The sequence below is a fragment of the Nitrospira sp. NS4 genome (assembly GCF_049546785.1).
Lineage (GTDB): Bacteria > Nitrospirota > Nitrospiria > Nitrospirales > Nitrospiraceae > Nitrospira_D.
Window position 1 is genome coordinate 619794 of record NZ_JBMWAN010000003.1, and the last position, 55276, is coordinate 675069.

At 60.5% G+C, this 55276-nt stretch carries 50 protein-coding genes and 1 pseudogene (1 of these 51 running past the window's edge); 25 read left to right on the forward strand and 26 right to left on the reverse strand.

Annotation, left to right across the window (positions count from 1 at the left end):
* On the reverse strand, positions 1-119 hold the start of the coding sequence (locus ACO9S2_RS11690; RefSeq protein WP_423722393.1) for a TRL-like family protein. It extends 199 nt beyond the left edge of the window; 119 of the gene's 318 nt are visible here — the first part of the coding sequence; its start codon is at positions 117-119; its stop codon lies off the left edge, out of view.
* Between the two features lie 362 nt (positions 120-481).
* On the opposite strand from ACO9S2_RS11690, the gene ACO9S2_RS11695 reads away from it, so the two are divergent.
* Complete coding sequence (locus tag ACO9S2_RS11695) at positions 482-706, forward strand: Smr/MutS family protein (protein WP_423722395.1); 225 nt, start codon at positions 482-484, stop codon at positions 704-706.
* A 335-nt stretch (positions 707-1041) separates the two neighbouring features.
* On the opposite strand, the gene ACO9S2_RS11700 is transcribed toward ACO9S2_RS11695, so the two are convergent.
* Entirely contained in the window at positions 1042-2418 is a 1377-nt protein-coding gene (locus ACO9S2_RS11700) for a deoxyguanosinetriphosphate triphosphohydrolase (RefSeq protein ID WP_423722397.1), read from the reverse strand.
* Positions 2419-2735: 317 nt separating this feature from the next.
* Between ACO9S2_RS11700 and ACO9S2_RS11705 the strand changes: the two are divergent.
* Positions 2736-2906: pseudogene (locus tag ACO9S2_RS11705) on the forward strand (Smr/MutS family protein); the annotation flags it as partial.
* Positions 2907-2951: 45 nt separating this feature from the next.
* Here ACO9S2_RS11705 and ACO9S2_RS11710 read toward each other — a convergent pair.
* From ACO9S2_RS11710 to ACO9S2_RS11725, 4 genes are all read right to left on the reverse strand, one after another.
* On the reverse strand, positions 2952-3644 hold the full coding sequence (locus ACO9S2_RS11710; RefSeq protein ID WP_423722399.1) for a S16 family serine protease: 693 nt from the start codon (positions 3642-3644) through the stop codon (positions 2952-2954).
* Positions 3645-3877: 233 nt separating this feature from the next.
* Positions 3878-5221 carry a sigma 54-interacting transcriptional regulator gene (locus ACO9S2_RS11715; protein WP_423722401.1) on the reverse strand — a complete coding sequence of 448 codons (1344 nt, stop codon included), beginning with the start codon at positions 5219-5221 and terminating at the stop codon, positions 3878-3880.
* A gap of 126 nt (positions 5222-5347) precedes the next feature.
* A complete protein-coding gene (gene queG, locus ACO9S2_RS11720) occupies positions 5348-6289 on the reverse strand; it encodes a tRNA epoxyqueuosine(34) reductase QueG (RefSeq protein WP_423722403.1) in 942 nt (313 codons plus the stop codon).
* A gap of 5 nt (positions 6290-6294) precedes the next feature.
* Complete coding sequence (locus ACO9S2_RS11725) at positions 6295-6660, reverse strand: hypothetical protein (RefSeq protein WP_423722404.1); 366 nt, start codon at positions 6658-6660, stop codon at positions 6295-6297.
* A 95-nt stretch (positions 6661-6755) separates the two neighbouring features.
* Here ACO9S2_RS11725 and ACO9S2_RS11730 point away from each other — a divergent pair, with 95 nt between their 5' ends.
* Complete coding sequence (locus ACO9S2_RS11730; RefSeq protein ID WP_423722406.1) at positions 6756-7313, forward strand: SRPBCC family protein; 558 nt, start codon at positions 6756-6758, stop codon at positions 7311-7313.
* On the opposite strand, the gene thiI is transcribed toward ACO9S2_RS11730, so the two are convergent.
* From thiI to coaE, 3 genes are all read right to left on the reverse strand, one after another.
* Entirely contained in the window at positions 7297-8475 is a 1179-nt protein-coding gene (gene thiI / locus ACO9S2_RS11735; protein ID WP_423722408.1) for a tRNA uracil 4-sulfurtransferase ThiI, read from the reverse strand. The two genes, ACO9S2_RS11730 and thiI, sit on opposite strands and share 17 nt — an antisense overlap.
* Before the next feature lie 89 nt (positions 8476-8564).
* Positions 8565-9485, reverse strand: coding sequence for a thioredoxin-disulfide reductase (gene trxB / locus ACO9S2_RS11740; RefSeq protein WP_423722410.1), 921 nt, complete (start codon positions 9483-9485; stop codon positions 8565-8567).
* Between the two features lie 52 nt (positions 9486-9537).
* Complete coding sequence (gene coaE / locus ACO9S2_RS11745) at positions 9538-10140, reverse strand: dephospho-CoA kinase (protein ID WP_423722504.1); 603 nt, start codon at positions 10138-10140, stop codon at positions 9538-9540.
* A gap of 82 nt (positions 10141-10222) precedes the next feature.
* Between coaE and ACO9S2_RS11750 the strand changes: the two genes are divergently transcribed.
* The 6 genes from ACO9S2_RS11750 to ACO9S2_RS11775 all read left to right on the forward strand — a co-directional run bounded on the left by ACO9S2_RS11750 (position 10223) and on the right by ACO9S2_RS11775 (position 15927).
* Positions 10223-11254, forward strand: a complete 1032-nt coding sequence (locus ACO9S2_RS11750; RefSeq protein ID WP_423722411.1) for a pectinesterase family protein — start codon at positions 10223-10225, stop codon at positions 11252-11254.
* Positions 11255-11396: 142 nt separating this feature from the next.
* Positions 11397-11582: a hypothetical protein gene (locus ACO9S2_RS11755; protein ID WP_423722413.1), complete on the forward strand. Its 186-nt coding sequence runs from the start codon at positions 11397-11399 to the stop codon at positions 11580-11582.
* Positions 11583-11898: 316 nt separating this feature from the next.
* The gene (locus ACO9S2_RS11760; protein ID WP_423722415.1) at positions 11899-14571 is read left to right on the forward strand and encodes an MGH1-like glycoside hydrolase domain-containing protein; all 2673 of its coding nucleotides are present in this window, start codon (positions 11899-11901) and stop codon (positions 14569-14571) included.
* Positions 14572-14692: 121 nt separating this feature from the next.
* Positions 14693-15211 carry a GlcG/HbpS family heme-binding protein gene (locus ACO9S2_RS11765; RefSeq protein ID WP_423722417.1) on the forward strand — a complete coding sequence of 173 codons (519 nt, stop codon included), beginning with the start codon at positions 14693-14695 and terminating at the stop codon, positions 15209-15211.
* Entirely contained in the window at positions 15208-15663 is a 456-nt protein-coding gene (locus tag ACO9S2_RS11770; RefSeq protein WP_423722419.1) for a hypothetical protein, read from the forward strand. The genes ACO9S2_RS11765 and ACO9S2_RS11770 overlap by 4 nt, the downstream gene beginning before the upstream one ends.
* 60 nt (positions 15664-15723) lie before the next feature.
* Positions 15724-15927, forward strand: coding sequence for a DUF3565 domain-containing protein (locus tag ACO9S2_RS11775; RefSeq protein ID WP_423722421.1), 204 nt, complete (start codon positions 15724-15726; stop codon positions 15925-15927).
* On the opposite strand, the gene ACO9S2_RS11780 is transcribed toward ACO9S2_RS11775, so the two are convergent.
* Entirely contained in the window at positions 15917-17023 is a 1107-nt protein-coding gene (locus ACO9S2_RS11780; RefSeq protein WP_423722423.1) for a dipeptide epimerase, read from the reverse strand. The genes ACO9S2_RS11775 and ACO9S2_RS11780 overlap by 11 nt on opposite strands.
* A gap of 220 nt (positions 17024-17243) precedes the next feature.
* On the opposite strand from ACO9S2_RS11780, the gene ACO9S2_RS11785 reads away from it, so the two are divergent.
* On the forward strand, positions 17244-18155 hold the full coding sequence (locus ACO9S2_RS11785; RefSeq protein ID WP_423722425.1) for a DUF6635 family protein: 912 nt from the start codon (positions 17244-17246) through the stop codon (positions 18153-18155).
* Positions 18156-18266: 111 nt separating this feature from the next.
* Here ACO9S2_RS11785 and ACO9S2_RS11790 read toward each other — a convergent pair whose 3' ends face one another.
* From ACO9S2_RS11790 to ACO9S2_RS11800, 3 genes are all read right to left on the reverse strand, one after another.
* Positions 18267-19853: a tetratricopeptide repeat protein gene (locus ACO9S2_RS11790; RefSeq protein ID WP_423722427.1), complete on the reverse strand. Its 1587-nt coding sequence runs from the start codon at positions 19851-19853 to the stop codon at positions 18267-18269.
* A gap of 48 nt (positions 19854-19901) precedes the next feature.
* The gene (locus tag ACO9S2_RS11795) at positions 19902-23297 is read right to left on the reverse strand and encodes a glycosyl hydrolase family 8 (RefSeq protein ID WP_423722429.1); all 3396 of its coding nucleotides are present in this window, start codon (positions 23295-23297) and stop codon (positions 19902-19904) included.
* A gap of 89 nt (positions 23298-23386) precedes the next feature.
* Positions 23387-24031 carry a sulfite oxidase-like oxidoreductase gene (locus ACO9S2_RS11800; protein WP_423722431.1) on the reverse strand — a complete coding sequence of 215 codons (645 nt, stop codon included), beginning with the start codon at positions 24029-24031 and terminating at the stop codon, positions 23387-23389.
* Positions 24032-24246: 215 nt separating this feature from the next.
* On the opposite strand from ACO9S2_RS11800, the gene ACO9S2_RS11805 reads away from it, so the two are divergent.
* The 3 genes from ACO9S2_RS11805 to ACO9S2_RS11815 are packed head-to-tail and all read left to right on the forward strand — an operon-like array spanning position 24247 to position 27300.
* Positions 24247-24981, forward strand: a complete 735-nt coding sequence (locus ACO9S2_RS11805) for a TVP38/TMEM64 family protein (protein WP_423722433.1) — start codon at positions 24247-24249, stop codon at positions 24979-24981.
* Positions 24981-26534: a mercuric reductase gene (locus ACO9S2_RS11810; RefSeq protein WP_423722435.1), complete on the forward strand. Its 1554-nt coding sequence runs from the start codon at positions 24981-24983 to the stop codon at positions 26532-26534. Before ACO9S2_RS11805 ends, ACO9S2_RS11810 begins: the two co-directional genes overlap by 1 nt.
* A 13-nt stretch (positions 26535-26547) precedes the next feature.
* Positions 26548-27300 carry a DUF3047 domain-containing protein gene (locus ACO9S2_RS11815; protein WP_423722437.1) on the forward strand — a complete coding sequence of 251 codons (753 nt, stop codon included), beginning with the start codon at positions 26548-26550 and terminating at the stop codon, positions 27298-27300.
* A 104-nt stretch (positions 27301-27404) separates the two neighbouring features.
* Here ACO9S2_RS11815 and ACO9S2_RS11820 read toward each other — a convergent pair whose 3' ends face one another.
* Complete coding sequence (locus tag ACO9S2_RS11820; RefSeq protein WP_423722439.1) at positions 27405-27815, reverse strand: hypothetical protein; 411 nt, start codon at positions 27813-27815, stop codon at positions 27405-27407.
* A 524-nt stretch (positions 27816-28339) separates the two neighbouring features.
* Here ACO9S2_RS11820 and ACO9S2_RS11825 point away from each other — a divergent pair.
* Positions 28340-30988 carry a CBS domain-containing protein gene (locus ACO9S2_RS11825; RefSeq protein ID WP_423722441.1) on the forward strand — a complete coding sequence of 883 codons (2649 nt, stop codon included), beginning with the start codon at positions 28340-28342 and terminating at the stop codon, positions 30986-30988.
* Between the two features lie 68 nt (positions 30989-31056).
* On the opposite strand, the gene ACO9S2_RS11830 is transcribed toward ACO9S2_RS11825, so the two are convergent.
* The 3 genes from ACO9S2_RS11830 to ACO9S2_RS11840 all read right to left on the reverse strand — a co-directional run bounded on the left by ACO9S2_RS11830 (position 31057) and on the right by ACO9S2_RS11840 (position 33131).
* Positions 31057-31662 carry a hypothetical protein gene (locus ACO9S2_RS11830; protein ID WP_423722442.1) on the reverse strand — a complete coding sequence of 202 codons (606 nt, stop codon included), beginning with the start codon at positions 31660-31662 and terminating at the stop codon, positions 31057-31059.
* 160 nt (positions 31663-31822) lie between these two features.
* Entirely contained in the window at positions 31823-32506 is a 684-nt protein-coding gene (locus tag ACO9S2_RS11835; RefSeq protein WP_423722444.1) for a hypothetical protein, read from the reverse strand.
* A gap of 49 nt (positions 32507-32555) precedes the next feature.
* Complete coding sequence (locus tag ACO9S2_RS11840; protein WP_423722445.1) at positions 32556-33131, reverse strand: MFS transporter; 576 nt, start codon at positions 33129-33131, stop codon at positions 32556-32558.
* 147 nt (positions 33132-33278) lie between these two features.
* Here ACO9S2_RS11840 and ACO9S2_RS11845 point away from each other — a divergent pair, with 147 nt between their 5' ends.
* Positions 33279-33917, forward strand: coding sequence for a DnaJ domain-containing protein (locus tag ACO9S2_RS11845; protein ID WP_423722447.1), 639 nt, complete (start codon positions 33279-33281; stop codon positions 33915-33917).
* A gap of 50 nt (positions 33918-33967) precedes the next feature.
* Here the strand turns inward: ACO9S2_RS11845 and ACO9S2_RS11850 are convergent, their stop codons facing one another.
* The 3 genes from ACO9S2_RS11850 to ACO9S2_RS11860 are packed head-to-tail and all read right to left on the reverse strand — an operon-like array spanning position 33968 to position 36919.
* Positions 33968-35176 (reverse strand): amidohydrolase family protein, encoded by a 1209-nt coding sequence (locus ACO9S2_RS11850; protein WP_423722449.1) that lies wholly within the window; start codon positions 35174-35176, stop codon positions 33968-33970.
* A 4-nt stretch (positions 35177-35180) separates the two neighbouring features.
* On the reverse strand, positions 35181-35774 hold the full coding sequence (locus tag ACO9S2_RS11855; RefSeq protein WP_423722451.1) for a Tll0287-like domain-containing protein: 594 nt from the start codon (positions 35772-35774) through the stop codon (positions 35181-35183).
* A gap of 17 nt (positions 35775-35791) precedes the next feature.
* Positions 35792-36919, reverse strand: coding sequence for a pyridoxal-phosphate-dependent aminotransferase family protein (locus ACO9S2_RS11860; RefSeq protein WP_423722506.1), 1128 nt, complete (start codon positions 36917-36919; stop codon positions 35792-35794).
* A gap of 363 nt (positions 36920-37282) precedes the next feature.
* On the opposite strand from ACO9S2_RS11860, the gene ACO9S2_RS11865 reads away from it, so the two are divergent.
* Positions 37283-38719, forward strand: coding sequence for a lysostaphin resistance A-like protein (locus tag ACO9S2_RS11865; protein WP_423722452.1), 1437 nt, complete (start codon positions 37283-37285; stop codon positions 38717-38719).
* Between the two features lie 187 nt (positions 38720-38906).
* Here ACO9S2_RS11865 and ACO9S2_RS11870 read toward each other — a convergent pair whose 3' ends face one another.
* Entirely contained in the window at positions 38907-39695 is a 789-nt protein-coding gene (locus ACO9S2_RS11870; protein WP_423722454.1) for a hypothetical protein, read from the reverse strand.
* A 155-nt stretch (positions 39696-39850) separates the two neighbouring features.
* Here ACO9S2_RS11870 and ACO9S2_RS11875 point away from each other — a divergent pair, with 155 nt between their 5' ends.
* Positions 39851-41308 (forward strand): hypothetical protein, encoded by a 1458-nt coding sequence (locus tag ACO9S2_RS11875; protein WP_423722455.1) that lies wholly within the window; start codon positions 39851-39853, stop codon positions 41306-41308.
* A 94-nt stretch (positions 41309-41402) separates the two neighbouring features.
* The gene (locus tag ACO9S2_RS11880; RefSeq protein WP_423722457.1) at positions 41403-46004 is read left to right on the forward strand and encodes a DEAD/DEAH box helicase; all 4602 of its coding nucleotides are present in this window, start codon (positions 41403-41405) and stop codon (positions 46002-46004) included.
* On the opposite strand, the gene ACO9S2_RS11885 is transcribed toward ACO9S2_RS11880, so the two are convergent.
* The 4 genes from ACO9S2_RS11885 to ACO9S2_RS11900 form a co-directional block, all read right to left on the reverse strand.
* Entirely contained in the window at positions 45993-46847 is an 855-nt protein-coding gene (locus tag ACO9S2_RS11885; RefSeq protein WP_423722459.1) for a universal stress protein, read from the reverse strand. The two genes, ACO9S2_RS11880 and ACO9S2_RS11885, sit on opposite strands and share 12 nt — an antisense overlap.
* A complete protein-coding gene (locus ACO9S2_RS11890; protein ID WP_423722461.1) occupies positions 46844-47287 on the reverse strand; it encodes a DUF3015 family protein in 444 nt (147 codons plus the stop codon). The genes ACO9S2_RS11885 and ACO9S2_RS11890 overlap by 4 nt, the downstream gene beginning before the upstream one ends.
* Before the next feature lie 238 nt (positions 47288-47525).
* Entirely contained in the window at positions 47526-48863 is a 1338-nt protein-coding gene (locus tag ACO9S2_RS11895) for a DUF2330 domain-containing protein (protein ID WP_423722463.1), read from the reverse strand.
* Complete coding sequence (locus tag ACO9S2_RS11900) at positions 48860-49747, reverse strand: RnfABCDGE type electron transport complex subunit D (RefSeq protein ID WP_423722464.1); 888 nt, start codon at positions 49745-49747, stop codon at positions 48860-48862. The genes ACO9S2_RS11895 and ACO9S2_RS11900 overlap by 4 nt, the downstream gene beginning before the upstream one ends.
* 193 nt (positions 49748-49940) lie before the next feature.
* Here ACO9S2_RS11900 and ACO9S2_RS11905 point away from each other — a divergent pair, with 193 nt between their 5' ends.
* From ACO9S2_RS11905 to ACO9S2_RS11935, 7 genes are all read left to right on the forward strand, one after another.
* Positions 49941-50411: a DUF1348 family protein gene (locus tag ACO9S2_RS11905; RefSeq protein ID WP_423722466.1), complete on the forward strand. Its 471-nt coding sequence runs from the start codon at positions 49941-49943 to the stop codon at positions 50409-50411.
* Positions 50412-50695: 284 nt separating this feature from the next.
* The gene (locus tag ACO9S2_RS11910; protein ID WP_423722467.1) at positions 50696-51106 is read left to right on the forward strand and encodes a DUF1398 domain-containing protein; all 411 of its coding nucleotides are present in this window, start codon (positions 50696-50698) and stop codon (positions 51104-51106) included.
* A 382-nt stretch (positions 51107-51488) separates the two neighbouring features.
* A complete protein-coding gene (locus ACO9S2_RS11915; RefSeq protein WP_423722469.1) occupies positions 51489-52307 on the forward strand; it encodes a S1 family peptidase in 819 nt (272 codons plus the stop codon).
* Positions 52308-52386: 79 nt separating this feature from the next.
* A complete protein-coding gene (locus ACO9S2_RS11920) occupies positions 52387-52695 on the forward strand; it encodes a DUF1272 domain-containing protein (protein ID WP_423722470.1) in 309 nt (102 codons plus the stop codon).
* Positions 52696-52842: 147 nt separating this feature from the next.
* A complete protein-coding gene (locus ACO9S2_RS11925; protein WP_423722472.1) occupies positions 52843-53280 on the forward strand; it encodes a CPCC family cysteine-rich protein in 438 nt (145 codons plus the stop codon).
* Between the two features lie 59 nt (positions 53281-53339).
* Positions 53340-53678, forward strand: coding sequence for a YnfA family protein (locus ACO9S2_RS11930; RefSeq protein ID WP_423722473.1), 339 nt, complete (start codon positions 53340-53342; stop codon positions 53676-53678).
* 127 nt (positions 53679-53805) lie between these two features.
* Complete coding sequence (locus ACO9S2_RS11935; protein WP_423722475.1) at positions 53806-54624, forward strand: sterol desaturase family protein; 819 nt, start codon at positions 53806-53808, stop codon at positions 54622-54624.
* 182 nt (positions 54625-54806) lie between these two features.
* On the opposite strand, the gene ACO9S2_RS11940 is transcribed toward ACO9S2_RS11935, so the two are convergent.
* Positions 54807-55276 (reverse strand): carboxypeptidase-like regulatory domain-containing protein (locus ACO9S2_RS11940; RefSeq protein ID WP_423722477.1); only part of this gene is annotated, 470 nt, incomplete at its 5' end.

Consider the following 55276-nt stretch of genomic DNA (forward strand, 5'->3'; position numbering starts at 1 on the left):
TCATAGCCAAACTTTGTCTCGTTATAGATGAGGCCCATCAGTGGTGAAGCAACTGGCTGACAACCCGTTATCGCAATGACCCCAAGACCGAGCAAGCCGATGACCAAGGTTTGTTTCATGCTCTCCCCCTTTCAAGGCGTTTGAGATACGCGCTTTCTTCGGAGCAGAACTCACCCTATCCGAACATTCTGAAAGCGCACTTCTTACGGCAGAGGTATACAAGGAAGACGTGGGGGAGTCAATGACTTGGCGGTTTCACCTTCCAAGTGCGAGGGGCGAATAATGACGCAGGTGTGCAGCGACCTCCAGGGGCATGGCGAAGTTGAGACAACCTCTTGGGCGCGTGTCCAGACGGTGAAAGATGGCGTTCGACTCATGCTGCGCGTGCCTCGGCAAGTTTGTGTCCTTGGACATGTACTAGCGTAGCAACTTATTTCCGACCGGCGGCGGGCTGGGGCTCGACGAACAGACGGTCGTCGATGTGCGCGGGCAGGCAGCAGACGAGGCGGTCGATCAGGTCATCGCGGCGCTGGATCGGGCCACGCTCGATGGCGCGCCGTTTCTGCGGATCATTCATGGCCACGGGACAGGAAAGCTCAAGGCCACGCTACGAGAGTATTTGAAGGACTCTCCCTACGTCGCCGGCATACGCCCGGGCGACCGCGCCGAAGGCGGCGATGGCGTGACGGTGGTGACGTTGCGCTAGAAGAGGGGAACGTGAGCGGCCAGATTTCCTTCTTGCTCGCGGAACGCGCACGAGCAGAATGTGCTCGTGCGATGCCCACAGTGAACGACAATTAGTCCACTCCGTAATGACGGTGGAGGGGGAGATGAGGATTGGGGCGGATGTGTATACCAACGCGTAATCTTGGGAACTTCTTGTTTGACGGAGGAGTGCGAGGGTAATCAGGCTACTTTTTAAGAGGTAGTAGGCGAGTTTGGAAGGATTCGCTGGATCGGCCGGCGAGAGCGCGACTGTGGTTACAAACTCATTCAATAAGGGAATGTTCCAGCCTAATTCCAAGGCATTTCCTGCAGGTGTCAAGGTCGCTGTACGCCAGCAAATGCAGCACCTTGAAGTTGCTTTGCGACGTAGGTTGCGTAGTTGTCTGTCATGCCGCTGACGAAATCAATAACCCGCCTCAGGCACTGATACGTACTCCAAGTTGCTCCGGGTGGTACATTTTTTTCTGATGGAGCATGGTCGCCAAGTAGCTGCAAAACGTGCTGTGATTTCCATGCTAAGGTTGCTTCTCCCTTGGGGCTCTTGAAGTGTTGTGCTGCGTCGACTGCTGCCTGACAGAAGGCGTCGAGCAGACATTCAAATGTCGCGTAAGATCCAAGTTCTGTCTCAACCTTCTTCTGATCCATGAAGATATCGGTTCTGGCACGGTCCTTTGCCGCAGCAATAAACGCTTTCCTTGGGTCATCGTCCCCTAGCAATTCAAAAAGGGTATGATCAAGCTCTCCACGCATGATGGAGTCATACCCCTTGATGAATGCTTCAATAGTTCCGGAGATCATTAGTTCGAAAACCGGCCCACGAAGCCGAGCTAGGTTAACTCTATGTGCGGCCTTGGGCCCGTAGGTGGAACGGATGCTAGTTCTCTCACTCTCAGCGAATGGGCTTAGGAGAATTTCCTCCACCTGGTCGAATGAGAGTATCTTCAGCTCCACTGCGTCTTCCAGATCTATGATTGCGTAACATATGTCGTCTGCTGCCTCGACAAGATGTGCGAGGGGGTGCCTACTCCATGTGTGCTTGCTTTTGGAAACTAAGCCTAGCTCAGTAGCGATTCGTTCGAGGATTGGTTCTTCAGTCAAATATGCGCCGAACTTCCTCTCGGGGCCACGACTAGTTCGTGGATACTTAAGGAAAGTGCCGAGTGTCGCATAGGTGAGCCGCAGCCCTCCTTCGAACAGACGGTTCTCAGTCTGTGTGATCATGCGAAAACCTTGTGCGTTTCCTTCAAATATCATCAGATCTCGTTTGTGATCTTTCGAGAGGCTGCCAAAAAACCTGCTGCCATTGTTTTCGAACCAATGTGCGATTGCTTCTTCACCTGCATGTCCAAATGGTGGGTTGCCTATGTCATGGGCCAGGCACGCGGCCTCAACGATGCTGCCAAGGTCGTGTGGGCTAATACCTTTGGGTAGTTTATCCTCGATGCGAAATCCTAAGGCTTTACCTAAGTTTTTCCCAACGCGAGCTACCTCTAAGCTATGGGTCATGCGTGTGTGCACATGATCGTTTGCTGCGAGCGGATGGACCTGCGTTTTTCGATTTAGGCGACGAAACGCGCTTGAAAAGATAATTCTATCAACGTCTGCCTCAAATGGTGTGCGTATTTCCGGAGTGGTGGGAGTGGACTTTTCCTCCCCAAGCCTAGTCGGCGATAGAAGTTTTTCCCATTTCATGCTTGTACTCCTGTAGCCATAAGAGTCTCTGTGCCCAATTATTGAGTCCCTACGGTAGGGCGTTGTCCCTGGTCGAGTTGCAGTTTCAGTAACTATCCTCACTTCGGGAATCGCTGTCAAGAATCTCCCTAATCATATTGAAGCTTAGCTAGCTTGGCTACCTGTCACTCTTGTTCTTGGAAACTACAAGACGTGGAACGGAGGCAGGCGTGACTATCGACTTATTATCCTCGTCGAGCCATCGCCGTCATTTCGACCGGTGGCGGGTTGGGGCTGGATGAACAGACAGTGGTCGATGTGCATGTGGGCAGGCCGCCGACGAGGCGCTCGATCAGGTCGTCGCGTCCCTGGATCGAGCCACACTCGATGGCGCGCCCTTCTTATGGATCATCCATGGCCATGGGACGGGTCGTCTGAAATCCGCGTTGCGTGAGTATCTGAGAGGCTCGCCATACGTGGCCGAGTTTCGTCCCGGAGATCGGGCGGAGGGCGGGGACGGGGGTGACGATCGCACAGCTTCGGGAGGGAGAAGCCTAGCGACTATCAGAGCTGGGAGGGGCAGTCGTCAATTCATGGAAGGCCTGCGTTACAGAACCGATCGGGGAGATTTGCATGACGGGAAGGGTCGTGCGATCGCGTTCAGCGATGGTCTGGTCTTTGGCCACTAGGACACGGTTTAGACGGGCGCGGCCGGCTGCGGGAATTTGCAACGGCACGGATCCAACGGGACCGATCCGACCTTCTGGTGTAATGATCCCGGTCATGAGAAGCCCAGGTGTAATTGTGCGTCCTGTTGCCATGGCTGCCACACTGAGTCCCACCATTCCAGAGAGACTCTCGCCATAGATGGTAATTCCCCCATAAGAAACGGAGAGGGCGACCGTCCAGGAGTCGGCGGAAAGGCGTAATGATTGGGCGGCGCGTCGGATCGCGGTTTCGATGGATTGCTTGGCGGTGTGAGAAAAGCGGCCCGGCGCCTCTTTGAAGCGGAGGACGAGTCCCGACGAGTCTGATCGCGTATCGAATGTTACACGCACATAGGTCACGGTTCCTGAGGTGTTGGACTCCAACACTTTGCTCAAGACGGGAATGAATTCCTCGCGCGGGGCGGCGGCAGCGGGGGCCGTGGAGACGGCGCCGAGGAACGTCATGAGAAGGAGCAACCGGAGCGTCGTCGCGTGCATCGAGGGGAAGTGAGAGCCAGTCAGAGATCGAAGGTGAGCCACGGGACTCCTTCGGGTTGTGGTATGACGTCTGAGGTGCGCCTATTGATATCGTGATACCGGTCATCGGCGCAGTGGCTTGAGTTCAAGAGTGGTGGATCTCGGTATCGAGCAGGAGTCGTCAGTATTCGGCAACAACGGAGTAACCGGTTGAGCCCTGAATGATGGACGTCAGGCGTGCGTTGGTGGGGAAGAAGGATGATCTGGAGTGAGCGGGGTACTACGAAGGACGAGTGCTAGGAAAGATGATACTTGGCCATGCGGTAGCGGAGGGTGTTGCGCGTAATTTTGAGGAGCCGGCTGGCTTCGGAGATGTTTCCTCCCGATTTTCGCAAGGCTTCTTCCAGCATCTTCTTTTCCATGTCTTGAACGGACAGGCCAAACGCGAGGAGCGAGGGCTTAAGTTCACCGTTGGCCTGTTCCGGTGCTTTCCCGGTTTTTACGGAAGCAGGGAGGTGATGGGCTTCGATCCTGTCCGCTTTGCAGGTGATGGTGAGCCATTCGACCACATTGTGGAGTTCCCGCACGTTGCCGGGCCAGGAATGGCGCTGGAGAATTGCCAGGGCGTCGGGGGCGAGGCCGGTGATGCGGCAGCCCCGCTCGACGCGGGCCTGCCCCAGAAAACGTTGAAGGATCGGTTCGATGTCTTCGGGCCGTTCGCGGAGCGGGGGAAGCCGGAGCTGATACACGTTGAGCCGGTAGTAGAGGTCGAGCCGGAAGCGGCCGGTCTTGATGTGCGCCGGGAGATCTTCATTCGTCGCGGCGATGATGCGGATGTTGACCTTATGGCTGTGGGTATCGCCCAGCGGGTCAACGGTATGGTCTTCGAGCACCCGTAACAGCTTGGCCTGCGCGGCAGGGCTCATCTCGCCGATTTCGTCCAGAAAGAGTGTCCCGCCTTCCGCGAGTTGGAATCTTCCGGGTTTCGTGTGTTTGGCGTCGGTGAACGCGCCCTGGTGGTAACCGAACAGTTCCGATTCGAGGAGATGCTCGGGAATGCCGGCGCAATTCAGCGCGACCAGAGGGCCGTGGGCTCTCGGGCTGGCGTAGTGGATGGCTTGGGCGAATAACTCCTTTCCCGTCCCGCTTTCGCCGGTGATCAGCACGGCGGCGTCGGTGAGAGCCACCTCGCGCGCCAGCTGCTTCATCAGTTTCATCTGCGGAGAGACGCTGACGATCAGATCGAATCGGTCAACCGGTTTTAGCGTTGTTTGAGCCGGTTCCCCTGTTACGAGAATCCGGCGAATGGCGGCCTCGAGCTCTTCGGGATCCAGCGGTTTGGTTAGGTAGTCGGCTGCGCCGGCGCGCATGGTTTCGACGGCGTCGTGGATTGAGGCCTGGGGGCCGATGACGATGACGGGTAGGCTCGGTTGGTGCAGCCGGGCCTCCTGGATGAGGGGGATCACCGTGTGCGGGGTGCCTTCGCACAGGACGCAGGCCGGATCCGATTGCTGGATCTGCCGGATTCCCAATAACGGGGTGTCTGCTGTGAGAATGACGGCATGCCGTGGGACAACCCGTTCAAGGGTACGCCGCGTTTGAATATCGCTCGAAACCAGGAGGAAGGTCGTGGGGTTCATTCGGAGGACTCCTTATTAGGGCTCCTTTCGAACCACTGATAGACTCGTTATAGGTTACTCCTCTTGCTGGACCTAATAAAGGGGGCGGTGTTCTTAGGGAAAGCTGTCTGCGGGCTTGGCGTTCGGCTATTGGTTGTTCTTGGCGATAGAGAGATTTTGCTGGAGCCCTGCCAGCTTGGCTCGTTTGATCGGACTTTCTTGAAAGGTGCGGCGAAACGCCGCGTCGTCCAGTTGGGCAAGCGCATCCAGATCCGGCGCCAAAGTCGCCGGGGAGGGCTGAAATGCTGGTTCATGAGTGGGCTCTGCGCGCAAGTTGAACGGACAGACATCCAGGCAATCATCGCAGCCGAAAATGTGGTTGCCCATCCGGCGCCGGAGCTCGTCCGGCACAGCAGCAGCCCCGCGTAGTTCGATGGTGAGGTATGAGATGCAGCGGTTCGCGTCCACGATGTAGGGCTCGGCGATCGCTTGGGTGGGGCAGGCTTGAAGGCAGAGCGTGCAACTGCCGCAGAGATCGGTTGCCGGTTCGTCCGCGTCCAGGTCCAACGTCGTGAGAATTTCCCCCAGCAAGAGCCAGGAGCCATGCTCGGCCGAGACGAGGTTGGAATGTTTGCCGATCCAGCCGAGCCCGGCTTGTTGGGCCCAGGCTTTTTCCATGATGGGGCCGGTATCGACGTAGGATTTCGTCGCGGCATTGGGCGCGAGGGCCGTAATCCTGGTTTCTAACGCCTTCAGTCTGCTTTCGAGCACCTCATGGTAGTCCTTCCCCCAGGCATAGCGGGCGATGCGGCCGTGGCCAGGCCGTTCGTCCGCGCGATGACCGGTGAAATAGTTCATGCCGACGACGATGATCGATCGGCACCCGGGGAGCACGAGGCGGGGATCGGCCCGCTTCTCCGGCGTCCGTTCCATCCAGGCCATTGTGGCGTGGAAGCCGCGCTGCAGCCATCCGGTGAGGCGCGCGGCGAGCATGGATGGCAGAGCGGGAGCGGTGTCGACGCGGGCAATGCCCACGGCATCGAATCCGATCGCCTGTGCTTCTTGTTTGATTGCCCTGGCGAGGGCCATAAGAGTTACTGCTGAGGAGGAGAGCAGTCGTAGCGGACGCTGAACTGGGCCGAGCAATGGCCGGATTGGCAGCGGCCGCAGGTGCCGGTGATTTTGGTCTTCCAGTCGGTTGTCTTCTCATCGAAACGGCACAAGAGCCGGCCGCCTTTTGAGATGGTCGTCCAGGGTTTCGTGGAGCCTGGCGCTTCCGCCACACGGCATCCCGGAGGAAACGGGACGGTGCAACTGTGCGAGGGCTCGCCCTTGCCCATGCCGAAGCTGCAGGACTGTTCCGTGGTCGCGCGCGAGTCATCCATGGGCTGGGCGTGAGCCTTGTCTGAAAGGCTCCACAGGCCGATGGCCATGAGGACAAGGATGGTCCAGCGATTCATAGCGCGCATCCTAGCACAGTGACGTTTGGCTGCGTCAATGCAGCAAGCCCGCGCTTTTGTTCGCCTGGGTGGTACAGGCTGGGTATAATCGCGCCATGTTCTGGCGGGTGTTGTTTCTCCTGGTCGGTCTCATGTCCGGTGATGTCGGGCGGAGCCTTGCCGCCGAGCCCGTCGCGCTGGAGGTGTATACGGAGCCCGGCGGCGGGGTGAAGGCGACGGCCACGATTCTCTTTCCGGTGGCGCCGGCCATCATTCAGCGGCTGCTGACCGATTATGCCCATTGGCCGGAACTGTTCGATACGCGCATGCGCATGGCGGAGATTCGGGAACAGGACGGCAAGGTGCTGACCGATATCCGGATCGAGCATGCGCTGCTTCCTGGAGAGCGGCGGCTGCTCAGCGAGTCGCGGACATTGCCGACCGGCGGGCTGCTGACGGAATTGACGGGCGGCGATTTCAAACAGTATCACCGCTTCTGGAAACTCATCCCGGTCGACGGAGGGACCCATACGAAGGCCGAGTTCGAATTGCTGGTCGAGATTGAGACGGTCGTACCGGACTGGATGGTCGCCGTGGCGATGCGGCGAGAGTTGGACAGCCACTTTGCGATCGTTCGGGAGAAAGGGCTCGCCCTCGCTAGGCAGGGAAAGTGATGTCGGACAGCTCGGCCTTGTCGAGCCCCTGTTGCACGAGGCGGGGGATATCCAGCGCTCGCTCCACGTTCAGGAGTTCCTCAAGGCGTGTCCTTGTGCTGGGGTGCGGCGGGGTGAAGAGTTTGCAACAATCCTGGTCCGGTTCGATGGATGTCTCGTAGGTGCCGATGCGTTTGGCCTCGTCCGTAATCTCCAGTTTGTCCATTCCGATGAGCGGCCGGAGGATCGGCAGTCCCGCCGCCTCTTCGACCACCGACAAGTTCTCCGGCGTCTGAGAGGCCACCTGCCCCAGGCTGTCTCCCGTCACCAGGCCCCAGCACTGTTCTTTTCTTGCCAAGGCTTCCGCGATCCGCAGCATCATCCGGCGATACAGGACGACCCGGAAGGGAGCGGGTGTGCGGAGCACGATTTCACGCTGGATCTCTCCAAAAGGGATCACATAGAGCCGGGTGTCGTACAGATAGGCGCTCAGGGTCTGGACCAGCTCACGGACTTTGTCTTCGGAGGCCCGGCTCACCAGCGGCCGGCCTGAGAAATGGACGAAGACGGCCCGGCATCCGCGCTTGATCATGCGATAGGCGGCGACCGGCGAATCGATTCCGCCGGAGATGAGGCAGGCGATCGTCCCGCTCACGCCGACCGGCATCCCTCCCGGACCCTGGATTTTGTCTGCTGAGAAGTAGACGTCTTTCGAGAGTAGCTCGATATAGATCGTGAGGTCCGGGTCTTTGAGACTGACCGGTTTGCCCGTGCGCTCGTGGACGGCGGCGCCGACCATGCGCTCCACATCCATCGAAGTCAGCGGCAGACGTTTGTCGGCACGCTTCGCCGTCACGCGGAACGTCGAGAAGGATTTCAATCGAAGCTCTTCGATGATGGCGGCGTTGAGTTCCTCAAGGTTCGGCTCGGCCAGGTTGAGGGGGACCGCGCGGGCCAGGGAGAAGTTCGCGATACCGCAGACGCGCGCGAGCCGCTCGCTGACGACGGCGCCGTCGGCTTCCGGCGGCAGGATCACGCGAATGCGGCTGCGGAGGTTCTCCACCCGGGTGATCCCCAGGCCTTGCAGCGCGAACTGAATGTTGCGGACCAGCCGTTGCTCAAAGTAGTCGCGGTTACGACCTTTGAGGGCGAGCTCGTGGTAGTGGACGATGGCGCAACGCATGGTGCTAGTGAATGGCGATCGGTGATGAGTGAAGTGTTGTGAATGTGCTGTTCGATGCTGGTTTGTTGTCGCCCGTCACTGATCACGCATCACGTTTCGGACGATTCCAGGAAGCGTTCCGCGTCGATGGCGGCCATGCAGCCGGACCCGGCGGCGGTGACAGCCTGGCGATATGTGGAATCCTGCACGTCGCCTGCGGCAAAGACACCGGGGATACTCGTGGCGGTTCCGTTGCGGGTCCGGATGTAGCCTTTCTCGTCCATCTCGATCTGGCCCGCAAAGAGCGAGGTGTTCGGCCGATGGCCGATGGCGACGAAGACGCCGTCGCAGGGTGCTTCCGTCATCCTGCCGGTCACCACATTCTTGAGCCGCACCCCGGTCAAGACCTCTCCACCCAGGATGTCTTCGACGACCGAGTTCCAGACAAAGGCGATCTTCTCGCTCTTCATCGCCCGCTCCTGCATGATTTTCGAGGCACGGAGTTTGTCCCGCCGATGGACGAGCGAGACTTTCGTGGCGAACTTTGTGAGAAAGATGGCCTCTTCGAGCGCGCTGTCGCCGCCGCCGACGACAATCAGTTCTTTCCCTTTGAAGAAAAAGCCATCGCAGGTCGCGCAGGTGGACACACCATGGCCGGTCAGGCGGGCCTCATTCTTGAGGCCGATCTGGATGGCCGAGGCGCCGGTGGCAATGATGACAGTCCTGGCCTCGATCACCTGCTCGCCATCGACGGTCAGTGTGAAGGGCCGCTGTGTCAGCGTTACCGCGGTGACGTCGCCGGTGAGAAATTCAGTGCCGAAGCGCTCCGCCTGCGCCCGCATATCTTTCATCAACTCCGGCCCCATGATGCCCTTGGCAAAGCCGGGGTAGTTTTCCACCTCCGTGGTGGTGGTCAGTTGTCCGCCGGATTGCCAGCCTTCGATCAGGAGCGGGGACAGATTGGCCCGGGCCGCATAGATGGCGGCGGTCAAACCAGCCGGTCCCGAGCCGATGATGACGACGTGTCGCATGGGGGTGCAATCTAGCATAGAGCGAAAACGGAATGCAGGGGGGGAGGCTTGCTTAATCAGGTGATCGAAGCGCGAGGAGGATGGAACGGACCTGCTGCCTTCGTGCGGTGGGCGTGAGGGGGCCCTTGATGACAAAATCTGCCCGGGCAATTTTTTCGGCCAGCGGCATCTGGCTGTTGATGCGCCGCAAGGCTGCGGCCCGGGAAAGGCCATTGCGCTTTTTGAGCCGGGCGATTTGGGTTTCTCGATCCGCGGTGACGACGACAATCTTGTCTACCCGCGTATCGACTCCGGCTTCGAAGAGGAGGGGAACGTCGTAAACCACCACGGCCTTCGGATTTTTTCTGGCGGCTTGTCTGGTCAGCCTGGCTTGTTCGCGGGCGACACGGGGGTGGATGATGCGCTCCAGCCGGCGCAGCCTGGTCCTGTTGCCGAACACGATGGCCCCCAGCGCCTGGCGATTGAGGGTGCGATCGGGGTTGAGGACGGCCTTGCCGAATGTCTTGAGGATCTCTCGCCAGGCTGGTTTGTCCGGCTTCACGACGTCGTGGGCCAGCTGGTCGGCATCGATGACGACCGCGCCGCATTGCTTGAACATTCTGGCGACCGTACTTTTCCCCGTGGCGATTCCGCCGGTGAGTCCTACGAGAATCATGGCGCTGAGCTTAGCACGCAGGGTGGTGCCCCACAAGAAACCCGGTTGACAGGCCGGCTCGCCCGCCTGTAATACCATGCGCATGCGTTATCTGATTATGCTCATCGGATTTGTGGTGTGGCTGGGCGGGACGGCCTTGGCCGGCGAGCCCGTTGCAGCCGGTCCCCGCACTATCACCGTGGCGCTGGACGGCAGCGGCGACTTCACCTCGATTCAGGAGGCGGTGGATTCGGCCAAGAAAGGCGACACGGTGTTTCTCAAGCCGGGAGCCTATCCGCAGGATCTCACGATTCACAGCAAAGAGAACATCAAGCTGATCGGGGCGGGGACTGATAAGGTGACGCTGCTCGGGCATGGGCAGATGGTCGGCGTGTTGCATGTCGGCAAGTGGCCCTATGGCGCGACGAATATTGAAATCAAGGGTATGACGATCAACGAGCACGGGGGCCACGCCTTGGGCATTTTCAACGGCAACGGCATCACGTTGCGGGATCTTCATGTGAAGGGGATGCTCTTCGGCCAGCAGGTCCAGGATGTGCGGATTGAAGATTGCGTGATCGGCGGCAGCGAGACGACCGGGGTCCAGTTTGCCGACTCGCAGGCTGTGCTGGTGGGCAATTATATCCATGACAACGATCATGGCGTGAATGTCGCCGGAAAGTCCGAAGTGCGGCTGGAGCGGAACGTCATCACGCGAAGCCTCTTTGAGGCGGTGGTGGTGAATGACAGGGCCAAGGCCATACTGATCAGGAACACGCTCGTGAAGAACGGAGGCGGGGCGGCGTTCCTGGGCAATTCCCAAAGTGAAGCCTTCGGGAATGTGGTGGGCCTCAATAAGGTGGGTTTCCTCGTCGCGCAATCCAGCCAGGCCAAGACGTCATTCAACGCGCTCTATAATAGCGACGGCAATTATATGCGTGCCGGTTCGCCCAATACGCCGGCACCTGAGTTGAAACAGGATTCCGATCTTATCGGCGATCCCCGCTTTGTGGACGCGGAGCACGACGATTTCCGGCTTCGCGCGGACAGTGCCTTGTTGAACGTCGGACAATTTCCCTTTCTCGGGGCGCTTCCTCCCGTCCAACCGTCCGCTGCAAACCGTCAGCCCAAGTAGTTGTTAACGCACAGGATTGCGCCGCCGCTCCGGAAAAATGCCGGTCTGTGGTAGGCTTTCTCCATAGCGCTGTTCGTTCCGGCGAATGCGTACTCAAGAAAACCGGGAGAGAGGCCGAGAAGAGGCTAACAGGAGATTCACCGTGGCTAGTTTTCGAGAAGATTGCGATACCCGTTCCGGCGACGGCATCCCGTCGTTGGAAGATATGGAGTCGGGGAAGCTCGTCGGCGCGGTCCTCCCGATGTCCGATAAGGCGCAGGTCCAGATGCGCGAAAGCATCGAAGTGATCGAGTACCTCCTCAACCGGGAACGCGTCGTCTGGATGTAGTCTTCCCCTTCCGTTGTTCGCTGATCATCGATCATCAATTCCCGGCCTTTCCCCGACCGTGCCGCTTCCCGCTCGTGCCGGAAGCCGTCCCGTCTGTCTCCATCTGAAATTCACGAGGCCCTTGTGCAAGCGGCCGACTCGTCCGATCAAGAGAGGCGGGGCTCCCCCCGGATCTCTGTGGATGCTGCAAGGGGGGAGGACCTTGAATTGGACGCCGGAGGGGAGCATCGTAGGCCGTCCGATGGCTAGAGCCGGGTGAGGTGGCTGCCCTCATCCAGGCATCGCGGCTCAGACTGAGCCCTCTTCGAGGCAATCTATGGCAAACTTGAATCGCACTGTTCCCCCTTCTATCCTTCCCGAGTGTCAGCGCCTTCAAGAGGATGCCCGTCGCGAGACACATTGGAAGCGGTGGGGGCCCTACCTGAGTGAACGCGCCTGGGGGACCGTGCGCGAGGACTACAGCCCTCACGGGAACGCATGGGAGTCCTTTCCGCACGATCACGCCCGATCGCGGGCTTATCGGTGGAATGAAGACGGGCTGGCGGGCATTTCCGATCGGCACCAGTTTATTTGCTTCGCCCTCGCGCTTTGGAATGGCCGCGATCCGTTCCTCAAAGAGCGCATCTTCGGTCTGACCGGGAACCAAGGCAACCATGGCGAAGACGTCAAAGACTACTATTTCTATCTCGACTCGACCCCCACGCATTCCTACATGAAATATCTCTACAAGTATCCGCACGCGGAATTTCCCTACGCCCGTTTAGTTGAAGAAAACCTCCGCCGGGGGCGCACCGGGCTGGAGTATGAACTCATCGATACCGGCCTCTTCGATGAGGATCGCTATTGCGACGTGTTTGTGGAATACGCCAAGGCCTCGCCGGAGGATCTTCTGATTCGTATCCAGGCTGTCAATCGTGGGCCTGAACCCACGGAACTGACGGTCCTGCCGACGCTGTGGTTCCGCAATACCTGGTCCTGGGGGCTGGATGTTCGCCGCCCGCGGATGAAGGCGGGCACGGCGGTGCAGGGGATGAGCGCGATTGAGTTGATGCACGATTATTATGGCCGGCGGCGTCTTCTCTGTGCGGGTGGGCCGCCGCTGCTGTTTACTGAGAACGAGACCAACACCTGGCGGCTCTATGGCGACCCCGACGGGGCCCGGCACGTCAAAGACAGCTTCCACGACTATGTGGTGCAGGGAGACACGACGGCGGTCAACCCGGATCGGATCGGGAGCAAGGCGGCGGCCCGGTACGTCTTGTCGTTAGCTCCTGGCGAGACCAAGACGATCTGCCTCCAGTTCCTGAATGGGGACGGCGACAGAGCCTTCTCGCAAGAGGAATTTGCCGCTATCTTTACGCAACGTCTCGCAGAGGCCGACGAGTTTTACGAGAGCCTGGCTCCCCCCGATGTATCGAAGGATGCCCGTCTTGTCCAGCGGCAGGCCTTTGCCGGGCTGCTCTGGAGCAAACAGTTTTATAACTACGAGGTGTCGCGTTGGCTCAAAGGCGATCCCGCAGGGCCGGAGCCGCCGCGCGAGCGGCTGCGAGGGCGCAATGCGGACTGGACGCACCTCTATAACGCCGACGTGATTTCCATGCCGGATAAGTGGGAGTACCCGTGGTACGCCGCATGGGACCTTGCCTTCCACTGCATCCCGCTCGCCATCGTCGATCCGACCTTCGCCAAGGAGCAGCTCATTCTCATGCTGCGCGAATGGTATATGCATCCCAACGGCCAGATTCCGGCCTATGAGTGGGCGTTGGGAGATGTGAATCCGCCGGTGCATGCCTGGGCCGCGTGGCGCGTATACAAGATCGAAAAGAAGCGGAAGGGGGGCGGCGACCGGGTATTTCTGGAGCGGGTGTTCCACAAACTGCTGCTGAATTTCACCTGGTGGGTGAACCGGAAAGACGCCGAAGGCAAGAACATCTTTCAGGGCGGGTTTCTGGGGCTCGACAATATCGGGGTCTTTGATCGGAGTTCCCCGTTGCCGACCGGCGGCCATATCGAGCAATCCGACGCCACCAGCTGGATGGGGATGTATTGCCTCAATATGCTGTCGATCGCGCTGGAACTGGCGCGGGAGAATCGGGCCTACGAGGATGTGGCCAGCAAATTCTTCGAGCATTTCGTCTACATCTGCCGGGCGATGAACAATATCGGCGGCGAAAAGATCGAGCTCTGGGATCGAGAGGACGGGTTCTTTTACGATGTGCTGCATCTGCCGGACGGGAAGAATCTCCACCTGAAGGTGCGCTCCATGGTCGGATTAATCCCGCTCTTTGCGGTGGAGACGCTGGACTCCGATCTCATCGACAGTCTGCCGCGCTTCAAGCATCGCATGCAGTGGTTCATCGAAAACCGGCCGGATTTCAGCGCCCATGTTGAAACGCATTCCCACGACGGCGGCGTGCGGCGCTTTCTCTCCCTGGTGAACCGGCATCGGCTGAAATCGGTGCTGCGCTATATGCTGGACGAAGAAGAGTTTCTGTCGCCGTATGGCATTCGGGCTCTGTCGCGCTATCACAAAGATCATCCCTATGTTCTGTCTGCCATGGGAAACGACTACCGCGTCGACTATGAGCCGGCCGAGTCGGGGACCGATCTGTTCGGGGGGAATTCGAACTGGCGCGGGCCGGTGTGGTTTCCGGTGAACTTTCTGCTGATCGAGTCACTGCAGAAGTTCCATTACTTCCTGGGCGATGCGTATCAGGTTGAGTATCCGACCTGGTCCGGTCGAATGGCCACGTTGAATGAGGTGGCCAGCGAATTGTCGAGACGGCTGACCCATCTCTTCCTGCCCGACAAGAAAGGCCGGCGGCCGGTGTTCGGCAGCGTGGAACGATTCTCCCGCGACCCCCATTGGCGGGATGCCGTGCCGTTCTATGAATATTTCCATGGGGACAACGGTGCCGGCATCGGCGCCAGCCACCAAACGGGTTGGACGGGACTGGTCGCGAAGCTGATCCAGCAGTCGGGGGAGTAGAAGCGTGATCGGGAATCAGCCTTCATCGCAGGTGCGGCACTTGACAGTCTTCCGGCGCCTTCGTACTCTCCGATCAGATCATCCTTGGGCCATGAGTTTTCAACTGATAAAGGAGATAAATATGAACCGAGCGTGGCTGTGCGCTGTATTGGTCGTCGGCACCATGACCTGCGGGGCGGGGATATCTGCGGCTCAGGAGTTGCCGAAAGAGTCGGTCTTGCCGCTGAGTCTTGCTCAGCGGGCAGTTCAGGCCGCGGTGGATGCCTGCAAGAAGGATGGCTATCGCGTGAGTGTCTCCGTGGTGGATCGGGCGGGACTGCTGCGCGCGATGGGACGGGCCGATGGCGCGGGCCCGCACACGGTCGATAGCAGCCGCAAGAAGGCCTATACGGCGTCGAGTCTGCGCCGTGCCACGAGCGAACTGGCTGACATGATCAGCAAGATGCCGCCGCTGCAGGCCCTGCGCGACATGAACGAGCAGATTCTCATGGTCGGAGGCGGGTTGCCGATCGAGATCGGCGGGGATGTCGTCGGCGGCATCGGTGTGGGCGGAGCTCCCGGCGCCCATCTCGACGATGCTTGCGCGGAAGCGGGACTTGACGCCATCGGCGCGGTGCCCAAGATTCCGGCGGCCAAGTGAGGCGAAGACTGTGGTGGTGTCTGGCCGGCGCGATGAGCGTCGGCCTGTTCGGGTGTAACAGCGGCGCTCCCGAGCCGGCCTCCGTGGAGATTCCCGGGACCGGTCTCCGGCTGACCATCGTGCGGGTCGCCACTGATCCGTTTCTGCCCCGGCACAATCTGACGCTGGCGGTCGAGCGCACGCCCGGCTGCACAGCCGACGTGGACCTCTTTCCGGATACCGGCCATACAAGTCGCCGTAATCTCTATCTGACCAGAAAAGGCCTCGTATACGTCGTCGGCCAATTCGATGCGCGTGTGATCGACGGACAGGCCTGTACGATCACCCTCTCGGAGTTCCGCAATCTCGATCGGGAAGTCATTTTCGTCGGGAGTTTCGACGAAGATGCGGAAGAGCGCTGGGGCTACTTCCCGGCATCGGAGCGACCGGAACGGCCGTTCGAAAAACGATAGAAGTATGTCGCTGTGAATGTGAGAGTGGTAATCCTAGCGCGTAATGCATAGTGCGGACACATGAACCAACCGATCATCGGCTATCACCAGGATGAACGTGGCGACTGGGTCGCGGATTTGGCCTGCGGCCATGGGCAGCATGTGCGCCACCAGCCGCCGTTCTTCAGCCGGCCCTGGGTGCTGACACCTGAGGGCAGGGCCCGGCATCTCGGGCAGGCGCTCGCGTGCAAGAAATGCGACGAGGGAGAGCCGACTACTGGATGATGGTCAGCCCGGACTGCGGGATGATCGTCATGCCGAGGCCTGCGGAGTGCCAGGGAGCGAGAAGCGGCCCGCGATAGTGATAACCTCCCGTGACCGGATCGTCGGCCAGTAGCAGCGGCGTATCGAGGTCCAGCACGTCGAAGCCCTTCATGCCCAGCACCAGACTGAAGGAACAGCCCATCGCGGTTCTCGTTTCGACCATCCCGCCGACCATGAGCTTGAGCCCTGAGGCCAGGGTGAAGGCCGCGATCTCGGCTGCTTCCACGACGCCGGTTTTCATGATCTTGATGTTGATGTAGTCGGCCGCGCCCTGCTCGATCACCCGCCGCGCATCCGCAAGCGAGCGCACCGCTTCGTCTGCCGCGACGGGAATCCCTGTTTCCCGCCGAATGGCCGCCATGCTCTCCAGGTCCTCCCGCACGACCGGTTGTTCGAGCAGGACCATCGTGCCGCCGAATTGCCGGACGCCTCCGGCAAACGTGAGGCAGTCCTCCCGCGAGAAGCCCTGGTTCCCGTCGCCGATGAAGGAGATGCCGGGCAATGCCCGATGCACGGCCTCCAACCGGCGAATGTCTTCCTGAACATCCTTGCCGACTTTCATCTTGAACAGGCGAAAACCCTTCTTGTACCAGCCTTGGGCCAGCGCCAATGTTTTCTCAAGGGTCGTGATCGGAATGGTGATGTCGGTTTCTCGCGGGCGCACATCGGCGCCGCCCCACAATTTCCACATGGGAATCTGTGTTGCCCGGCAATGGGCGTCGATGATGGCCGTTTCCAATCCGCATCTGGCGGCTGGATGGCTTCTGGCAGTCTCCGCCATTTGCCTAGCGAGTGCTGGATAGTCCCGCGCCGGTTGTCCGATCAGCGCCGGAGCTAATCGACCAAGAGTGGCCAGACAGGACTCCCGGTTCTCTCCGCCGACTTCAGGAAAGGGCGCGGCTTCGCCGTAACCCTGTGTGCCGTCGTCGAGCGTGAGCCGGACGAAGATATTTTCCGCCACCACGCGCGCGCCGGTGGCGACGACAAACGGGTCCGTGATGGGGATATCGACGGGCCAGAATTCAATTCTGCGGATTGTCCGGTTGGGGATTTGCATGTGTCTCCGACAAGGAGGCAGTTAGCCTACCCCGTCTGTGTGTAGATTGGAATAGAAACATTGAGGCGGTGAACCAGCGGCAGCGGGGAATGAACTGGCGGTCGAAAGGAAAGGCGGTTCGTGTCGAATGGGAGACCCGGCCGTTCCCGCGAACAGGGGATTTACTTGAGCCGTGGCGAGATTTCCGTATAGTAAGCCTTTGTCTGGAGGATTGTCTTTCGTGAACGTGCACCATACCGCGACGGCGATTGCCGCGCTCGAAGACTGTATCGATCGCTACATTACCGAGTGCCATGGTCGAGTGGATGGCTTTGTCGCGCGGCACTTTTCGTTCCGGGAAACCATCGCCTTGCAGAAGCGGTCATTCGTCACCGACCTGTTCTGTCATCCCGTCAATACGCTCTGGGCGATTCCCTATCTGCTGTTGAAGAAAGTTGTCGAGGTGCCCGAGAAGCTGGGCTGGCGTGCGGGAGCCGATCTGGTCGGTCTCCTGCCCTCGGGGCTGAAGACGAGCTATCAAAGAGAGATCGAGCGATTGATTGCGACCGAGTTGTTGGAGTGGCCGTGGCGGTCAGGCGCCGGGGCGGCGTCCTCTCAAGGGCTGGCTGACATGATCAAGCGGGATCGATCCGTCGCCCCGCTGTTCGCGCTGACTGCGGAGGTGGAAGCGGCGTTGAAGGACCTGCCCGATATGACGCGCGTGATTGAATCGCATTCGTCCAGCCGCGCGCTGGTGTGCGACATGACGGCGACGCTCCTGACACTGGTCATGGGATGGCTGTTGTTCGGCGATCATTCCCTGAGCATTGCCGGGATCGGTGATCAGCTTGCCAGAAAGGCGGCTCGCGACCGGGCCGCGTCGCATTTCCTGTTGGGCGCGGGCCTGGGATCCGCGTTTTATTCGCTGTTCCCGCCTAAGCCGTCCTTCTGGCAGGTGGTGTGGGCCACCATGTCCGTGGGCCTATTCGTCACGAGCATGAGCCTGCTGGTCGGGATGCTCAGCGATCCCTCTCTCAAACGGGCCGGGTTACAGCAGGCGCAGTTGCATCGGCTGATCGACGCGATGGAAGATCAGTTGCATCTGCATCTGCGCAAGCGGATCAAGCCTGCCGTAAAGAACCTTGTGGTTTGAGAGGGAAGGTTTCCTTTCCCTCTCCGATGCTACGGGCGCTTCGTTTTTCCCCGGGGTTGCCCATTGTCTTCACGCCACGTAATTGTTGACCGGCTTGCACGAGCAACCGGGCTAGTAGAACGTGTACACCAGCAGGGCATTGCCCTGGATGCGAGAATAGACGCTCGCGATTTGCGTGTAGTCGCCCATGACCTTCAAGAGCCAGGGCTTCGAGAGGTGCGTCGTATAGGCGACGTGGGCGTCTCCGCCGACGCGGAAGACGGACGCCTGCGTGGCTTCATCGATGTATTGCAGGGCGGGGCCGGCGGCAAACGTGATGTCCTGCTTCTCGTCGAAGGTGTAAGTAGCGGCGAGCCGGGGAATCTGGTTCAGAAAGACCTGCGGGCTGAAATAGCCGCCGGCTCGCGGTTCGACCGGGCTGGGTGTGAAGCCGCTCTGATTCTCTTCATAGTGGGTGAGATAGAAGAGATATTCGCCCGAGACATTCCAGTTGTCTGTCTCCCAGAGCGGCGTCGTGGTCTTCACCGTGAGACCGACTTGATTATTGGTGCTCAGGGATTCGGCGGTCACCCAGCCGACGAAGGGCGTGACCTCGATGCGTGTGGAGCCCAGGTCGAAGCCCACGTCGGTGTAGAACTGGGTCGATCGTGCCAGACCCACCAGTTGTCCGGAACTGCGCGACCCGATCAGGGCGGCAAACGAATCGTAGCGGAACTCGCGTTTCACGCCGGGACGAATCAACACCGACGGTCCCTCGTAGACATATTCAAACTTGTAGGCCAGCCCGTCGCCGCGCGGGGCATCATGGTATTCGAGGAGCAGATCGAAGCGGTTTGCCGGATTGATCCGCAGTTGATTGCCGAAGGACAGATAGCCGCCGGTACGGTTTTCCGATGAGTCCCAGAAGTGTTCGGCGCCGGCTTCCAGCGTCGTAGTGGTGAAGGGACTGAAGTCCATCTTGCCCCGCGACCCGATCCGAACCCCATACAGTTCAAACGGTGTCGTCGGTTGGGCCAGCACCGAGAACACGCCTTCCACGGCCGGTTCACGGCCCTTGAGCATGTCGTGACGCAAGGCGGTCATGTCGCCCGGCTCGCGTTTCACCGCCTGCCGGCCCAGGTTGGCGTGATAGAGCGCCAGGTCGTTCTGGCCCAGCCAGGCATAGGCTTTCGCGAGCCCTTGGTGAGCCTGCGCATTGCGGGGTTGTGACGCGAGGATCTTATCGTACTGAGCGATGGCTTCCTGTGCGGTCTCCTTGCGGCCGGCGAGGTGCGATGCGTATTTCAACCGCATGGCAGGGTCGTCTTTGCGCTTGAGCCCCATGCGGTAGTACTTCAGCAGATCTTTCTCGCGATATGAGTAACGCGACCATTCCAGGGCCTGAGCCTGCTTGAAGGCGATCTCCGGATCGTCGTCGTATTTTGCCAGGTACCGGTCGAAGGTCTCGATGGACTTGTCTTTGAGCCCCTGCCGTTCGTAGGCGAGTCCCAGGCTGCGCAACGCTTCCCGATGATCCGGGTTGCGCTCCACCACTTTCTCGAACGCTTCGATCGCCGCCTTATAGTTGTCGATCTCCATGTTGGAGCGTCCTCGGGAGAGGTACCAGGACTCCGTAAAGTCTTCCGCGCCGGCTCGCTGGTCGAGTCCGGTTGCGAACAACAATGTGAGACTGAGCAGGGCAAGGGAACAGAACTTCATGAGCAACGCCTTTCCTGAAGTGTCGGTGCAGGTGAATATGCGTGATCGCTAAGAACTGGATGTCGGAGGGACGGCTTGCAGCCCTATCCGTGGCGCCAGGCCCCAGAGTCTAGTGCGATAGACGGGACGATAGGCGGTCATCCGGCCGTCAGCGGTCTGTACGAGCCACGGGGTCGCGGCGGGACCGTCGTTGGCGAAGGTTACGAGACCCAGGCCCTGAGCGGATTGATCCCTGAGGACTGCGCGGTACTGTCTTTCTCCGATTTGAATCCGGATGATCTGAAACCTCCATCGTCTGGGGATCTGCCGCCGGCTCGCCCGTTGCGGCATAAAGTGCCGGAGTAAACCGATGAGCAAGTGACATGCCATTAGGACGCTGCTGCGCAGGCGGTGCGTATGCGCGTCTTTCCATGTAGCGGGATCGGCGTAGAGGTTCAGCAACAAGCGCCGGCGATCTGCTTCTGAGAGAGTGAGGAAAGCCAGTCCGCAACGGACGTCCCGCCCTGGAAGCCGGTCATGATAGACCAGCCGAACCTGGCAGGTGAAGGGAATTCTGTCGAGCAACGTGATGGTCATGGTGGGAGGGAGCGGACCGGACGGGGCGTTCTTCCATGAGAGCCCGCTCAGGCTCATGTCGTGTGCCGTTCCCCGGAGGCGCAGCCGGTCGCTGCGAAGTTCAAACGGAATGGGCTTGAGAATGCGCTCCTCAATGCGTCGCTGGGGCTTTTCCCATGCCATGAGCAGGCCGATCAGGAGCGTGAGCAGATTGACGGAGGCCCAGCTGAGATTGAAAAAGTAAGCATCCTTTTCGATGCCGAAGTACCAGAACTCCCACAGTCCCTTTCCAATGGCACCGAGAGTGATTGCAATGGCGATGGCCAGACTGGCGGAGGACCTCCAGTCGAACGAGCGCCGTTCCGAGAGCAGGCCCTTGGGGGTGACTTTGAAGCCCAGGTTTTTGGGAAGCAAGAGGTCGAACATCGAGCGGAAGAGTGGAAAACTGACTGCTCCTTCATACAGTGACGACCACATGAGCCGGGGCCATCCGGGAAGGAGCGTGGCCGAAATCATCGGGAGGACGATCATGAAGGGCAGGAGATAGGCGACAAGGATCGAAACGTCGGCGAAAATCGGATGCAGATGGAAGAACAGGAAGTAGAGGGGGGTGATCCAGAAGATCACGCGCGCGATCGGGAAGAAAAAATAGTAGAGCGAGGCAAAGTAGCCGACCCTGTGGCGGAGCGACAGGCCCCGGCACAAGAGCGGGTTGTCCTTGAAGAAGATCTGAAGGCAGCCCAACATCCAGCGCCGGCGCTGGACGATATACGACGCCAGGTTTTCCGCCGTCAGCCCCACCGCCAGGTCCTTATCCACAAAGGCGGACTTCCATCCCTTCGCATGGAGGTGCTGGCTGGTGTGAATGTCTTCGGTAATGCTCATCAGGTTGAATCCGTTCAATTCAGTGATCGCGGCTCGCCGGAAGACGGCGCCGCTGCCGACGAAGAACGACCCCTGCCAGCCATGGCGTCCGCCCTGGATCGCGTGGTTGAAGAGATCCTGTTCGTTGGGGATGCGCGGGCCGGCCCCGAGCGCCCGTTGAAAGATATCCTGGTTGTAGAAGTGGTGCGGTGTTTGGACGAATCCCATCCGGGGGTCGGCGAAGAACGGAACGGTTTCCGTCAGGAACGTTGTCACGGGAATGTGGTCTGTATCGAATACCACGATGAGTTCGCCGTCTGTCTGCGTCAGGGCATGGTTCAAGTTGCCCGCTTTCGCATGCCGCTTGGGGCCTTTGATGTAGGTGGCTCCGAATCGTTCCGCGAGCCGGGAGACTTCTTCCCGATGGCTGTCATCCAGGACGTAGATCCGTTTGTGCCCGTACTCCATCGCCGAGGCGCCGATCAGCGTCTTCTCCAGGATGTCGCAGGACTCGGAATAGATCGGGATCAAGATATCGACGGTCGGCGCAAAGCCCGGCGCTGGCTCAGGCGGACGGGCCGGTTGCCGTCTCCAGCCGGTTCCCACCTGAATGAACAGCAGGACCACGGTGGAGAACGCGTAAAGCTCGGCGGCCCACAGGGACAGGCTGATAAACAGGCCACCGGTTTCCAGGACGTTCAAGGTGTTGAAGAGCCGCCAGTGGAGATAGCGGAGACAGAGGCTGAAGCCGCAGAGCAGAAAGGCGAGCTTAATGACCGGATGCCACCGGGCGAGCAGGTAGAGGATGACCGTGACGGCGAAGAGTTCCCAGGGGAAGTGAGCCGAGAATCCGGCGACATTGAAGGGGCGCAGGAATCCCAGGAACTCGTCGTAGTGCCGGGCTTGTGACAGGGTGGCGGCCTGGTCGAACCAGAGCCAGTTGTGGAAATAGTAAGGGAGTCGTTTTCCCGAGAGGGCGCCGGCTTCGAGGGGGGCGATTTTCTTTTCGCGCAGTCTGCGGGCAAGGTCGTCCTGTTCCTGGGCAGCCAGGGCATGGATGGTCGCATATAGCGGGAGGCCCTCACTCGCAGACAGGGGCGACCCTTTCAGGGTGTAGCGATCGACGAACGCTCCGCGGGTTTTCCATTCCTGCCGGAAGAATTCCAGCATCTTGTGCCGCAAGGGACCTTGAGCGCGTCCAAACCAGGCCGCATCCAACGCCACGCGCCAAAAGATCGGGAAGGCATCGTAGCTGAATGAGGACGACGCCCCGGTGACGGGATGTCGGATGGAAAGGCGGTCACCCTGCCGGTCCAGATAGACCAGTTCTGGAGGGACAGGCAGGGATTCCTCATCGTAGAGCCAGTGCAGCAGGGCATAGCTGGAGGTGATGGCCTGGGTCCAGGGATGGCGCGGATCGACGGAGGCAAAGATGTCGTAGGCATAGGGGGCGAGGTAGGCGACATGGATCGTCGGATACTTGTCATCGCGCGCCCAATTACCGGCGGTGACATAGGTGTGTGTGCCGATGTGGACCAGCTCACGGTTCCAGATGGAGTCGAGGATGGCCAGCGCCTCCTGCTCGAATGCGGGCTGGTTGAATCGCCGGGCGGCCAGGATCAGGGCCAGGGCGATGTCGGTATCGGCGTCGGTCGCCGAGTTCCTGTCGAGCACGGCTCCTTTCCATTTCCAGGCAAACAGCTTGTCGTCGCGGACCTGGAGGTGCTGCCTGGTCCAGGCCCAGACAGCCTCGAAGGTTGTCCGGTCGTTCGACCAGACGGCGCGGAGCATGGCGTAGCCCTGCCCTTCCGAGGTCGTGATGCCCTGTTCGTCCAGGCTGACCACCCGGCCATTCTGGATATAGGTCCTTTTGTAAAAGCTCCAGAGCGCGGACAGATCGTCGAGTTGCCGGATATAGGTGTCGTTCGGCTGCGATGCGGGCGCGGCCCCGGCGCTACCGGCGAGCCCGATGCACCCGACGACGCTGAATAAGAGGATTAATAGAAGTCGGACGAACGGGCGCATGAATCCTTGAGTGGGGGATTTCGTGAATGGCGGAGGCGCGAGCAGTCTGTCTCGTGGTGAGTGCAGCAGGTGCAGGCTGTGTAGCCGCCTCACCCGTACCGGTCATTCTTCCAGGGCAAGGCCGTGTTCGAATAGCCCCGTACTTCCCAGAATCCTTTCTCGTCTTTATCCGAAAACGTGATCTCCTTCACCCACTTCGCCCCTTTCCAGGCATAGCGTTTCGGGACGATGACCCGCACGGGGCCGCCGTGTTCTTTCGTCAGCGGTTTGCCGTTCCAGGTGTAGGTCAGGAGGACGTCGTCGTCGTCGCAGGCGTCGAGCGGCAAGTTGGTGGTGTAGTCATCGTAGGATTTGAACAGGACGAATTTGGCCAGCGAGAGGGGCTTCACCACAGACATGATCTGTTTAAAGCTTACGCCTTCCCAGTCGTTGTCATAGCGGCTCCAGGAGGTGACGCAGTGAAAGTCCGAGCGGTCTTTGAACTGCGGCTGGGCGAGGAAGTCCTCCCAGGACCAGGTCACCGGGTTGGTTACGAACCCGCCGATGGTCAGCTTCCATTCAGAGAGGGGAATGTCCGGCTTGAATCCCAGGTCCAGCACCGGAAAGGTCTCGACCAGGTGCTGGCCCGGCGGAAGCCGGTCATCGCCTTCGTAAAAGACCTCGCGCTCTTCGCCGCCGCGCCGTGCCTTGGCCCACTGTTCTTTCGTTTTCGTGAGTCGATTGTCCTGATCCATTGTCACGGCCTCCTGCAACAGGGTACGAGAATCGAGGCTCTCCTGACAAGGTCATAGGGAATTGTCATGGCGGTTACATCTATCGGGCTCTCATTGCCGTATATGTCCAAAGTGTCACGCGCTGGTGTGAATGACAGTCGGGGCTGAACGCATCGACGCATGGGCCCGATCCTGCTTCCGTTCGTTCACATTGACAGGGATGAGAGGAGCCCCCCATGATACAGTTCGAAGACGCTATGACCAGCCAAGCCTCTACGACAACTCCGGGACAGCCATCCATTGGGAACAAGGTTGCCATCATGCTCGGCGTGGCGGCCGCCATCGGGCTGTTTTTCTATTTCGATCTTGGCCGTCTGTTGTCGCTGGAGGCGTTGAAGCAGAATCGGGATCAGCTCCTGGCCTTTACGGAAGCGAACTTCGGCGTGGCGGCCGCTCTTTTCATTATGGCCTACATTGCGGTCACGGGCTTGTCGCTGCCCGGCGCGGTGATCCTGACCCTGGCCGGCGGGTTTCTCTTCGGCACTCTCTGGGGCACCCTGTTTGTGAATCTGGGGGCGACGACCGGGGCCACCCTGGCTTTTCTGGCCGCCCGCTATCTGCTGCGTGATTGGGTCGAACAGAAGTTCGGACGATGGCTTGAGCCGGTTCAGGCAGGGTTCGCCAAGGACGCCTTCAGCTACCTGATGACGCTGCGCTTGATTCCTCTGTTCCCGTTTTTTGTGATCAATCTGGTGTCCGGTTTGACGCGCATGAACGTCGGGACGTATGTGGCGGCGACCGCGCTGGGGATCATTCCCGGCTCGTTTGTGTATGCCAATGCCGGGCGGCAACTGGGCAGCATCAGTTCGCTCAAGGAGATTGCGTCGCCGAACGTGATCGGGGCGTTTGTCTTGCTGGGGCTCCTGGCGCTGGTCCCGACGGTCTATAAGAAGTTCAGAGGGGCGCGGTGATGAGCCGGCACGATGAAAGACTTATCCTGCCGGACGACGAACACAATCGGCAGCTCGTCGCCAATGTCCATCCAGCCGATTGGGTCAATCCTGAACCATCCGGCCGCTATAACATCGTCGTGATCGGGGCTGGGACCGCCGGTCTGATTACCGCGGTCATCGCCGCCGGCCTGGGCGCGAAGGTCGCGCTCATCGAGAAGCATCTGATGGGTGGCGATTGTCTCAACGTCGGCTGTGTGCCGTCCAAAGGAATGCTCCGGGCGGCACGGGCCTGGTCGGACCTGAAGAAGGCCGGAGAGTTCGGTCTGCATATCCCGCCGGGCGTGACGTACGATTTCGGGGCGGTGATGGCCCGCATGAGAAAATTGCGCGCACGGATCAGCCGTAATGATTCGGCCCAGCGCTATAAGAGCCTGGGTGTCGATGTCTTTATCGGCAACGCGAGGTTCACAGGACCGGATACGGTTGTGGTGGAAGGAACGGCCGGGCAACGGACGTTGCCGTTCGTGAAGGCGGCGATCTGCACAGGCGCTCGGGCGTCGGCTCCTCCCATCCCAGGACTCCAGGAAGCCGGCTATCTCACCAACGAAACGGTGTTTTCGCTGACCGAACTGCCGCCTCGCCTGGGGGTCATCGGGGCGGGGCCCATCGGCTGCGAGTTGGCGCAGGCCTTTGCGCGGTTCGGCAGCCGGGTTTATGTGATCGAAGCCCTGCACGGTATTCTGCCGAACGAAGATCAGGATGCGGCCGACATTGTCAGGCAGCAGATGCTGCGTGACGGGGTCACGCTGCTCTGTTGCGGGAAAGAGGTGAACGTCGGACAGGCCGCCGGCGGGAAGCGGTTGACCGCGGATTCGCACGGCCAGTCCTACGATATCACCGTCGATGAAGTTCTGGTGGGCGTGGGCCGCCAGCCGAATGTGGAAGGGCTCGGGTTGGACTCGGTCGGCGTGCAATACGACAAGACCGGGGTGGTTGTGAATGACCGGCTCCAGACCACGAACCCGCGCATCTTTGCCGCCGGTGACGTCTGTTCCAAATACAAGTTCACGCATGCGGCCGATGCGATGGCGCAGATCGTCATCCAGAACGCGCTGTTCCCCCATCCGTTCGGCCTGGGCTATGCCAGCACGAAGTCGTTGGTCATGCCCTGGTGCACCTATACCGAACCGGAAATCGCGCATGTAGGCCTGTATGAAGATGAGGCGATGGCACAAGGGCTGGAGGTCGAGACCTACACCTTCAAGCTCGACGAGGTCGATCGGGCCATTCTTGACGGCGACGAGGACGGTTTTGCGCGTGTCCACATCCGGAAAGGCACCGACAAGATTGTCGGTGCGACCATTGTCGCGGCCCATGCCGGCGACATGATCAACGAATTCTCGGTGCTCATGAAAGCCGGACTCGGCGCGAAGACGATTGCGGGAACCATCCATCCCTATCCCACGCAGGCGGAAGTCACTAAGAAGGTGGTGAATCTCTGGAGAAAGGCGCACTTCACCGAGGGGACCAGGAATCGGCTCGTGAAACTATTCGCCTGGATGAGGCGGTAGGAGAGGACGCTGTATGATGGCCTGGCATAGGATCCTCGCCTTGACGGTTCTGATCACGGGAAGTGTCGGTGGTCAGGTCCTGTCCTGGGCGCAATCCTCGCCGGTGATCGAGGTCGGGAAATTCTCCTCGGATCAGCCGGGGGCGGGCCTTCCAAACGGCTGGAAGCCTCTGACGTTCAAGAAAATCCCCAAGCAGACAGAGTACGTTCTGGTGAGAGATGGGGAACAGGTCGTCGTGAAAGCGACCAGTGACGCTTCGGCCTCCGGGCTTACCAGGGAAGTCGCCATCAACCCCAAAGACTATCCCATTGTCCGCTGGCGCTGGAAAGTGGAGAACCTGCTGCAGCACAGCGATGTGTCGCACAAGGATGGCGACGATTATCCGGCGCGGCTGTATATCACCTTCGCGTACGATCCGGACAAAGTCAGCTTCGGGAGGAAGCTGAAATACAAAGCGGGCCGGGCCATCTTTGGAGACATTCCAATCGGGGCCTTGAACTACATTTGGGAGACCAGGGTGCCCATCGGGGCCATCGTTGAAAACGCCTATACCGATTTTGCCCGGATGATCGTCGTTGAGAGCGGGCCGCAAAAGGTCGGGCTGTGGGTGGACGAGGAACGGAACATCTACGAGGACTACAAGAAGGCCTTTGGCGAAGAGCCGCCGATGATCAACGGGGTGGCGATCATGAGCGATACGGACAATACGAAGGAACATGCCATTGCGTTCTACGGGGATATTTCGTTCTGGAGGACTGCGCGGTAGGCGTGAGGTTCGTCGGGTAAAACGAAAGGGACCGGCCTGTACAGGGCCGGCCCCTCCGGGGACCGTCCCGCACCCGGGTGGGTGCGCGGATTCAATGTCAGGGGTTATTGCACGGAATTCGCGAAGCCACCCCGCGTAATTTCTGCGCGGACCGTGTCCCCGACCTTCTTCTGACCGCGAAGCTGCTTCGTGCCCTGACCAACGTACAGCTTCACCTGGTTGCCTTCGTAATCTTCCACCGTATAGGCATTGCCGTCGATCTGTTTGACCGTTCCGCCGACGGTTTTCCAGGCCGGACCAGGTTTGGTGTCATGTTCGCCGGCTTTCGGTGCATGGCCGACTTCCGGAACATGGCTGGTGGACGAGGCGGCAGCAGCAGCGGACGAATGATGGCTTCCGGGTGACTTTTTCTTGGCGTCCTTTTCTTTTGCCAAGGCCGGAGCAGCGGCCAGCGCCACTGTGGACAGGGCCGCAATCGCGATTGTCAGGATCTTGGTCTTTACGTCTGTTGTCATCGGCGACCTCCTTACGTGAACAGCTCGTCGAGCCTGTGCTGGTTTTTTCAGCAAAGCATGTGCCGTAAGAGGGAACCCGGGCTCTTGTTGGAAAAACAGCGGGTTAGCCGATCCGTCTCAGGAGGGGCAGGCCGGTTCAACGCCGGGAGGGGAAAAAACGTCATGAGACTGTGCAATTCTGATCAGTCGGATCTCTGGCTGGACAGGATCGCCGATCTTTGTCTTGCTCCGAATTTATGAACAGTCCTCCAATCATATTGTCCGGGAGAAACATGATCGCCAGAGGCGCGGCATCGCCAGGCATGATTGTGAGCCGCAACAGGAAAGGCGCTCGCGATGAATGTCGCGGGCGCCTCGTTTCGTTTTGGCGGGCAGTTGTATGCTCTGCGGTCGCATCGACAGGCCTCCAGGCGCCATAGGTTGGAGTAGGAAGAAGGTCGTGGCGGGACAGCATTGATGAGGGCGAGGCCGCGTTGCGCGGGGGAGCCATTTCGTGAGGGGTGAGACCCTGCTAGAATGCGGCGATGGAGATTGTCACGACTCATCGCAATGCCGATTTCGACGGCCTTGCCTCGATGGTCGCCGCACGCAAGTTGTATCCCGATGTGCGCTTGGTGCTGTCCGGCGGGGCTCAGGAAACGGTGCATGCCTTCATCACGGCTCACGACCTGAATCTGACGAAGCTCAAAGAAATTGATATTTCCAAGGTCCGGCGGCTGATCCTGGTCGATACGCACGAGCCTGAGCGGATCGGTCCGTTCAAGCAATGCTGGCAGGACCAGCGGGTTGAGATACAGGTGTTCGATCACCATGGAGAGCGCGAGGACTTGGCTCATGCCAGGCCGGCGGGGGGTCCTGTGACTGCGGTGATCGAGCGGGTCGGGGCCACCACGACGATTCTGATCGAACGCGTGCGGCAATCAGGGGCGCCGCTCACGGTTCTGGAAGCGACGGTCCTGGCGTTGGGCCTGTATGAGGAAACCGGCTCGTTCACGTTCGCTTCCACCACACCGCGCGATCTCGAAGCCGCGGCATTTCTCATCACGGCGGGAGCCGATCTCAATCTCGTATCGCAAACCTTGCGGCGGCCGCTCGATCCGGACGTGGTGGCGCTGCTCAACGATCTCCTTGAACATAGCGAGGTGCACTATCTCGAAGGTCGAAAGGTCCTGGTTGCCACCAGCACCGTCGACCGGTGCCAGGCGGAAGCCGCCGAGGCGGTCCACAAACTGGCTGAGTTGGAAGGGGTCGACGCGGTGCTCGCGGTGGTCATGACGGAGGAGCATGTCGAAGTCATCGGCCGCAGTCGCACCCCCGACATCGATGTCGGGGGCATTGCGAAGGAATTCGGCGGCGGCGGCCATGCGGTGGCGGCGGCGGCGATCGTCAAAGGCCGGCCTCTGGCGGAGGTCAAGGAGCGGGTGGTGCAGTTGCTCACGCAGCGGTACCGGCCCACGCTCCTGGCCAAGGACGTCATGACCAGGCCGGTGAAATCGGTCGGTGCGGATGCAACGGTGAAAGACACGGAAGAGCAGATGACGCACTACGGGGTGAATGTGCTCCCTGTGCTTGACGGGAAGGATCGCTATGTCGGGCTGGTCAGCCGGGAGCAGATTCAGAAGGCGCTGTTCCATCGGTTGGGCGCCCTGACGGCCCGGGACATCATGCACACCGACCACTATACGGCGGCCCCCGCGACGTCGTTCCACGAGATCGAGCAGATCATGCTCGAGCGCAATCAACGCTTTGTTCCCATTCTGGACGGCCCGCGCGTGGTCGGCGTGATCACGCGCACCGACCTGCTCAGGACCTGGCACGACGATGTGTTGCGGACGGTGCGCATCCGTCCCAAACTGAGTGAGCCGGCCGAAACCACCCGCCCCATGCATCGCCGCAATCTCAGCCAGCAGCTGCGTGAAAGGCTTCCGGCGCCGCTCTTCAAGCTGCTGAAAGAGGCCGGTCTTCTGGCCGACCGCCTGGATCTGTCGCTCTATGTGGTCGGGGGATTCGTGCGCGATCTCCTGCTCGGTATCGATAATCTGGACCTGGATCTGGTCGTGGAGGGGGACGGCATCGCGTTCGCGCGTAAACTGGCTGCGGAACACAGGGGACGGGTCAAGGCGCATGAACGGTTCGGGACGGCGGTCGTCGTGCTGCCGGACGGCGTCAAGCTCGATGTCGCGACCGCGCGCACCGAGTATTATGAATTTCCGACGGCCCTGCCGACTGTCGAACAGAGTTCGATCAAGAAGGATCTGTACCGCCGCGATTTCACGATCAATGCCCTGGCGGTGCGGCTGAACGGCCGGGGCTTCGGGGACGTCCTCGATTTCTACGGCGGCCAGCGCGACCTCAAGGACAAGGCCGTGCGCGTCCTGCACAGCCTGAGTTTTATCGAAGATCCGACCAGGGTGTTCCGCGCGATTCGCTTTGAGACACGGTTCGGGTTCCACCTGGGCAAAGACACGCTGGCGTTGATCAAGGCGGCGGTCAAGATGGAACTGTTCCATCGGCTGTCCGGGCATCGCCTGCTGGAAGAACTGAAGGCGCTCTGTTCGGAGCGGGAACCGAAGACCGCGCTCAAGCGAATGGCGGAACTTGATCTGCTCCGGTTTATCCACCCGAAGCTGGTGTGGACGGCGCGTCTGGAGAAGATGCTGCTGGCGACGGAAGAAGCCCTGGATTGGTACCGGTTGCTCTATCTCGGTCGCAGGATGGAGGGGTGGCTGGTGTATGTGATGGCGCTGGCCGCGGTGCTGCCCGATCGCGGGATGGCGGAGTGGCTGAAGCGGTTCCCGTTCAGCGAGCGGGAAGCGACGACGCTGAAGGCCTTTCGCGGTGGAGCCCATCGGGCTCTGCGCCAACTGGCCAAGCAGCCTCCGCTCAAACCCTCGGCGGTCGTCCGCTTGTTGCAGGACATGCCGGACGAAGCGTTGGTGGCGATGATGGCGCAGAGTTCGTCGGATCAGGTCAAGCGTCAGGTGTCGGCCTTTCTGACGTCCTACCAGCATGTGAAGCCGGTCCTGACCGGCGTCGAACTGAAGGCCATGGGGTTAAAGCCGGGGCCGCAGTTCAAGAAGATTCTCGACCGCTTGCTCGACGCCAGGCTGAATGGAGAGGTCAAAAGCGAGAGTGACGAGCAGGAGCTGGTGGAGCGGCTCACCAAACAGTAGGGGCCATGCCATCAGGTATCAGGCCGCAGACGGGCGGTCCTGCTGCTCCGGGCGGGAAACCGCAGCCCTCAGAGTAAGGGCAGCCGCTTGTCGTTTTCCATCTTCCCGAAGAGATCCCGAAAGGAAGCATGGAGCGCCCGTTCCATCGCTGCCTTGTCCTGCGAATTTCCGGCCGTCTTTCCAAACCCCGAATAGCGCGCCAGGGATCGTCCGGTCTTGGGATCGCTCAACGTGCCGTCCGTGGTGACCAGATAAATCTGGCTGAACGAGGACGACACACTCGGGTCGATGTACATATTGATGCGCAGGGTGAGGTTCAGGTCCGCCGCGCCTTCCTGTACGATCTTCTGAAACGTCTTTCTCGTGGTGAGGTACTCGACGGTCGCGCGTTCCCATTCCACCGGATCCTTGCTGGGGAACAGCGTGGGGGTTGTCCGCAAGACGTGGTTTGCCAGGGTTGGGTCAGGACTCATGCTGGCGCCGGCTTCAACCTCATAGGTGCCGACTTCGCTCACCTGCACTTTGGCTGAGTAAGGGAGGGGAGACGTCGTGGGAACGACCGGGGTCGGGTCAAAGGGGAGTCTTGAGCAGCCGGCGAGGAGTAAAACCGCGAGCGTGATCGAATTCAGTGCGTTCCAGCCGACCTGCAGCGGACGGTAAGCGTGGCCTGTCATCTTCGTCCCATCCCGTACCTGCCTACGGTGTTAACTTACACGTCGAACGGTTGTGCTGCAACTGTGCCGGAGAGGCTGCGGGAACCGGTCTGCCTGTCCCTGCCTTGGAGGGGCGCCTGTCAACCCCGGCGGGGCGAGGCACGCGGAGCCGAGCGCGTTGTCATGAGTTCGAGTTGGTGATGGACAACGACACTTCGTTTGGTAGCAGAAGGGTCACGTTCGCCTGGTTCTTGGCGTCCGGCTGAATGAGCGCAAAGAGCGGGACCGGTTGCGGGACGGTGCCCGGCGGCATGGTCAGCAGGGCCGGGAAATCAAACAGCGGGGAGATCGTCGCCAGGCTGGCCAATCTCAACCGGAATGCCATCAAGATATCGCGAAGCCGTCCCGCCTGCTCCTCCTCGGACAACGATTCTGTGGTCACGATGCCGATTTCCCACAACGGTTTGGTGATGGTCACGGGAAACGTCAGACCGAGTTGTTGCGCGGTGGGCGTGACGTCGATCAAAAGCCCGGCCTGAATGGCCTTCTGGAAGTCCTTGATCGTAGGAACGCCTGGTCCCACGCCGGAGTCGTCCGCTGTGTCCTTCCGCGTATCAGGTGTATCGATCGCAGCCTCGTTTCCGGCGGGGGATGCAGCAGATAACGACGCAACCTCACTTGTGTCCACCGGCTCAACGTCGGGCAATGACGGCAACTCCGATTTGGGTAAGGCCTTCGTAACGCCGTCGTAAACCACGCGGGCAGAGGCAGACCACGAAGAATTGAAAGGACGTCCCTCGAATGCCGCATCTGCGGCCTTCTTCTCGTCGTGCGTCAGTGCTTTGGGAAGAGTATTGTCGGCCATATCAAACAGATAACCAGGTCATGGACAAGGTCAAGCGGGTGTCGGCAGGCTATTCCGGCAGCGGTTTTCCCCTCGTCTCGGGCGCGAACAGCAAGACGACCAGCCCCGCCAGATAGATCAATGCCACGGTGCTCGCGGCCCGTCCAAACGAACCGAGCGCGGTGACGAGCCGGCCGGTGAGGAAGAGTGAGGCCGAGGCCAGGACGCGTCCGGCGTTGAAGCAAAAGCCGGAACCTGTCGCGCGCAGTCTGGTCGGGTAGAGTTCGGGGAGATAAATCGGAAACCCGCCGAAGATCCCGTTCTTGAAAAAACCCAGCAGCGGTAGAAGCATCAGCACACGGGCGTAGGTCGCCGGGGTCAGGTAGGTCACCGGCAGCATGATCAGGCTGCCGAGGAACATGAACGCAAAGACAGCGCGGCGGCCGAAGCGATCAGCCAGGGGGCCGAATCCCAGATAGCCGAACAGCGCCCCGCCGGCCGGGCGCAGGAGATCGTGCAGCGCCGGGTGCAGGACGATGGCGTAAATCGTGGCGTCCATCGCATCGAAGACCCATCCCGGCCAGGCGATGAACAAGCCCAGCCATTGATAGCGGGTGACGCCGTGATGCCAGGGGGTTGTTGCCATAGTGAGAGGGTCCTTACCGCCCGGATCGGGCGAGAGGCCAGGGCAAGGGGAGGGGAGAGGCCTCGCGCCGTTGTGTCGCAAGGCTAAGGATGTTATCCGGAGGAGTCAAGGTGAAGCCCGGAGAAGCCTCGTGCTATAGTTTCGCGCATGGCTCGCATGGACTTTTACCGGGTGCTCGGCGTCTCGCGGGAGGCGTCCGACGATGACATCAAGAAGGCCTACCGGAAGCTGGTCTTTCAGCATCACCCGGACCGTAATCCCGACAGCAAAGACGCGGAGGCGAAGATCCGCGAGATCAACGCCGCCTACGAAATCGTGGGCGACGCGGAGAAGCGTCGCAGCTACGACCGTCTCTATTGGGGTGACGAGCCGCGTGCCGATGTGGTGGACCCGTCCGTCATCCTCCATGACATGGAGCAGAAGCTCTTCGATGAGGGACGGAAAGAGCTGTTTGCCGTCCTGGTAAAAAATGTCGCCCGGGTGAAGGCGGAGCTGGCGCTCTTGCGTGAACGGACCGTGGCGGATCAGGGGTATGACTCATTCCGGGAGGATCTCGTCGCCGCGCGGGCGGCCGAGGTCATGGACGACTTTCTCACGGATGAGATGGAAGGGCGCAAGGGGCGATTGGTCGAGGTGGCCGCCGAGATGATGGTGTCGCAAGGCGTCGTGAAGAAGAGCGACGAAGGCGGGTTCCGGTCGGTGCGCGGGGCACTCGAAGAGAGTTTCCGCAAAGGCCGCATCCACGGCTACGCGTCGGCGCTGGAGCTGTTTTATGAGAGACGGTGAGGATGGGGAGGCTCAGACTGAGGTTAAGGCCATGAAGGGGGAACTCAACCTCAACCTTCTGCAAGCGGACCCGCGACGAACTTTCCTGCCTGCATGACGCCCATAATCTTGCTGCGGTTCCGGAGCACGTCGATCCGTTTGAGCGGGTTCCCGTCGAGCACCACCAGATCTGCCTGCTTCCCCTTGGTGAGCGTCCCTACCGTCTCGTGAACGCCGATGAGACGCGCGGCGGCTGCCGTCGAGGCAAGGATCGCTTCCATCGGGCTCATGCCGAAGGCCACCATCCGTTCGAGTTCCTGCGCGTTGTCTCCGTGATAGTTAAAGGGCGTGCCTGCGTCGGTCCCCATGGCGATCAAGAGTCCGCTCTGGTGGGCTTTCTTGAAACTTGCTTGATGGCGTTTGGTCATGGCTTTGGCTTTGTCGAGCGCGCTGACGGGGATGCCGCAGCCCGGCCGTCCTGCCGCAGTGGTGGAGAGGGCGGAGAGCGTCGGCACCATATAGACGCCATGTTGCTTCATCAACTCGCCGGCTTCATCGTCGAGCAACGTGGCGTGTTCGATGGAATGCACGCCCGCGCGAATGGCGTTCTTCATGCCGGATGCCCCGTGGGCATGGGCCGCGACTTTCCTCTGAGCCTGCCTGGCTGTTTCAACGGCTGCGGTGAGTTCTTCCACCGTCATCTGCGCTTGATCCGGTGAAGTTCCGGGAGTCAGGACGCCGCCAGAGGCAATCACTTTAATGACTTCGGCACCGGCGCTCAGTTGTGCCTCGACGGCGCGGCGGACATTGTCCGGTCCCTCCACTTCCCGGCCGATGAAACGCGCATGGCCGCCGATCATGCAAATGGCAAGGCCGGCGCCCACGATGCGGGGCCCCGGCAAGATCCCCGCGTCGATCGCTTGCTTGAGGACAAAAATCGAATGGTCGCGCGAGCCGACATCGCGGATCGTGGTCACGCCTGCTTCGAGCGTCTGTCTGGCATGGCGGGCCGACTTGAGCAGGGTGAGCGAGGGAGAATCGGATTCCACCGCCGCGACAACGTCCGGTTCCGCTCCCAGGGAGAGGTGGACATGGCAGTCCATCAGCCCCGGAATTACGGTGAGTCCCCGGCCGTTGATCCGGGTCACGCCGCGCGGGATAGTCATGGTGCGGCTGAGGCCGGCGGCGACGATCCTGGCGCCGCGAATCAGGAGGGTGGCGCGTTCGTAGACATGACCGGTGCCGTCGATGAGGCGGATGTGCTGCAGCGCGAGAGCCATGGGACTATTCTCCGACGGGGAAGGTGATGACGATCCCGCCCATCACGTCGTTCAATTTGAAATCGCGGCGGGGACTGTTGGGATGTTTATTATGACAATCGACGCAGGCCTGGGATGAGGCGCGGTCGGCATAGACGGCCTGGAAGTAGCGGACCCCGTCTTTGGTGAGAAAGCCGTAGTGGGGGCTGTCTGGTTGCTTCTCGACCGCGGCGAGCCCGAGCCGTTCCAGATCGCTGTTGGCCCCGTTCCACACGTAAATGGGGGTCAAGCTGGCCAGGCGGAAGGAAAATTTCAAATTCTTGAGTGCGACGAGCCGGCCGGATTCCATCAGATACTGCGCCGGGAGCGGGACGCCGCGTTCGTCCCGCCAGTGTTCGTGGGCGTCGATGCCTTCCTTCTGCAGTTTTACCACGACATTGTCCGTGTAGTTATTCCGATTGGCTTCGAGCAGCGCCTGAATAAACGCCGCGACCTTTTCCGGCGGGACCATGTCGGACTTCTTTGAGTCAGCCATCGTCAGTTTGAAGACCCAAAAGAAGATGACGCTCATGAATGCAAAGGTGACGGCACCTAACACAACTAAAAGAGGACGATTCATGGCCTACATTCCTTCCGCTACACTCCCCGGCTATATACTCGCGTAGCAGCTTGCAGCGCGTGCCCTGGCGCGGAGAGCCGGCCGGACCGGATAAAAAGTTCTTCGACCGCATTCAAGAACGTCAACACGTTCGCTTCCGTGCAGGATTCCCCCATCAGCCCCACTCGCCAGACTGTCCCTTTCAAGGGGCCGAGTCCTCCGCCGATTTCAATGCCGAAGGTCTGGAGCAGTTGTTGGCGTACCGCGGCCTCGTCGATGTGGGAGGGCACCGTGACGCAGGTCAGCATCGGCAGGCGGTGCTCGTCCGGAGGCAGCGGGGTCAGGCCGAGTTCCGTCAACCCGGCGACGAGCGCGGCGCTGTGCAATCGGTGCCGTGCAAAGCGGGCGGGCAGGCCTTCTTCCTCGATCAGACACAAGGCCTCATGCAGCGCATAGAGCATCGAGACGGGCGCAGTGTGATGGTAGGCGCGTGTGCCCTCGGCCCAGTAGTCCGCGATCAGCGACAGATCGAGATACCAGCTCTGGCAGGGCGTTCGCCGGCGCGAGATCATATCCATGGCCCGCGCGCTGACGGTGAGCGGCGCCAAACCGGGCGGGCAACTGAGACATTTTTGGGTTCCGCTGTAACAGATATCGATCCCCCATTGGTCGACTTCCACCGGTACTCCGCCGAGGGAGGTCACGGCATCGACGATCAGCAGGGTGTCATGATCCCGGCACAACCGGCCGACCGCTTCGATCGGCTGCCAGGCTCCGGTAGAGGTTTCTGCGTGGACCAGCGCGACCGCCTTGATCGGTCCCGTTCGCCGCAGGGCGGCCTCAATCATGTCCGGCGGAATGATCTGCCCCCAGGGGGCTTCGACGCGGACGGCCTTGCCCCCGCAACGTTCGATAACCGTCGCGAGCCGGGTGCCGAAGACGCCATTCACGCCGACGATGACCACATCGCCCGGCTCGACCACATTCACGATCGCGGCTTCCATGCCGGCCGATCCGGTTCCGGACAGCGCGATGGTGAAACGATTCGAGGTCGAAAACAGGTGCCGCAGCCGCGCCTGAATGTCGTTCATGATCGCCAGAAATGCCGGGTCGAGATGGCCGATCAGCGGGGTCGCCAGCGCCTGCAGCACGCGCGGGTGGACCATACTGGGGCCCGGGCCGAGGAGCAGGCGCTTCGGAGGATGGAGTTCCCTGATCACGCGGCGGTCTCCGTCACGTGCCGTTGGGAGAGTTCACGCATGCCGGGAACGTCGTCCTGCGCGGTTCGTTCTGTTATCTTCATCGGTATGCCGTAATCGGTCATTGGTCCTTGGATCTCAGCGAGTTGCAGCGGCACAGTATAGCCAACTCCGGGCGGATAGGCCATGTGATATTCGGGTGTGCAAGCGTGGCCAGTAACCAATTCGGGGGATAGGTCGTGGCTCAGGGGCAATGGTATAGTCGCGCCCATGGAATGTGAGCCACGACAGGGTGATCCGCCGTCTCCATATTATGGGACGGCCGAACCAGTGAACTCCTCACCGTGTGACGGCCCCGCCCGTCCGCAATTCTCTTCGTTCGTCAGCGTGCTGTCCGCGCTGATGTTGATGGTCACGCTCGGGGCCATCCTCTGGTCCTCCTCGAATAGCCCGAAGCTAGACCGTTTCGAGGATCCCGATCAGGCGCTCGATCTGATGGTCAGCCGGACAATGGAAGCCCAGGACGGACTTGAGTTGGCGCCGGACCTGCAGCAATGGATGACCGCCTGGACGTCCGGCGGTAATCAGGCGGAGCGGGAGCAAGCCATCCAATGGTATCGGGAACTGGTGGCGACCACGGGCAGGCCACAGTCCCATCTTCGGCTGGCGATTCTGCAAGGCGAGTCCGGGCGCCATGGAGAGGCGGTGGCAACCGCCCGGACATGGAAGGCCGGGAGCGAACCGTTCCCCCTCTATGCCCGGTTCATTGAAGGGGCCTATGGCGACGGCCCTCTCTCGAAAGAGAACGAAATGGCCCTGCAGGCGGAGCTGGCCGAAGCCCTGCCCGCCGGGTGGTTCTACAACCATCTGGCCGCCGCGCTGGCCGAGCGGGCGGGTGACGCGCCGTTGGGCGCCACGGTGGCGCGGCAGATTCAGGAGCGCGGGGAACGGATTCAGCAGCGCGCGCAAATATTGACCGGCGTGGAGCTGCTCTGTTTGATCATCGGCTCCGTGCTGCTGCTCGGGATCGTGCGGTTGAAGGGGCAGCGGACGGATGTGTTGCGACTGCATCACCCGGGTGTGCCTCCCCCCTGGCCAGGCGGGACCGGCGCGGCCGTGCTCCTGCGGGGCATGGCGCTGGGGGCCCTTGTGTCGCTGGCGTTCTTCTCCTTTGCTCCGGCCGAAAATGTCTCGCTGCGCGCATTGGCCATTCCGATGGCCAACCTTCCGCTCCTGGCGATGGCCTATGCCTATTTGCTCAAGCCGGCGGGATTGAACTTTTGGAACGGTTTTGGCCTGCAGATCCCACGAGGGCAGGTTGCCCGTCTTGCAGGGATCGTCCTGGCAGTCGTGGCGGCGGGGCTCTGGGGCGAATGGGCGATGGGCCGGGTGGCCGAGTCGCTCAACCTGACGAATCACTGGACGGAATGGTTCGATCCCGATCTGGTGTGGGCCTCCGGTTCGGTGCTGACCATCAGCTTGCTGGAATATATCGTCTTTGCCCCGATCTTCGAAGAACTCGCCTTTCGCGGCTTGCTCTATGCGAGCTTGCGGCGGCGACTGACGCCGCTGCCCGCGGCGATGATCAGCGCCGGTATTTTTGCCTTCGCTCACGGCTACGGGGTGATCGGCTTTCTCAGCGTCTTCTGGAGCGGGCTGCTCTGGGCCTGGATCTATGAGCGGACTGGCAGCGTGCTTCCCGGCATGATCGCGCACGCCGCCAATAACCTCTTGGTCTGTCTCAGCGTGATGGCGCTGCTTCGCTAACAGGCTCGTGAAAACGGCCCCCAACTTCCTTCTCGACTCGAAACGGTCCTCAACGTACCCCGTCCGGGAAAGAGCTGCCCCCCGGAGTTCGGGGATGGGTGGGTGAGAACTGTTACGCCTCCGGTCCGTTCTCGCCTGCGGCCTCGTTGGATGACCGTTTTGACAAGCCTGCTACTTTGCTGCTCGTTTATGGATTGTGGATCTTGGTGAGTTCTGCCTGGAGATCTTGGTGGCGAATTTCGTAGCCGAGAGTGTGAGTGAGCTTTCCGGTTGAAATACGTTTTCCCGGTTCGCAGTCGGCGATTGAGGTCGAAGGCATGATTCCCCAGCGCTGTTGCGCGAATTCGCAGATCTCCTTCCACGTTTTCGGTGTCCCATCGCTCACGTTGTAGACCTCTCCGGATGTTCCGCGCTCCAGCGCGGTCAGGCAGATCGAGGCGAGATCCTCGACGTGAATCAGGTTCACATATTTGCGTGAAGGGCCGACACGGCCCTTTCTGATCCAGTCGAGCGGATTGCGGCCAGGGCCGTAAATGCCGGCCACGAGGAGCACGACGGCGCCGAGCTCCTTCCTAAGATACTCTTCTCCCTGCACGCGCGGTTTGCTGAGATCGATCGGAGCCGCTTCGTCAATCCAGGGAGGAGGGTAATCCCGAGATTCGCCGATGTCATACGCCGACGTGCTGCCGAGCACGACGAGGCGGGGGGGGGAGGTGTTCAATCGCTCACCGAATTGCCGCACAAGGTCCGGCGGCACAGCGGGAAAGCACCAGAGGATATCCGCAGAGTCGGGGAGGCTCGTCCACGTGTCAGGTTGTGCGAGATCGAAACGGAGGCGCTGCTCCGGCAATAGGTGGGCGAGATGCTTCTCCGGCTCGCGGCTGGTGGCCAACACCTTGCGGTATTGCCGTGCAGCCAGCGGGAAGAGAAATCGCGCGGTATAGCCCGAGCCCAGGATGATGAGCGTTTCCCGCACAGGGGATGGTCCTCCGTCTGACGTTGCGACAGTGTGCCAGTGATGGTTGAGGAGAGTCCATTCAAATTCCTCTGTTTTGTTGGCGAATTGTTTCCATGGTGATATACATCGAATGAGGTCTCCTAATGCGGAGCCTGAACTAAAAGGGAATCCCTATGAACATACGAATGCTATCATGGCTCGCGTTGTCGATGCTGCTGCTCCTGGCCGGATGCTCGGACAGTGGGAGCGACGGGAGCGGGATTACACTCGGAGGCGGGTTAGGCGCCGTGGTCTACCTGGCTGATCAAGATACCCTTGGGGTCTTCGAATTGTACGACGTCGCTTCTGGCACCAAGCTGAATCCTGCCCTTACACCGCCCAAGACCATTCGCAGCTTTGCGCTGACTCAGGACGGAAGCGCCGTCGTCTACATTGCCGACCAGGATACTCCTGGAACCTTCGAGCTCTATCGCGTGAGTCTTGCAGCTCCGGGAATAAGCGATAAATTGAGCGGGGTGCTGGCGCCGGGCGGAAATGTGATGGAGTTCGCTGTGACTCCGGATAGCAGCGCGGTCGTATATCGCGCTGATCAAACGTTCGACGAGGTGTTTGAGCTGTACCGGACGGTGTTTGCCGGATTAAGCAGAACCAAGCTCAATCCTGATTACCTGGGTAGCCCTGCAAAGGATATCGACGCATTTGTCATCATGCCGAATGGCAGTGGCGTGGTCTATCGGGCCGATCAGGATACGGATGGCGTCAGTGAGCTGTATCGGGTGTCGTTTGCTAACGCCCCGATCAGCACGAGGCTCATCTCCCCTGCGATGGTTGCGACAGAAAACGTCGGGGCTTTTGCCGTCACTCCGGACAGCTCGAAGGTCGTGTTTATTGCGAATCTGAACTCTGTGACCGTTGACGAGCTGTTTTTCGTGCTGTCCGGAGGCGGTGCAACTACCCGGTTGAACGATGTGCTGGTACCGAACGGGAACGTGGACAGTTTTGCGATCACACCTGATAGCCTGGCAGTCGTCTATCGTGCCGATCAGGACGAGGACGAGATGTTTGAATTGTACCGGAAAGTGATTGCAGGGGGGCTACCAGACAAACTCAACCTGGCCTTTGGTACGAACAGTGGCAAAGATGTCAGGTCCTTCGCGGTCCTTCCCGATAGCAGCGGCGTGGTCTATATTGCGGATCAAACAGCCAACGAGGTTTTTGAGCTGTACCGGACTCGGTTCGGAGGCGGGAATGCGAGGTTGAATCCAGCGTTTGTGGGGGCTGCTCAAGAAGTCTTCGACTTTGTCATTACGCCCGATAGTTCAGCGGTGGTCTATCGGGCCGACCAGGATGTCAATGGAGTGAATGAGCTCTATCGGGTGTTGCTTGCCAATCCGGGGTCGAGTACCAGGATCAATCCCGCCCTTGACATCGGGGAAAACGTGGCGGCCCCCGGCACCGCGACCTCCTATGCCGTGTCGCCCGATAGTTCGGCGGTGGTCTATCGCGCCAATCAGGATAATGTGAATATCGTGGAGCTGTTCCGGACCCGCTTCGTGTCCATGGGCTTGTCCGTCAAGTTGAATAGTCCGCTCGTGGTCGGAGAGGATGTCGCAGGTTTTGCCCTGCGATAGTTCTCACTCCCGGCGGGCGGTTTGGATCGGGACTCGCACCTGGGCCCGGGACAAGGTCCTTGACTCGACAGGGGCGGCATCCTAGCATCACAGGATGCCGCTCACATCATTCCATCCCCTCATTGCCGACTGGTTCCGGTTGCAGGTCGGTGAGCCGACCGACGTCCAGGTTCAGGCCTGGCCTGCCATTCAATCCGGCGCGGATGCGCTGATTGCCGCGCCGACCGGATCGGGGAAAACGCTCGCGGCGTTTCTGTCCTGCATCGATAGCCTGTTCAAGCAGGCCCTGGCCCGCGAACTCGGCGACCACACGCAGGTGCTGTACGTCTCACCGCTGAAGGCGTTGAGCAACGACATCCAGAAGAATCTTCAGAAGCCGTTGGCGGAGATCGGCCAGGCCGCCATGCAGGCCGGGCTGCTCATGCCCGAGCTGCGCGTGCTGGTCCGGACCGGGGATACGCCCATGGCTGATCGGCAGCAGATGCTCAAGCGGCCGCCGCACATTCTGGTGACGACGCCGGAGTCGCTCTTTATTCTCATCACCGCCGACAAAAGCCGCCGCATGCTGCAGACCGTGCGGACGGTGATTGTGGACGAAATCCATGCGCTGGCGCCCAATAAGCGGGGGGCGCATGTGGCGCTCTCGCTGGAGCGGCTCGAAGCGCTCACGCTGACCAAGCCGCAGCGCATCGGGCTCTCGGCGACGCAACGGCCGATTGAGCTTGTCGCAGAGTTTCTCGTCGGGAATCGCAACGCGCCGGTCGCCAATGGTCACTCTTCAAACTACGAAGATTCAGCACTCAGCACTCAGGACTCAACGCTTTCCGGTGGCCATCAGCCATCAGCCACCAGCTCTAAGCCTCCCCGCGCGTCACTCGTCACCCGTCACGCATCACAGGTTCACTGCACCATTATTGATGTCGGCCACCGCCGCGAACTTGATCTGGCCGTGGAGGTGCCGAAAGACGAACTGAGCGCGATCGCCACGAATACGGTCTGGTCCGATGTGTATGACCGTGTGGCCGAATTGGTCCGGCAGCATCGCTCGACGCTGGTGTTTGTGAACACGCGCCGGTTGGTTGAGCGCGTGTCTCACTATCTCGAAGAACGCCTCCAAGATTTGGGGCCCGATGTGGTCGCCGCGCATCACGGCAGCCTCTCGCGGCAGATTCGGCTCCATGCGGAAGAGCGGCTCAAGACCGGCCAGACCCGCGTCGTCATTGCCACCGCGTCTCTGGAACTGGGCATCGACGTCGGGACGGTCGATCTGGTCTGTCAGATCGGCTCCCCGAGGGCCATCGCCACGGCATTGCAGCGGATCGGTCGCGCGGGCCACTGGATCAAGGCCGTTCCGAAAGGCCGCCTCTTTGCCATGACGCGGGACGAGCTGCTGGAATGCGCCGCCCTCGTTCGCGCCATCCGGGCGGGAACCTTGGATCGCATCGAGGTGCCGATCGCTCCGCTTGATATTCTGTCGCAACAGATCGTGGCGGCTGCGGCGAGCCAGGCATGGACGGAGGACGAGTTATTCTACCTTTGTCGGCGGGCCTATCCATACCGGGATCTGACGCGTGAAGAATTCGATCAGGTGGTGCGGATGTTGTCTGACGGCATTGCGACGCAGCGGGGCCGAGGCCTTGCCTATCTCTATCATGACCGGATCAATCGCCGGATCAAGGGGCGGCGCGGGGCCCGGCTCGCGGCGATTACCTCCGGCGGGGCGATCCCCGACACAGCGAACTATGCGGTGGTGGCGGAACCGGACGGCACGGTCGTGGGGTCGGTGGACGAGGATTTTGCGGTGGAAAGCCTGGCCGGCGACATCATGCTGCTCGGCAACACCTCGTGGCGGATCAAGCGGGTGGAGGCGGGGAAAGTGCGCGTGGAAGATGCGCAGGGGGCGCCGCCGAATATTCCCTTCTGGCGAGGCGAAGCGCCGTCCCGGACGGCCGAACTCTCAGCCGAGGTGGCTTCTCTGCGGCAAGAGATTGCGCAGCGGGCTAGTGGTGCCAGGGAAGAGGCACGAGGCGGAGAGAATGTTCCTGCCCGGACCCTCGGCCCTCGCCTCTCGCCCATAGCCTGGCTTTGCCACGAATGCGCGCTCGATCAGCGTGGCGCGCAACAAGCCATCGAATATGTGCTGGCCGGCAAGTCGATTCTGGGGACCGTGCCGACGCAACAGACGATCATCGCCGAGCGGTTTTTCGACGAAAGCGGCGGGATGCAGCTGGTGATCCACGCGCCGTTCGGCGGGCGGATCAACCGGGCCTGGGGGCTCGCCCTTCGGAAACGCTTCTGCGTCACCTTCGATTTCGAGCTGCAAGCGGCGGCGACGGATAACGGACTGGTCATCTCGCTGGGCGAGAAGCACAGCTTTCCGCTGGAGTCGGTCTTCGGGTACCTCCATTCGAATTCTGTGCGGGACGTGCTGATCCAGGCCGTCCTGCTCGCCCCGATGTTTGCGACGCGCTGGCGATGGAATGTCTCGCGGGCGCTCGCGCTGCTGCGATTTTCGAACGGGAAAAAGGTTCCGCCGCAGATTCAGCGCATGAAAGCCGAGGATCTGCTGGCCGCTGTCTTTCCTGACGCCATTGCCTGCCAGGAAAATCTGACTGGAGAGCGGGCGGCGCGGCAGATTCCCGATCATCCCCTGGTCAAGGAGACCTTGCGAGATTGCCTGACAGAGGCGATGGATCTGGAGGGGCTCACGCATGTGTTGCAAGGCATCGAGTCCGGCCGCATCCAATGCGTGGCGGTCGACACGCCGACGCCCTCGCTCTTCTCGCACGAGATCCTGAACGCGAATCCCTATGCCTTTCTCGACGATGCGCCGCTGGAAGAACGGCGGGCGCGCGCAGTGGAGATGCGGCGGACGCTGCCGCCGGAATTGCTCGGCCAGGTCGGCGGGCTCGATCCCGAGGCCATCGAAGAAGTAGAGCGGGAATCCTGGCCGGTGGTGCGGGATGCCGATGAGTTGCATGATGCCCTGCTTACCCTGGTGTGGCTGCCCGATGATCGGATGCGGCAATGGGCGATGTTCCTCCCGGTGTTGATCGAATCCGGGCGCGCGGTTGATTTGACGGCAAGAAGCGAGGGGCGAGAGGCGAGGGGATGGGTCGCGACGGAGCGGCGGACTGAGGTTGAGGCTGCACTGGCGATGCAGGACGACGCGACGTTCGACGCGATTGTTCTGGGCTGGATGGAAAGCATCGGGCCGACGACGGTCTCGGAACTGGCCGCCAAGCTGTCCCTTCCCTTCGACGCGGTAAACAGGGCCATGATACGGCTCGAAACGCAGGGCCAAGTCCTCCGCGGCCGATTCCGACCTGTCAGCCAGGCGAGAGACGAGAGGCCTGAGGCTGGAGGGAAGAAGGAAGAGTCTTCCCCCTTGCCGCTTGCCCCTGGCCTCTTGCCTGAAGCGGACTCGTCCGCTCCCGAATGGTGCCACCGCCGCCTGCTCGCGCGCATTCACCGGCTCACGCTAGGCCGCCTGCGCAAGGAGATTGAGCCGGTGACGGCGGCCGACTTCATGTCGTTCCTGTTGCGATGGCAGCATACCGCGCCGGGAGCGCGGATGCACGGGGAGGCCGGTCTCGCCGAGGTCATCGCGCAGTTGGCGGGATTCGAGGCGGCGGCCTCGGCCTGGGAGCCACAGCTCCTGCGCAGCCGGCTCGCGAAGTTCGAGCCGGAGCTGTTGGACCGGCTCTGTTTAAGCGGGGCCATCAGTTGGGGCCGGTTGTCTCCTCATCCGCGGTTGATGCCATCGGGTGATGGGGCGCGGGCACGGCGGATCATTCCCAGCAGCGTGGCTCCGATTGCGCTCTTCCCGCGCGAAGAGGGTGAGTGGTTGATGGAGGCGGTGCGTGATCGGGCTGCGTCCGATGGCCCGGATCCGTACGCGCATGTGAGCGCCGTGGGACAGGATCTGCTTCGCGCCTTGCGCGAACGAGGCGCCAGCTTCTTCGCCGATCTGGTGCGGCTGACTGGCCACCTTCCGACGGAAGTGGAAGAGGGATTGTGGGAACTCGTGGCTGCTGGCCTCGTGACGGCCGACGGGTTTGATAATCTGCGGGCTTTGATGGATCCGCATCGGCGTCGTGCGGAGGGGCGAGCGCGGCAGCGCCGTCCACGCCATGCAGCCGGGCGGTGGTCGCTGCTCCGCAGCCCGGAGGGACGAGGTCCGGGGCACGAGGCTAGAGGAGCATCGCATGCCAACCCCTGGCCCCTTGCCTCTCGCCCCTCGCCTGTCAACCCGTCTCCCGTCACCGACCAGGTTGCCCGTCAGTTGCTGCGGCGCTATGGTGTCGTGTTTCGCGATCTGCTGGCGCGGGAGACGCTGGCGCAGTCGTGGCGCGATCTGTTGGTGGCGTACCGGAAGATGGAGCTCAAGGGAGAGGTGCGCGGAGGGCGTTTCGTGACGGGTTTCGTGGGGGAACAGTTTGCGTTGCCGGAAGCCCTCGAGTCGCTGCGGGCGTTGCGCAAGAGCGGGTTCGGACTCCCGCAGGAGATCAAGCTGTCCGCGGTGGACCCCCTGAATCTTGCCGGCCTTATCCTGCCGGGGCCGAGAATTCCCGCGGTACCGACGAACTTCCTGATCATCAAAGAGGGACGCATTGTCCGCACGGTGATGGGAAAGCAGGAAGAGGATCGCCGGGACGATGAGGCCGGGGCCGTGCGCGATGCGTTAGACCGGTAGGGCCAGGAGGGGGCACCGTGCGCCCCGCAAGACGCGCTCGGTCACGCTGCCGCGCATCATGTCCAGCAGCGACTGCTGCTTGGCTGTCGTCATCACGATCAGGTCAACGTCGAAGTCCGCGCCCATCCCGAGGATCACCTCGACGACATTTCCACGGCAGGTCATCGTGTGCCAGAGCCATCCTGTCCGGCTGGGATAGCGGATGGATTGGAGCGTCTCGTCATCTCCGACGTGAACGACCACGACGGTGAGGTTGTCGCATCCTAAGGCGGTCGCCAGTTGGGCGGTGGTATCGATCGCCAGTTGAGGCTGAGAGTCGGCGCTGACCGGGACGAGCACGCGGCGCAGTTTCGGCTGTCCCGATTCCTTCACCACAAATCCCTCCACGTTGGCCGGGACGAAGAGCGTGGCGGTCTGGCTTTCGCGGGCCACCGGTTCGGCGACGGGGGAATGCTGCCAGCGCGCGAGCCCTTCATACTGATTGGTCGACATCACCAGCAAGTCGGCCGGGTGTGTGCTGAGGTACCGGAGAATGCCTTCGGTCGGGTTCTTCGCCGCGGTTCTGGTTTTCTTGATCGTGATCCCCAGGTCCCGAACTTGCTCACGCCGGCTCCCTTTCGGGAGCATGCCCCATTGCTCGAGGATCGGACGGACTTTGGGAAAATCTTCGAAATGTGCACGAGAGACATCGGCATCTACGTGCATGACGGACAATTCTCCCCCTGTCGCGAGCGCGAGTTTGATGGCATGGACCAGGCCGGTATGGCTGTCCTCGGTGAAATCCGAGGGGTGGATGATCCGGCCGTACGGGAGCGTCATTGCAGGGTTAACGGGTGTGGTCATGGTCGGTCCGGGTGGAGGGCGGCCGTTTTCTGACGATAGGGTTGTGCGGTGTCTTGAAGCAGGGACAGCCGGGCGGCGGGGTTGTCCAGTGACGTCTCCTGTGTCAGGGCGTAGCGGGTTTGCACGGCGGCGCCATAGGCGGGGTGCTCATGAGCGGGCACGCCCAGCAGGGTGCCGAGGGACCGCAGGTATTCCCCTTCTCCCTTCGCCATATCCTGTTCTAAGTTCGTCTGGTTCAGGGTGACAAAGGCGATAGCTTTGTGTTCCGGGTTGAGCAGACCATCCTCATTCCACCAGGCATGACCCGATGTGGTACCCGTGATGTTCGATGTGGTATCGGTGGTTTGCTTGACGGTCGCTTTGATGGAACAGCCGGTCGCCGCAACGGCGATTGCCAGACCGGCGGGCACGAGGATTGTGGAGGCTAATCGACCGCGCATGGGAGTCTCCTTTGGTTAGGGGATGTCTCATGGCCTGGTTACCGGCTCACTATACCATAGCTCCGCTTAAGTTTAGCCAGGGGAACCGATAGAGTGCATAAGCGGCACGTCGCTGGCGGCTTTCGTCAACAGCCTGTTAGGGCAACAGCGTCAGCCCCATGGCGAGTGTGAAGCAAGGCACGGCGAGGCTTGGCCTTCCCGGGCCTCGCCGTGGTCATTTCAGTCAAGGTGATTACGGTCAGTTGGCCCACAGGCGTTGATACCACTTTTTCTCCTCGGCGACCGGCGCTGAGGCGATATTCATCGTCTTGCGGATCTCCCCGATATTCCAGCCGGTCAGGTTGGCCAGCGTCTGGGCTTCCCGCTCGTAGCGGTCCCGCAGTTGCTGCCGATAGGCGGCCGCAGCGGGGCAGTCATCCTGGCCCGTCCAGGGGTGGCGGAGAATATAGCGGGCCTGGAAGTTTCCCCGATCCGACGTCTCCTGGAACATCAGATCTTCGGGAAAACGGGCGGCATCGTAGCGCACGTGCAGGCGGGTCAGAAAGACGTTCTGCGCCTGGCCCTTGCCTGTCCGTCCGTTCTGATCCTGCCAGAAGACGCCCAGGCCGCGCAGTTCCTCGGCGGAGAGGGGATTGGTCGCACAGGGATCGCACCAGTTCATGTCCCAGGCATATTCCAGAAACACGCCGCGCTCGTTCCCCCGTTTCACCTGCTGCGTGAAGAGGTCGCGGTAGAAGTCGCCGAATTTGTCTTTCACGTAGAGGGGGATCTCCTGCGCTTCCGGCAGGCGCACGGTGCGGTAGTTCGTCGTTTCGACGCGGCCCTGTTTCGTCAGGAAGTAGATGAAGAGTTCCTGTGCCCCGTCCGCATTCACCGTGCCGAGCCGGATCGGCAACATGAATTTCGGCGACTCGAAGGCAATCTGCAGCGGGCGCAGGTGCGTGCCCCCCAGCCTGCTCTGTTCCTCCAGGTTCACCTTGGCGACGAAGAACTTCATGCCCTGTTTCAAGTAGCTGAGGAGCACGGGGGAAGCCCCCGAAGGAATCCGGTAGCCATTCTCCGTCAGCCACATTTCCAGCCCGGCGCTTTCTTTGGCCGAGAGGATCAGGATGTCGTACTCGCCGACGAGGTATTGCGCCTCGATCGTCACGCCCAAGGCGCGGTCGCGCTCGCGGGCCGGTGCCGAGGCGGGCGCCATGCTTTTCAAGGCGCCCATCCTGTCCTCCATCATCTCGTATCTCCGGCAGGGATTTTCATCGAAGTATTCGACCAGGCGGGGCGCGGAGTAATCGGCCAGATGTTTCAAGACAGCCGGCTCGCCGACATGGATCTGGTCCTTCTCCAGGATCGTCGGCACAGGCACGACCATCGCGAACTCCTTCACGTCGCCTTTGAAGTCGTTGGCCATCGTGATGACGGTCTTCTTGTCGTGCCGGGCGATGGCCACCTCCGATGCCTTATTGAAGAGCTTCGTGTCGGCCTTGCCGACGTAGAAGCCGCAAAAGGCGTGGGCCGACCCGCTCCAGGCGAATAGGCCGATGAGGAGTGCGAGTGTGGGAAGGACGAGACGTCTCATGAGAACCTCCTTGGTTGTGAAAGTGATAGGCGACAGGTTGCAGTGCACAGGGTAGGAGCAGGCAATGAACCGCTCGATGGCTCAGTCCATTGATAACGGATGCCGTGAAACAGATGGTCGAGGATTGGCACCAGTGGTGAACAAACAATGAGGCCCCAGAGCGGGCCGTTGGGACGGAACAGGCCGAACTGGACGTAGAGTGCAACCAGCGAGGTGAGTAAGGCAAAGACGATCCGGCCTGCTCGCGAGTCCGGTGTCGTCTTCGGGTCCGAGATCATGAAGAAGGCAAAGATGAGCAGCGCGCCGCTTTCGATCTGATGCAGCGGGATCGTGAGCGGATCGCCAAGCCAGAGCGCCCGTGCGAAAAGGAGTCCGATATAGAATGCGAGAAACGTAAGCGTCACATCCGCCCGCGCCGCGCGCGTGATGACGAGCGAACCCAGGCAGGCGACCAGAAACCCGAACCAGGCGACCTGCCCCCATTGTCCCGGCGAGATCCAACCGACTCCGCTCCCGATCATGACGACCAGGGCCAGGTTGGTCGGATTGAAGACGTGCTTGTCCTTCCAGCGGATGACGAACTTGCTACCGATGGCGATGAATGAAGCTAATGCTGCTACAGCGACGTCATCGGTCCGTAGCAGCAGGCAGAGGGACAGAGCGGAAATCAGCGGGCTGCGGGGATCAAAAGAGGGCAGGTGGTGGAACCGCGTCCCCGCATACTGCGTCAGCAGTGCCGTCCCAATCGTGATGGCGAGTTGTAGCACGGACACATCGAAGTGTAGCGAAAGCAAGCCATACAGGAGCAGTGTGCCAAGGCTGGCTATTTGGTAGAGGCGGGGATCGAGGGCAGCAATCTGTGTCTTGAGTCGATCTAGTCTCATCAGGCACCTCGTGAGTCGGTGGACATGCGGTCTTACCCACGTAATGGCGCCAGGAGGAGAATCCTTTCAGGGGGAATGTAATGAGCCGGGAGTCGTGGTTAGTCCAGGGGGGAGCGTTGACAAGTGATCGGCCGCGCGTAAGAATCACCCGCCAGGTTACAGAGTTTCACGAAGCGATTGCAGGAGCAACCACATGGAAGCACCAAGACCCCCGCTGCCGCCATTCGATGCGAAGACCGCCGCCCAGAAAGTCCGTATGGCCGAAGACGCCTGGAACACCCGTGATCCCCAGCGGGTCGCACTGGCCTATACCCCGGACAGTGTCTGGCGTAACCGCGCGGAATTCTTTGCCGGGCGCGAAGCCATCGTGCAGTTCCTGACCCGCAAATGGAACAGAGAGTTGGACTATCGCCTCATCAAGGAACTGTGGGCGTTTCATGAAAACCGGATTGCCGTCCGGTTCGCCTACGAATGGCATGACGATGCCGGTAATTGGTTCCGGGCGTATGGCAACGAAAACTGGGAATTCGACGAGCAGGGCTACATGCGGTGTCGCATTGCCAGCATCAACGACCTGCCGATCAAGGAGGCGGACCGCAAGTATCACTGGCCGCTGGGGCGCCGCCCGGATGAGCATCCGGGGCTTTCTGAGCTTGGCCTTTAAGGTCGCGGGTGACGACGGAGTATTCGAGCGGTGAGAATCGTCAGCATCCTCGTCGGTGGGGTAGCAGAGTTTGTCGCCGGATATTTCATCGGAGCCTTTGCAGGTTGCGACTGGCTCTCCCCCTCCAGCAATCTGTGCGGCTCTATGGAGTGTTTCTCACCGGACCGGTCAGGTTAGTTTGTGGATCCGTCGGTGTGTGGGCGATGACCAGACCGACAAGCCAGTGAGCCGAGGAACGGATATCGTCAAACCTGAATGATTGGCTCCTTGTCAAAGGGATCACCATGGACTCGAACCTAGTTTTAGAATCTGCCCAAACCTCCCTTTCCGGCTCGCTCCCTTTACCGCGGATCGTCCAGAATCTTCTTAGCGCCGGAGTGGAGTATTACCACGTCGACTATGTGTCCCTACGCTTCACGTTTTATGGCGCGAATGGCGACGCAATCGTCGCACCGATTCCCCTCGAAGGCTTATCACCCGTCTCCTGTGATTTTGATGCAGCAGACTTACGACGGGCCATTCACGATAGTCAGGTCAATGGACAAAAGTTCCATGAGTTCTCGCGACGTGCCATGCAAGCCGGAGTACAGGGCTATTTTGCATTTCTTCGCGGCAAGCGTGTGACCTATCTGGGCAGACAGGGCGATCAGCACACGGAGTGGTTTCCGGAAGTTCAGAAGGAGACAGGTGTCTGAAGCCGAATACAAGAACAAAGGGGCCTGACCCACTGCTGTCCAAGACAGGATATAACCCGCGCTTTCTCGCCTCCAACTCGTTGAAACTTTAGGCGCCACACTCTGACTGTGAATCGAGGTCCCTTGGGCGCGCAGATGTTGTCCAAAACCCTGAGGAGTTGCCGCATAGGGCAGCGCTGGCGAGAAGGGCGTGAATTCATGGCTTCCAGAGCCCTTTGGGGTCTCCATCAATCCCATAGGGACCAGGCGTTGTGGTTAGATGCTGTTCAAGATCCAATTCTCGGAGAAGTTATTATGGACAAGAGTGGGCCTGACCCCTTAAATTTCTCCCGGAAACCGTCTTGCTTAGTATCTTCGTCAGTATGTTGCCCTGGGGGGTATCGTGAAATATTCTCTACTTCTTATAGTGTTTCTTACTACAAGCGCATTGGGTCTGAGTGAATATAGTGGAGTACAGGCGATGACTCTGGATGATCTCTCGGTCACGGTTGCTTACCTCAAAGAAGGCAAGCAAATTGGTACAGGGTTCTTTGTTGCTGCAGAATCGCCAGGCTTGGGCATTGCCGAGCAGCCGTACCTGGTGACTGCAGCCCACGTAGCTCGCTTCCTGACGGGTAATTCGACTGTTACGGTACGGGCCGCAAAGGACATTCCAGTTTCGATCTTACTGAAAGAGCTACTTTCCGATGGCGGGAAGTTGGCCTGGCAGGTTCATAGTGAGTCTGATGTGGCGGTTCTCAGACTGAAGCTTGATAGCAAGACCCTTCCGCTAATGCAAGGTCGCTTTCTGAGTGTTGCTTTGCTCGCACCAGAGGAGGGTGCGCCACAACGAGAGCGACCAGTAACGGTAATGGGATTTCCTTTGGCGCTCGGTACGGCCGGCCGCTTCTCACCGATTACAAGTGAAGCGAAGCCAGCAAGTGGTTTGCTTCGACTATTCAGTCCCGACATTAAGAAAGAAGCTACGTTCTTCGTCCTCGACAAACCAAGCATTGGTGGGTTCAGTGGTGGACCTGTTTTTCAAATGCCCGAGCCATTCGCTTCCAGTGGAGGTCTTGTGTTCCCGGATAAGTCGGCGCCGACTACTGTGGTTGGTCTTGTTCATGGCACTATTAGCGATGATACTGGAGGGAAACTTGCCGCGGTTGTCCCTTCCAAGTTTATTCGAGACACCATCCTGCAGGCTGAGCGAGCTGAATAAGATGTCCAGACCAATTGAGCTAAAAAGGCTCCAGGAACCCTTGATTACCCTCTATCGGTAGGTCCACATGGGGAGTGCCATGCTCGAACTCAGACCGACGTGCGAGCACTGCAACAAGCCGCTGCCGCCTGAGTCGCTTGAGGCGCGCATCTGTTCTTATGAATGCACTTTTTGCGTAGCTTGTGTCGAATCTGTGCTTGGTAATGTTTGTCCCAACTGCGGCGGCGGGTTCGCTTCGCGACCGATCAGGCCTTCGACGAATTGGAAGGGCGACAACTTCCTGGGGAAAGACCCGGCTAGTACGACGGTTAAGCACCGACCGGTGGACCCGGCGGCGCATGAGCGGTTCTCGGGCAAGATCAAGACGATTTCTCCGGAGAAACGATAGAAACTAGAAGCGGGCTCCGGGAGCCGGTACTTGGTCAGAGTCTGAGAAAGATGAAAATGTACCGGGAGTCTTTCCCGGATTCATCGTGCCTGCAACGATCTGCTCCCGGGCAGCCACAGCCTACATTCAAGAACTGTCGGAACCGCGATGCATGACTGGTTTGAGTGGTACGTGCAGCAGGCTGAAAAGCAGAAGTCGTGGGCCATGTATCGCGACCGGTACAACTGTCCCTGTTGCTTTATGCCCACGTTGCAGGCGTGGGCGGCGTATGACGCCTGCGAAATCTGTGACTGGGAGGACGACGGGCAGGATTCCGACGATGCCGACGTGGTGCGCGGCGGTCCGAACGGCGACTATTCATTGCGGGAGGCGCGAGAGAATTTTAAGCAGCATTTCACCATGTATCGCCCGGCCGATACGCACGCTTTTATCTACGAGCAGATGGACCGGCGGAGCAAGGAGCAGCTCTGCCGGAATTTCTCCATCGCCATCTTGTGCGATTCGGATGAGCATTGGCGCACGGCGTTATCTGTTGAGCGGGAATTGCTTGCGCAGCGGGGGCGTCAGGACGGAGCCTGGCAGTAGCGCCCGGTTGCTGGTCTGGTCATGTTCTTCACCGGGTCTTTGCAAAGGACAATCTGCCGATGTTGGAACTGAAAACCGTCTTGCTGTTTGTGGCCACGGCGGTCGCTGAGATTGTCGGGTGCTATCTTCCCTATTTGTGGCTGAAGAAGGATGCTCCGGTCTGGGTGCTGCTTCCCGCTGCGGCGAGTCTGGCCGTGTTTGCCTGGCTGCTCACGCTGCATCCGCTCGCCGCCGGGCGTGTCTATGCTGCCTATGGCGGGGTCTATGTGTCGGTCGCCATCGTCTGGCTCTGGCTCGTCGACGGGGTGCGTCCCTCCCTATGGGATTGGTTCGGCGTCGCGGTCTGTCTCTTCGGCATGGCGATTATTATGTTTGCGCCACGCCACGTTTCACCGTAACGGAGGAAATCAGGGGTTCCAGGAACCCTTGATCGGTCGGGGGCGCTTGCTGCCTGCCTGAATCCATTCAATAGACATTGTCTCTTACGCTGTGCAGGGGGCTCAGATCGTCGAGGAGGGAAAAGACGTGGCGTCTCAAGATCTGATCAGGGTCGGGTCATACCTATCAGTGCTCGTCATCATGGCGACGTGGGAACTCATCGCGCCGCGCCGAAAGCTGACAGCCTCGAAGCTCTGCCGGTGGGGAGGCAATCTGACGATTGTGGTCTTGAATACGGTGATCGCCCGGTTATTGTTTGCGGGCGGCGTTGTGGCGACGGCAGTGATGGCGCAGGAGCGGGGCTGGGGGCTCTTGAACTGGGTCGACTGGCAGGGCTGGCTCGAAATGGGCCTGGCGGTGGTGGCGCTCGATCTGGTCATCTACTGCCAGCATCAGGTGTTCCATCTGGTTCCGATCCTCTGGCGGTTTCACATGATGCATCACTCCGACCTGGATCTGGATGTGTCCAGCGGGGTGCGGTTTCATCCGGTAGAGATGGTCATTTCGCTGCTGGTGAAGAGTGCGGCGGTGATGGCCCTGGGCGTGGCTCCCCTGGCGGTGGTCGCGTTTGAGATCGTGCTCAATGCCACGGCCCTGTTCAACCACAGCAATGTGAAGATGCCTTTGGGGCTCGACCGTGTGCTCCGCTGGTTTATTGTCACGCCGGACATGCATCGTATCCACCATTCGGTGGACCCCCGCGAGACCAACAGCAACTATGGATTTAATGTGCCCTGGTGGGACCGGCTCTTCGGGACCTATTGTGCGGAACCGGCCTTAGGGCAATTGGGGATGAAGATCGGCCTTGAACATCTTGGCCCCCCGGTCTGCTTGAATCTGTTCATGATGCTGCGGTTCCCCTTCGTCGCCGCGCTTGGTCGCTACGCCGGACGGACTCAATCCTAAGCCCAACGTGGAGTGTCGGCGGTTGGCGGGAGGCAATGGCCGCCGGACTTGTGGCGCCTTGAGGCTTGGTCTGTGGCGGAAAACATGGGGCGATAAACAATGAGGCCGCCGGTTAAACCGGCGGCCTCAGCGCGAGGGACACTCTCGTTCAGGCTCAATGACCTGGCATTGAGCGAGCCGGTCTAGTTATGCCCGGCCGGGTGATCCTGCTTCTCAACCAACGGATCGATTTCTTTCTGCACTTCCTCGGTCACATTGTAGCGAACGTAGGCATGATCCAGCACTTCGTTGGCGTAGAGCCGCCCCGTCGGCGCCGGGACCGCGATGTTCGCTTCCACGGTCCCCTTCGGGCCGATAGTGACGGTTTGCTCGGTCGCGGTGCGGACATAGGGATGCCAGACGACCAGCTTGTAGGTGCCGGGCGGCACATCAGTGATGGTGAACCGGCCCTGCTCGTCCGTCTTGGCGTAGTACGGATTGGTAACGGCCACGCCCCAGCTCTCCATGTAGGCGTGGAAGCCGCATTGCATGACGAAAATCCGCCGGTTCTTGCTGAGATTGACCAACTGCTTCATCGGCGGACCGGCCATGTGTTTGTGGTACATCCCGGCCTCGGTGCGATCCTTGAAGTTGCGCGGATGCTGCGGGTTCA

Bases quoted from the DNA above. Each gene is read 5' to 3' on its own strand.
- ACO9S2_RS11795 (WP_423722429.1), bottom strand. From the start codon at position 23,297: ATGCGCCCGTTCGTCCGACTTCTATTAATCCTCTTATTCAGCGTCGTC.
- ACO9S2_RS11850 (WP_423722449.1), bottom strand. From the start codon at position 35,176: ATGGCTCTCGCGCTGCAGCACATCCGCCTCATCGACGGCACCGGTCAT.
- ACO9S2_RS11765 (WP_423722417.1), top strand. From the start codon at position 14,693: ATGAACCGAGCGTGGCTGTGCGCTGTATTGGTCGTCGGCACCATGACC.
- ACO9S2_RS11840 (WP_423722445.1), bottom strand. From the start codon at position 33,131: ATGGCAACAACCCCCTGGCATCACGGCGTCACCCGCTATCAATGGCTG.
- ACO9S2_RS11880 (WP_423722457.1), top strand. From the start codon at position 41,403: ATGCCGCTCACATCATTCCATCCCCTCATTGCCGACTGGTTCCGGTTG.
- ACO9S2_RS11775 (WP_423722421.1), top strand. From the start codon at position 15,724: ATGAACCAACCGATCATCGGCTATCACCAGGATGAACGTGGCGACTGG.
- ACO9S2_RS11835 (WP_423722444.1), bottom strand. From the start codon at position 32,506: ATGGCCGACAATACTCTTCCCAAAGCACTGACGCACGACGAGAAGAAG.
- trxB (WP_423722410.1), bottom strand. From the start codon at position 9,485: ATGCGACACGTCGTCATCATCGGCTCGGGACCGGCTGGTTTGACCGCC.
- ACO9S2_RS11760 (WP_423722415.1), top strand. From the start codon at position 11,899: ATGGCAAACTTGAATCGCACTGTTCCCCCTTCTATCCTTCCCGAGTGT.
- ACO9S2_RS11750 (WP_423722411.1), top strand. From the start codon at position 10,223: ATGCGTTATCTGATTATGCTCATCGGATTTGTGGTGTGGCTGGGCGGG.
- ACO9S2_RS11890 (WP_423722461.1), bottom strand. From the start codon at position 47,287: ATGCGCGGTCGATTAGCCTCCACAATCCTCGTGCCCGCCGGTCTGGCA.
- ACO9S2_RS11715 (WP_423722401.1), bottom strand. From the start codon at position 5,221: ATGAACCCCACGACCTTCCTCCTGGTTTCGAGCGATATTCAAACGCGG.
- ACO9S2_RS11810 (WP_423722435.1), top strand. From the start codon at position 24,981: ATGAGCCGGCACGATGAAAGACTTATCCTGCCGGACGACGAACACAAT.
- ACO9S2_RS11875 (WP_423722455.1), top strand. From the start codon at position 39,851: ATGAACATACGAATGCTATCATGGCTCGCGTTGTCGATGCTGCTGCTC.
- ACO9S2_RS11930 (WP_423722473.1), top strand. From the start codon at position 53,340: ATGTTGGAACTGAAAACCGTCTTGCTGTTTGTGGCCACGGCGGTCGCT.
- thiI (WP_423722408.1), bottom strand. From the start codon at position 8,475: ATGCGTTGCGCCATCGTCCACTACCACGAGCTCGCCCTCAAAGGTCGT.
- ACO9S2_RS11900 (WP_423722464.1), bottom strand. From the start codon at position 49,747: ATGAGACTAGATCGACTCAAGACACAGATTGCTGCCCTCGATCCCCGC.
- queG (WP_423722403.1), bottom strand. From the start codon at position 6,289: ATGGCCCTCGCCAGGGCAATCAAACAAGAAGCACAGGCGATCGGATTC.
- ACO9S2_RS11925 (WP_423722472.1), top strand. From the start codon at position 52,843: ATGCATGACTGGTTTGAGTGGTACGTGCAGCAGGCTGAAAAGCAGAAG.
- ACO9S2_RS11910 (WP_423722467.1), top strand. From the start codon at position 50,696: ATGGACTCGAACCTAGTTTTAGAATCTGCCCAAACCTCCCTTTCCGGC.
- ACO9S2_RS11800 (WP_423722431.1), bottom strand. From the start codon at position 24,031: ATGGATCAGGACAATCGACTCACGAAAACGAAAGAACAGTGGGCCAAG.
- ACO9S2_RS11725 (WP_423722404.1), bottom strand. From the start codon at position 6,660: ATGAATCGCTGGACCATCCTTGTCCTCATGGCCATCGGCCTGTGGAGC.
- ACO9S2_RS11885 (WP_423722459.1), bottom strand. From the start codon at position 46,847: ATGACCACACCCGTTAACCCTGCAATGACGCTCCCGTACGGCCGGATC.
- ACO9S2_RS11805 (WP_423722433.1), top strand. From the start codon at position 24,247: ATGATACAGTTCGAAGACGCTATGACCAGCCAAGCCTCTACGACAACT.
- ACO9S2_RS11780 (WP_423722423.1), bottom strand. From the start codon at position 17,023: ATGCAAATCCCCAACCGGACAATCCGCAGAATTGAATTCTGGCCCGTC.
- ACO9S2_RS11815 (WP_423722437.1), top strand. From the start codon at position 26,548: ATGATGGCCTGGCATAGGATCCTCGCCTTGACGGTTCTGATCACGGGA.
- ACO9S2_RS11825 (WP_423722441.1), top strand. From the start codon at position 28,340: ATGGAGATTGTCACGACTCATCGCAATGCCGATTTCGACGGCCTTGCC.
- ACO9S2_RS11830 (WP_423722442.1), bottom strand. From the start codon at position 31,662: ATGACAGGCCACGCTTACCGTCCGCTGCAGGTCGGCTGGAACGCACTG.
- ACO9S2_RS11730 (WP_423722406.1), top strand. From the start codon at position 6,756: ATGTTCTGGCGGGTGTTGTTTCTCCTGGTCGGTCTCATGTCCGGTGAT.
- ACO9S2_RS11905 (WP_423722466.1), top strand. From the start codon at position 49,941: ATGGAAGCACCAAGACCCCCGCTGCCGCCATTCGATGCGAAGACCGCC.
- ACO9S2_RS11860 (WP_423722506.1), bottom strand. From the start codon at position 36,919: ATGGTCCACCCGCGCGTGCTGCAGGCGCTGGCGACCCCGCTGATCGGC.
- ACO9S2_RS11845 (WP_423722447.1), top strand. From the start codon at position 33,279: ATGGCTCGCATGGACTTTTACCGGGTGCTCGGCGTCTCGCGGGAGGCG.
- coaE (WP_423722504.1), bottom strand. From the start codon at position 10,140: ATGATTCTCGTAGGACTCACCGGCGGAATCGCCACGGGGAAAAGTACG.
- ACO9S2_RS11855 (WP_423722451.1), bottom strand. From the start codon at position 35,774: ATGAATCGTCCTCTTTTAGTTGTGTTAGGTGCCGTCACCTTTGCATTC.
- ACO9S2_RS11895 (WP_423722463.1), bottom strand. From the start codon at position 48,863: ATGAGACGTCTCGTCCTTCCCACACTCGCACTCCTCATCGGCCTATTC.
- ACO9S2_RS11920 (WP_423722470.1), top strand. From the start codon at position 52,387: ATGCTCGAACTCAGACCGACGTGCGAGCACTGCAACAAGCCGCTGCCG.
- ACO9S2_RS11790 (WP_423722427.1), bottom strand. From the start codon at position 19,853: ATGAAGTTCTGTTCCCTTGCCCTGCTCAGTCTCACATTGTTGTTCGCA.
- ACO9S2_RS11700 (WP_423722397.1), bottom strand. From the start codon at position 2,418: ATGAAATGGGAAAAACTTCTATCGCCGACTAGGCTTGGGGAGGAAAAG.
- ACO9S2_RS11820 (WP_423722439.1), bottom strand. From the start codon at position 27,815: ATGACAACAGACGTAAAGACCAAGATCCTGACAATCGCGATTGCGGCC.